The 57,277-nt window shown below is 73.0% G+C and carries 51 protein-coding genes; 36 read left to right on the top strand and 15 right to left on the bottom strand.

The window, feature by feature from the left end; all coding sequences use genetic code 11:
- Positions 1–291 precede the first annotated feature (291 nt).
- The 4 genes from RIU97_RS14365 to RIU97_RS14350 all read left to right on the top strand — a co-directional run bounded on the left by RIU97_RS14365 (position 292) and on the right by RIU97_RS14350 (position 3,209).
- Complete coding sequence (locus RIU97_RS14365) at positions 292–876, top strand: suppressor of fused domain protein (protein ID WP_404956792.1); 585 nt, start codon at positions 292–294, stop codon at positions 874–876.
- A gap of 60 nt (positions 877–936) precedes the next feature.
- Positions 937–1,581 carry a DUF6758 family protein gene (locus RIU97_RS14360; protein ID WP_404956790.1) on the top strand — a complete coding sequence of 215 codons (645 nt, stop codon included), beginning with the start codon at positions 937–939 and terminating at the stop codon, positions 1,579–1,581.
- A gap of 82 nt (positions 1,582–1,663) precedes the next feature.
- Complete coding sequence (locus RIU97_RS14355; RefSeq protein WP_404956788.1) at positions 1,664–2,527, top strand: PHP domain-containing protein; 864 nt, start codon at positions 1,664–1,666, stop codon at positions 2,525–2,527.
- Between the two features lie 76 nt (positions 2,528–2,603).
- A complete protein-coding gene (locus RIU97_RS14350) occupies positions 2,604–3,209 on the top strand; it encodes a MarC family protein (RefSeq protein WP_404956786.1) in 606 nt (201 codons plus the stop codon).
- A gap of 71 nt (positions 3,210–3,280) precedes the next feature.
- Here the strand turns inward: RIU97_RS14350 and RIU97_RS14345 are convergent, their stop codons facing one another.
- The 3 genes from RIU97_RS14345 to RIU97_RS14335 form a co-directional block, all read right to left on the bottom strand.
- Positions 3,281–3,433, bottom strand: coding sequence for a hypothetical protein (locus RIU97_RS14345; protein WP_199808063.1), 153 nt, complete (start codon positions 3,431–3,433; stop codon positions 3,281–3,283).
- Between the two features lie 100 nt (positions 3,434–3,533).
- A complete protein-coding gene (locus RIU97_RS14340) occupies positions 3,534–4,388 on the bottom strand; it encodes an alpha/beta fold hydrolase (RefSeq protein ID WP_404956784.1) in 855 nt (284 codons plus the stop codon).
- 126 nt (positions 4,389–4,514) lie between these two features.
- The gene (locus tag RIU97_RS14335; protein WP_404956782.1) at positions 4,515–6,770 is read right to left on the bottom strand and encodes a DEAD/DEAH box helicase; all 2,256 of its coding nucleotides are present in this window, start codon (positions 6,768–6,770) and stop codon (positions 4,515–4,517) included.
- Positions 6,771–6,994: 224 nt separating this feature from the next.
- Here RIU97_RS14335 and RIU97_RS14330 point away from each other — a divergent pair, with 224 nt between their 5' ends.
- Positions 6,995–7,753 carry a ferritin-like fold-containing protein gene (locus RIU97_RS14330; protein WP_404956780.1) on the top strand — a complete coding sequence of 253 codons (759 nt, stop codon included), beginning with the start codon at positions 6,995–6,997 and terminating at the stop codon, positions 7,751–7,753.
- A gap of 147 nt (positions 7,754–7,900) precedes the next feature.
- Here the strand turns inward: RIU97_RS14330 and RIU97_RS14325 are convergent, their stop codons facing one another.
- From RIU97_RS14325 to RIU97_RS14310, 4 genes are all read right to left on the bottom strand, one after another.
- Positions 7,901–8,203, bottom strand: coding sequence for a hypothetical protein (locus tag RIU97_RS14325; protein ID WP_383562636.1), 303 nt, complete (start codon positions 8,201–8,203; stop codon positions 7,901–7,903).
- 109 nt (positions 8,204–8,312) lie between these two features.
- On the bottom strand, positions 8,313–8,540 hold the full coding sequence (locus tag RIU97_RS14320) for a DUF3107 domain-containing protein (protein ID WP_030709995.1): 228 nt from the start codon (positions 8,538–8,540) through the stop codon (positions 8,313–8,315).
- 139 nt (positions 8,541–8,679) lie between these two features.
- Entirely contained in the window at positions 8,680–9,333 is a 654-nt protein-coding gene (locus RIU97_RS14315; RefSeq protein ID WP_361770281.1) for a TetR/AcrR family transcriptional regulator, read from the bottom strand.
- Between the two features lie 149 nt (positions 9,334–9,482).
- Positions 9,483–9,698 (bottom strand): hypothetical protein, encoded by a 216-nt coding sequence (locus RIU97_RS14310; RefSeq protein WP_404956777.1) that lies wholly within the window; start codon positions 9,696–9,698, stop codon positions 9,483–9,485.
- A gap of 138 nt (positions 9,699–9,836) precedes the next feature.
- On the opposite strand from RIU97_RS14310, the gene RIU97_RS14305 reads away from it, so the two are divergent.
- From RIU97_RS14305 to moeZ, 12 genes are all read left to right on the top strand, one after another.
- Complete coding sequence (locus RIU97_RS14305) at positions 9,837–10,838, top strand: alpha/beta fold hydrolase (RefSeq protein WP_404956775.1); 1,002 nt, start codon at positions 9,837–9,839, stop codon at positions 10,836–10,838.
- A gap of 5 nt (positions 10,839–10,843) precedes the next feature.
- A complete protein-coding gene (locus RIU97_RS14300; RefSeq protein WP_404956773.1) occupies positions 10,844–12,211 on the top strand; it encodes a DUF3152 domain-containing protein in 1,368 nt (455 codons plus the stop codon).
- A 70-nt stretch (positions 12,212–12,281) separates the two neighbouring features.
- The gene (locus RIU97_RS14295; protein ID WP_319729120.1) at positions 12,282–12,377 is read left to right on the top strand and encodes an Ms4533A family Cys-rich leader peptide; all 96 of its coding nucleotides are present in this window, start codon (positions 12,282–12,284) and stop codon (positions 12,375–12,377) included.
- A 174-nt stretch (positions 12,378–12,551) separates the two neighbouring features.
- Complete coding sequence (locus RIU97_RS14290; protein WP_404956770.1) at positions 12,552–14,291, top strand: ABC transporter substrate-binding protein; 1,740 nt, start codon at positions 12,552–12,554, stop codon at positions 14,289–14,291.
- The gene (locus tag RIU97_RS14285) at positions 14,288–15,271 is read left to right on the top strand and encodes an ABC transporter permease (RefSeq protein ID WP_404956768.1); all 984 of its coding nucleotides are present in this window, start codon (positions 14,288–14,290) and stop codon (positions 15,269–15,271) included. Before RIU97_RS14290 ends, RIU97_RS14285 begins: the two co-directional genes overlap by 4 nt.
- On the top strand, positions 15,268–16,260 hold the full coding sequence (locus RIU97_RS14280) for an ABC transporter permease (RefSeq protein WP_404956766.1): 993 nt from the start codon (positions 15,268–15,270) through the stop codon (positions 16,258–16,260). The genes RIU97_RS14285 and RIU97_RS14280 overlap by 4 nt, the downstream gene beginning before the upstream one ends.
- The gene (locus tag RIU97_RS14275) at positions 16,257–17,954 is read left to right on the top strand and encodes a dipeptide ABC transporter ATP-binding protein (RefSeq protein ID WP_404956764.1); all 1,698 of its coding nucleotides are present in this window, start codon (positions 16,257–16,259) and stop codon (positions 17,952–17,954) included. The genes RIU97_RS14280 and RIU97_RS14275 overlap by 4 nt, the downstream gene beginning before the upstream one ends.
- A 177-nt stretch (positions 17,955–18,131) precedes the next feature.
- On the top strand, positions 18,132–19,742 hold the full coding sequence (locus RIU97_RS14270) for a DUF3492 domain-containing protein (RefSeq protein WP_404956762.1): 1,611 nt from the start codon (positions 18,132–18,134) through the stop codon (positions 19,740–19,742).
- Positions 19,739–20,677, top strand: coding sequence for a hypothetical protein (locus tag RIU97_RS14265; protein WP_404956760.1), 939 nt, complete (start codon positions 19,739–19,741; stop codon positions 20,675–20,677). The genes RIU97_RS14270 and RIU97_RS14265 overlap by 4 nt, the downstream gene beginning before the upstream one ends.
- A gap of 131 nt (positions 20,678–20,808) precedes the next feature.
- The gene (locus tag RIU97_RS14260; RefSeq protein ID WP_404956758.1) at positions 20,809–21,819 is read left to right on the top strand and encodes an NAD-dependent epimerase/dehydratase; all 1,011 of its coding nucleotides are present in this window, start codon (positions 20,809–20,811) and stop codon (positions 21,817–21,819) included.
- Positions 21,807–22,562, top strand: coding sequence for a spherulation-specific family 4 protein (locus RIU97_RS14255; RefSeq protein WP_404956756.1), 756 nt, complete (start codon positions 21,807–21,809; stop codon positions 22,560–22,562). The genes RIU97_RS14260 and RIU97_RS14255 overlap by 13 nt, the downstream gene beginning before the upstream one ends.
- 63 nt (positions 22,563–22,625) lie before the next feature.
- Positions 22,626–23,804: an adenylyltransferase/sulfurtransferase MoeZ gene (moeZ, locus tag RIU97_RS14250; RefSeq protein WP_030709977.1), complete on the top strand. Its 1,179-nt coding sequence runs from the start codon at positions 22,626–22,628 to the stop codon at positions 23,802–23,804.
- Between the two features lie 74 nt (positions 23,805–23,878).
- Here the strand turns inward: moeZ and RIU97_RS14245 are convergent, their stop codons facing one another.
- Positions 23,879–25,474 (bottom strand): alpha/beta hydrolase, encoded by a 1,596-nt coding sequence (locus RIU97_RS14245; protein WP_404956754.1) that lies wholly within the window; start codon positions 25,472–25,474, stop codon positions 23,879–23,881.
- Between the two features lie 328 nt (positions 25,475–25,802).
- Positions 25,803–28,484: a YbhN family protein gene (locus RIU97_RS14240; protein WP_404962840.1), complete on the bottom strand. Its 2,682-nt coding sequence runs from the start codon at positions 28,482–28,484 to the stop codon at positions 25,803–25,805.
- A gap of 266 nt (positions 28,485–28,750) precedes the next feature.
- Here RIU97_RS14240 and RIU97_RS14235 point away from each other — a divergent pair, with 266 nt between their 5' ends.
- The 5 genes from RIU97_RS14235 (at position 28,751) to nudC (ending at position 39,538) form a co-directional block, all read left to right on the top strand.
- Positions 28,751–29,110: an MGMT family protein gene (locus tag RIU97_RS14235; RefSeq protein ID WP_404956752.1), complete on the top strand. Its 360-nt coding sequence runs from the start codon at positions 28,751–28,753 to the stop codon at positions 29,108–29,110.
- Between the two features lie 174 nt (positions 29,111–29,284).
- Entirely contained in the window at positions 29,285–33,010 is a 3,726-nt protein-coding gene (locus tag RIU97_RS14230) for a UvrD-helicase domain-containing protein (protein WP_404962839.1), read from the top strand.
- Positions 33,011–33,104: 94 nt separating this feature from the next.
- A complete protein-coding gene (locus tag RIU97_RS14225) occupies positions 33,105–37,121 on the top strand; it encodes a UvrD-helicase domain-containing protein (protein WP_404956749.1) in 4,017 nt (1,338 codons plus the stop codon).
- A gap of 10 nt (positions 37,122–37,131) precedes the next feature.
- Positions 37,132–38,538 (top strand): dipeptidase, encoded by a 1,407-nt coding sequence (locus RIU97_RS14220; RefSeq protein ID WP_404956747.1) that lies wholly within the window; start codon positions 37,132–37,134, stop codon positions 38,536–38,538.
- A gap of 43 nt (positions 38,539–38,581) precedes the next feature.
- Positions 38,582–39,538: an NAD(+) diphosphatase gene (gene nudC / locus RIU97_RS14215; protein ID WP_404956745.1), complete on the top strand. Its 957-nt coding sequence runs from the start codon at positions 38,582–38,584 to the stop codon at positions 39,536–39,538.
- A gap of 86 nt (positions 39,539–39,624) precedes the next feature.
- Here nudC and RIU97_RS14210 read toward each other — a convergent pair whose 3' ends face one another.
- Positions 39,625–39,885, bottom strand: a complete 261-nt coding sequence (locus RIU97_RS14210) for a mycoredoxin (protein WP_030011087.1) — start codon at positions 39,883–39,885, stop codon at positions 39,625–39,627.
- Positions 39,886–40,055: 170 nt separating this feature from the next.
- Here RIU97_RS14210 and RIU97_RS14205 point away from each other — a divergent pair, with 170 nt between their 5' ends.
- The 5 genes from RIU97_RS14205 (at position 40,056) to RIU97_RS14185 (ending at position 43,913) form a co-directional block, all read left to right on the top strand.
- The gene (locus RIU97_RS14205; protein WP_404956743.1) at positions 40,056–42,230 is read left to right on the top strand and encodes an ATP-dependent DNA helicase UvrD2; all 2,175 of its coding nucleotides are present in this window, start codon (positions 40,056–40,058) and stop codon (positions 42,228–42,230) included.
- A gap of 167 nt (positions 42,231–42,397) precedes the next feature.
- Complete coding sequence (locus tag RIU97_RS14200; protein WP_404956741.1) at positions 42,398–42,721, top strand: hypothetical protein; 324 nt, start codon at positions 42,398–42,400, stop codon at positions 42,719–42,721.
- A 187-nt stretch (positions 42,722–42,908) separates the two neighbouring features.
- Complete coding sequence (locus RIU97_RS14195) at positions 42,909–43,280, top strand: WhiB family transcriptional regulator (RefSeq protein WP_361752963.1); 372 nt, start codon at positions 42,909–42,911, stop codon at positions 43,278–43,280.
- Complete coding sequence (locus tag RIU97_RS14190; RefSeq protein ID WP_404956738.1) at positions 43,277–43,606, top strand: hypothetical protein; 330 nt, start codon at positions 43,277–43,279, stop codon at positions 43,604–43,606. The genes RIU97_RS14195 and RIU97_RS14190 overlap by 4 nt, the downstream gene beginning before the upstream one ends.
- 100 nt (positions 43,607–43,706) lie before the next feature.
- A complete protein-coding gene (locus RIU97_RS14185) occupies positions 43,707–43,913 on the top strand; it encodes a hypothetical protein (RefSeq protein ID WP_361752967.1) in 207 nt (68 codons plus the stop codon).
- 19 nt (positions 43,914–43,932) lie between these two features.
- Here RIU97_RS14185 and RIU97_RS14180 read toward each other — a convergent pair whose 3' ends face one another.
- Positions 43,933–45,261: an ABC1 kinase family protein gene (locus tag RIU97_RS14180; RefSeq protein ID WP_404956736.1), complete on the bottom strand. Its 1,329-nt coding sequence runs from the start codon at positions 45,259–45,261 to the stop codon at positions 43,933–43,935.
- Positions 45,262–45,653: 392 nt separating this feature from the next.
- Here RIU97_RS14180 and RIU97_RS14175 point away from each other — a divergent pair, with 392 nt between their 5' ends.
- On the top strand, positions 45,654–45,962 hold the full coding sequence (locus RIU97_RS14175) for a tetratricopeptide repeat protein (RefSeq protein ID WP_404956734.1): 309 nt from the start codon (positions 45,654–45,656) through the stop codon (positions 45,960–45,962).
- On the opposite strand, the gene RIU97_RS14170 is transcribed toward RIU97_RS14175, so the two are convergent.
- Positions 45,956–47,086 carry a TOMM precursor leader peptide-binding protein gene (locus RIU97_RS14170; RefSeq protein ID WP_404956732.1) on the bottom strand — a complete coding sequence of 377 codons (1,131 nt, stop codon included), beginning with the start codon at positions 47,084–47,086 and terminating at the stop codon, positions 45,956–45,958. The two genes, RIU97_RS14175 and RIU97_RS14170, sit on opposite strands and share 7 nt — an antisense overlap.
- Before the next feature lie 125 nt (positions 47,087–47,211).
- Between RIU97_RS14170 and RIU97_RS14165 the strand changes: the two genes are divergently transcribed.
- From RIU97_RS14165 to RIU97_RS14150, 4 genes are all read left to right on the top strand, one after another.
- Positions 47,212–47,850: a M48 family metallopeptidase gene (locus RIU97_RS14165; RefSeq protein ID WP_404956730.1), complete on the top strand. Its 639-nt coding sequence runs from the start codon at positions 47,212–47,214 to the stop codon at positions 47,848–47,850.
- Between the two features lie 140 nt (positions 47,851–47,990).
- Complete coding sequence (locus tag RIU97_RS14160; RefSeq protein ID WP_404956728.1) at positions 47,991–49,619, top strand: TerD family protein; 1,629 nt, start codon at positions 47,991–47,993, stop codon at positions 49,617–49,619.
- Positions 49,620–49,639: 20 nt separating this feature from the next.
- Positions 49,640–50,320, top strand: a complete 681-nt coding sequence (locus tag RIU97_RS14155) for an AIM24 family protein (protein WP_401607839.1) — start codon at positions 49,640–49,642, stop codon at positions 50,318–50,320.
- A gap of 17 nt (positions 50,321–50,337) precedes the next feature.
- Positions 50,338–51,093 carry an AIM24 family protein gene (locus RIU97_RS14150; RefSeq protein WP_404956726.1) on the top strand — a complete coding sequence of 252 codons (756 nt, stop codon included), beginning with the start codon at positions 50,338–50,340 and terminating at the stop codon, positions 51,091–51,093.
- A gap of 58 nt (positions 51,094–51,151) precedes the next feature.
- On the opposite strand, the gene RIU97_RS14145 is transcribed toward RIU97_RS14150, so the two are convergent.
- Both RIU97_RS14145 and RIU97_RS14140 read right to left on the bottom strand, forming a co-directional pair.
- Complete coding sequence (locus RIU97_RS14145) at positions 51,152–51,682, bottom strand: NUDIX hydrolase (protein WP_404956724.1); 531 nt, start codon at positions 51,680–51,682, stop codon at positions 51,152–51,154.
- On the bottom strand, positions 51,679–53,103 hold the full coding sequence (locus tag RIU97_RS14140; RefSeq protein WP_404956722.1) for a zinc-dependent metalloprotease: 1,425 nt from the start codon (positions 53,101–53,103) through the stop codon (positions 51,679–51,681). Before RIU97_RS14140 ends, RIU97_RS14145 begins: the two co-directional genes overlap by 4 nt.
- A gap of 192 nt (positions 53,104–53,295) precedes the next feature.
- Between RIU97_RS14140 and RIU97_RS14135 the strand changes: the two genes are divergently transcribed.
- From RIU97_RS14135 to RIU97_RS14120, 4 genes are all read left to right on the top strand, one after another.
- Positions 53,296–54,453: an SDR family oxidoreductase gene (locus tag RIU97_RS14135; RefSeq protein ID WP_361752983.1), complete on the top strand. Its 1,158-nt coding sequence runs from the start codon at positions 53,296–53,298 to the stop codon at positions 54,451–54,453.
- 186 nt (positions 54,454–54,639) lie between these two features.
- Complete coding sequence (locus RIU97_RS14130; RefSeq protein WP_030709935.1) at positions 54,640–55,101, top strand: molybdenum cofactor biosynthesis protein MoaE; 462 nt, start codon at positions 54,640–54,642, stop codon at positions 55,099–55,101.
- Positions 55,102–55,245: 144 nt separating this feature from the next.
- Positions 55,246–55,443 carry a hypothetical protein gene (locus RIU97_RS14125; RefSeq protein ID WP_319723032.1) on the top strand — a complete coding sequence of 66 codons (198 nt, stop codon included), beginning with the start codon at positions 55,246–55,248 and terminating at the stop codon, positions 55,441–55,443.
- A 99-nt stretch (positions 55,444–55,542) separates the two neighbouring features.
- Positions 55,543–56,634, top strand: coding sequence for a PDZ domain-containing protein (locus tag RIU97_RS14120; protein ID WP_404956719.1), 1,092 nt, complete (start codon positions 55,543–55,545; stop codon positions 56,632–56,634).
- A 21-nt stretch (positions 56,635–56,655) separates the two neighbouring features.
- On the opposite strand, the gene RIU97_RS14115 is transcribed toward RIU97_RS14120, so the two are convergent.
- On the bottom strand, positions 56,656–57,225 hold the full coding sequence (locus tag RIU97_RS14115; protein ID WP_404956717.1) for a PPA1309 family protein: 570 nt from the start codon (positions 57,223–57,225) through the stop codon (positions 56,656–56,658).
- Positions 57,226–57,277 lie beyond the last annotated feature (52 nt).

Genomic DNA, 57,277 nt, shown 5'->3' with positions numbered 1-57,277 from the left:
GGAGGGAACAGGACGGGAGGACAAAGTTCTGCCGTCGCTCTTCTACTGATCAGGAGATCAGACGGGGCGGGAAGCACCCGTCACAGAAGCGGAAGAGCGATTGGTACTGCACGATCGACTTCGATCCATTGCAGCCCCACCTCCTCCGGCCGGTCCCCCGTGGGGGAGGTCCTGTCTCCGGGGTGCCGGGCATGCTTCGGCATGCGGCCCCGAACAGCTGTCAACACTATCAGCCGACGGATGGTCAAGACCCGCCCTTTACCCGCCTGATACGAGTTCTATGCTCGCTCCATGGCAGAAATTCTGGCCCTCGTCGAAGCCCGGCTCCGTTCCGCGTTCGGTGAACCCGACGCACGCGCCGCCGTCACCTTCCTGGGCACCGACCGCATCGAGGTACTCCGTTTCGCCGAGGGAGACCTCGTGCGGTACGCGACCCTCGGGATGTCCGCGCACCCGATGACCGATCCGACCGCCGTGGTCGCCGACCCCGTACGGGGCCCGCGCGCCGAGCTGGTGCTGACCGTACGGGGAGGACTGGCGCCCACCGACAAACTGCTCCGGCCGCTCGCGGTGCTGGCCGCGTCCCCGCAGGTCGAGGGGCTCATCGTGGCCCCCGGGGCCTCGCTGGACGTGGGCGATCCGCTCTGGGACGGCGCACCCTTCAGCTCCGTCCTCGTGGCGGAACCCGGCGGTCTGGTGGAGGACCTGGAGCTCGACGAGCCCATGGATCCCGTGCAGTTCCTGCCCCTGCTGCCCATGACGGCGAACGAGGCCGCCTGGAAGCGGGTGCACGGCGCGGCCGCCCTCCAGGAACGATGGCTCGCGCGCGGAACGGACCTGCGGGATCCTTTGCGTACCGCTGTCGCACTGGACTGACGGCCCGGACGGGTGAGCGCGCCTTGACTGGCGGCCGGGCGGGGAGGAGCGTGGCTTCTTATGAGGGGTGAACCAAGTTGCCCGAAGTGCGGTGGCCGGGTCAGGGCGCCCGGACTCTTCTCCGACTCCTGGCAGTGCGCGCTGCACGGCGCTGTCCACCCCCTGCAACCCGTCATCCCGCCCAGTGTCGAAGGCCTGGGCGTCGTCGCGCACCGGTCCCGGGTTCCGGTGTGGATGCCCTGGCCGCTGCCGGTGGGGTGGTTGTTCACGGGGATCGCGTCCGCCGGTGACGACCGCAGTGGCGGCCGGGCGACGGCCGTGGCCTGCTCCGGCCCCGGCCCGCTGGGGGGAATCGGCGAGCTGGTCCTGGTCGCCGAGGAGCTGGGCGTGGGCCTCGGCACGCGGTACGCGGGCATCGACGGGCCCGACCCCGGCCCCTACATCAACGTCTCGTCACCGCCCCACGCCAAGGTCGTCGCCGCGGGCCGCCCGACCCCGCTGTGGCACCTGAACGGAGCCCCGGACGACCGGGCCGTCTTCGCGGGGGAGGCGAGGGGCCTGTGGCTCTGGGCCATCGTCTGGCCGGAGCAGTCCGGCCTCCTCATGTACGACGAGCTCGTCCTCACCGATCTCCGCGACGCGGGAGCGGAGGTCGAGCTCCTTCCTTGCGGGGCCCTGAGCCCGCGCATCCTGGGCCCCGCGTAGACCGTCCGCAACGGATCAGCGGGCCCCCCGGCCCGGTTATCCTGGAGTGTCCCCCCGTCCGTACGACCTCTGGAGCTCGGCTGTGCGCATCGACCTGCACGCCCACTCCACGGCTTCCGACGGTACGGACACCCCCGCCGAGCTCGTGCGCAACGCCGCCGCCGCGGGGCTCGACGTGGTCGCGCTGACCGACCACGACACCGTGGGCGGATACGGCGAGGCCCTCGCAGCCCTTCCCGCCGGGCTGACCCTGGTGACCGGGGCCGAGCTGTCCTGCCGGCTCGACGGGACCGGCGTGCACATGCTCGCGTACCTCTTCGACCCCGAGGAGCCGGAGTTCGCCCGCGAGCGGGAGCTCGTCAGGGACGACCGGACCCCGCGCGCCCGGACCATGGTGGACAAGCTGCGGGCGCTCGGCGTCGACGTCACCTGGGAGCAGGTGGCCCGGATCGCCGGTGAGGGATCGGTCGGCCGGCCGCACGTCGCCACCGCCCTGGTCGAGCTGGGCGTCGTGCCCACCGTCTCGGACGCCTTCACGCCCGACTGGCTCGCCGACGGCGGCCGCGCGTACGCCGAGAAGCACGAGCTCGACCCCTTCGACGCGATCCGCCTGGTCAAGGCGGCCGGCGGCGTCACCGTCTTCGCGCACCCCGCCGCCGTCAAGCGCGGCCGGTGCGTGCCCGAGTCCGCGATAGCCGAGCTGGCGGCCGCGGGCCTGGACGGCATCGAGGTGGACCACATGGACCACGACGCCGGCACCCGCGCACGGCTGCGCGGTCTGGCGGCCGACCTCGGACTGCTGACCACCGGGTCCAGCGACTACCACGGCAGCCGCAAGACCTGCCGCCTCGGGGAGTACACGACCGACCCCGAGATCTACGGCGAGATCACGCGCCGCGCGACCGGGGCCTTCCCGGTGCCCGGTGCCGGCGGACGCGAGCGCTGACCGGCCCCTCCCGGCCCGCTCCACCCGTCCCACACCTTTTTCTTCGCGACACCCCTCTCTCCTGCAAGGCATCACTGTGTTTGATTTCGCCGTCTTCGGATCCCTATTTCTCACGCTTTTTGTGATTATGGACCCCCCGGGGATCACGCCGATCTTCCTCGCCCTGACCTCCGGCCGCCCCGTCAAGGTGCAGCGCCGCATGGCCTGGCAAGCCGTCTGCGTGGCCTTCGGTGTCATCGCGGTCTTCGGCATCTGCGGTCAGCAGATCCTGGACTACCTGCACGTCTCCGTCCCGGCGCTGATGATCGCCGGTGGTCTGCTGCTCCTGCTCATCGCGCTGGACCTGCTCACCGGCAAGAACGACGAGCCGAAGCAGACCAAGGACGTGAACGTGGCCCTGGTGCCGCTGGGCATGCCGCTGCTGGCCGGTCCCGGTGCGATCGTGTCCGTCATCCTGGCCGTGCAGAAGGCGGACGGGCCCTCCGGCCAGGTCTCCGTCTGGGCCGCGATCATCGCCATGCACGTCGTTCTGTGGATCACCATGCGCTACTCGCTGGTGATCATCCGGGTCATCAAGGACGGCGGAGTCGTCCTCGTGACGCGGCTCGCGGGCATGATGCTCTCGGCGATCGCCGTGCAGCAGATCATCAACGGCGTGCTCCAGGTCGTACAGGGCTCCTGACCCGACGACCCGCTCATGCGAACGCCCCCGCACCGGATCGGTGCGGGGGCGCGAACGTTTTCGTGCGGGCGTCAGATGGACGCACTCTCGGCCGGTCGGATCAGAATGCGCTGGCCGACGGCTGCGGCCTGCTGCACGATCCGGTTGACGGAGGCCGCGTCCACGACGGTGCTGTCCACGGCAGATCCGTCGACGTCGTCCAGGCGCAGAATCTCGAAGCGCATGGGGCTTCTCCCTTCGTCAGTGTTTCTCCTTGCACTGGTTCAACGAAGTGTAGGCCGCAATCATTCCCTACGCTAAGGAAATTTTTTCACTCGCTAAGGACTAGCCGGTGCAGGCGTCCCAGAAGGCGGCCAGCGCGGCGGCCGTGACGGCCGGATCCTCGGCGTTCGGAGAGTGCCCCGTCCCCGGGACGACCACCCGCTCGGCGCCGAGGCGCCGGGCCATCTCGTCCATCAGCGGGACCGGCCACGCGTCGTCGACGGCTCCGGACAGGACCAGCTTCGGCAGTCCGGTCCGGCTCAGCTCCGCCACCCGGTCGGGCTCGGAGATCAGCACCCGGCCCGTGACGATCAACTGCTCGGGAACGGTCGCCACCCACCGCGCGCGCAGGAACTCCGCCAGCTCGGCGGAGTCCGCCGCCGCGTCCTGCGGATCGTAGGCACGCATCGCCGCCCAGATGGCGGGCATGTCCCCGCCCATCGCCTCCAGCGCCGCCACCAGCAGCTTCGTACGTGCCTGCTGCTCCTCGCTGATCGCAGCCGGCCCGCTGCTCAGCAGGGTGAGCGAGGCGAAGGGCGACGGGTCGCGCAGCACCGCGGCGCGCGAGATCAGCCCGCCGAGGGAGTGGCCGACCAGGTGCACGCGGTCAGATCCCAGGGCGCGGGTCTGCGCGAGCACGTCCTGCGCCAGCTCCTCCCGGGCGTACGCCGGCTCCTCGCGCGGGCCCGGCGTCTCGTACTGGCCGCGCCCGTCGACGGCGACCACCCGGTACCCGGCGGCGGCCAGCGGCTCCAGGAGGCCGATGAAGTCCTCCTTGCTGCCCGTGAAACCGGGGACCAGCAGGGCGGTGCCGCGGACGGGCTCACCGGCTTCGTGCACGGCGAACACGCCGCGGTCGGTGGTGAGGCGGTACGCGCGGGCGGCGGAGGGCAGGGTGAGGCGCGGCGGCTTGCTCATGGGCCAGAGGTTACCGGCCCGTAGCTTTCCGGCGCAGCCTCCCCCCGGACGCCCCCACCGGGTACGCCGACGGCCCCGGCCCCCTCGGAAGGGGAACGGGGCCGCCGGTGCGGTGCTCGGATGCGCTTACGCCTCCGGGGCGGCCGCGACCTTGCGGGTGCGGGTGCGCTTCGGCTTCGCCGGCGCCTCCTCGGCCACGGCGGCGGCCTCGGCGACCGGAGCGGCCTCCGCGACCTTGCGCGTACGGGTCCGCTTCGGCTTGACCGGAGCCTCCTCCGCCACCGCGACGGCGGCGGCCTCGGTGACCGGAGCGGCCTCGGCGACCTTGCGGGTCCGGGTGCGCTTCGGCTTGACCGGAGCCTCCTCGGCCACGGCGGTGACCTCGGCGACCGGAGTCACCGGGGCGGCAGCGGCCTTGCGGGTGCGCCGCGCCTTCACCGGCTCGACGGGCGGAGCCATCTGGAAGTCCGGCTCCGGGGTCGTCTCCACGACCTTGCGCGGGCGCCGGGCCCGGACGGGTGCGGGCTCGACGGGCGCGGCCATCTGGAAGTCCGGCTCCGGGGCGCTCTCCACGACCTTGCGGGTGCGGGTGCGCCGCGGCTTGGCCGGGGCCTCCTCGGCGACCGGGGTCACCACGGCCACGGGGGCCACGGGGGCCTCGGTCACCGCGGCCGGTGCGGCCTGAACGGTCTCCACGGCCTGAGCCGGCACCGAGCCCACACGGGTGCGGCGGCGGCGCGGCCGGCGCGGCTCGTCGGCGGCCGGAGCCGTCGGCGCGTCCACCACGGGGGTGACGGCGGCGGCCTCGGCGCCCTCGGCGAGCTCCGTACCGCCACGGGTACGGCGGCGCTGACGCGGCGTGCGGGTGCGCGCGGGGCGCTCCTCGGTCACGACGGCGGCAGTGGCCGGACCGGAGCGGCCGCCACGGCCTCCGCGGCCGCCGGTCTCGCCCAGGTCCTCCAGGTCCTCGGCCTTCAGGCCGGCCCGCGTGCGCTCGGCGCGCGGCAGGGTGCCCTTGGTGCCGGCCGGGATGTTCATCTCCTCGAACAGGTGCGGGGACGTGGAGTACGTCTCGACCGGGTCGTGGAAGTCCAGCTCCAGCGCCTTGTTGATCAGCTGCCAGCGCGGGATGTCGTCCCAGTCGACCAGGGTGACGGCGATGCCCTTCTTGCCCGCGCGGCCGGTGCGGCCCACACGGTGCAGGAAGGTCTTCTCGTCCTCCGGCGTCTGGTAGTTGATGACGTGGGTGACACCCTCGACATCGATGCCGCGCGCGGCGACGTCGGTGCACACCAGCACGTCGACCTTGCCGTTGCGGAACGCGCGCAGGGCCTGCTCGCGCGCACCCTGGCCCAGGTCGCCGTGGACGGCGCCCGAGGCGAAGCCGCGCTTCTCCAGCTGCTCGGCGATGTCGGCCGCCGTGCGCTTGGTACGGCAGAAGATCATGGCCAGGCCGCGGCCCTCGGCCTGCAGGATCCGGGAGACGAGCTCCGGCTTGTCCATGTTGTGCGCACGGAAGACGTGCTGCGTGGTGTTGGCGACGGTCGCGCCCTCGCCGTCCTCGGAGACGGCGCGGATGTGGGTCGGCTGCGTCATGTACCGGCGGGCCAGGCCGATGACCGCGCCCGGCATGGTCGCCGAGAACAGCATCGTCTGACGCTTCGGCGGCAGGTAGCTCATGATCCGCTCGACGTCGGGCAGGAAGCCCAGGTCGAGCATCTCGTCGGCCTCGTCCAGGACGAGGGCCCGGACGTGCGACAGGTCGAGCTTCTTCTGCCCGGCCAGGTCGAGCAGGCGGCCCGGGGTGCCGACGATGATGTCGACGCCCTTGTTGAGCGCCTCGACCTGGGGCTCGTACGCGCGGCCGCCGTATATGGCGAGGACGCGGACGTTGCGGACCTTGCCCGCGGTCAGGAGGTCGTTGGTGACCTGGGTGCACAGCTCGCGGGTCGGAACCACCACGAGGGCCTGCGGGGCGTTGGTCAGCTGCTCGGGCGTGGCCCGGCCCGCCTCGACGTCCGCGGGGACGGTGACCCGCTCCAGCAGGGGAAGGCCGAAACCGAGCGTCTTGCCGGTACCGGTCTTGGCCTGGCCGATGACGTCCGTGCCGGAAAGGGCGACGGGGAGGGTCATCTCCTGGATCGGGAAGGGGGACACGATGCCGACGGCCTCAAGGGCTTCGGCCGTCTCGGGAAGGATCCCGAGGTCTCGGAACGTAGTCAGGGTGCTGCCTCTTCTGTGAGACGCGGCGCGAGGCGGCGAGGGGGGGTCGTACCGTGCCGTGCTTGCAGTACTGCTACGTACGAAGCTGCGCGGGACCACTAGCCTTCGCTCAGGCGCATCTGCCGCTGAGGGGGCCCCTCGTGCGGAGGCGGTACGCATGAACGTACGCACCACACCGAGGGCGGTCGGTTGGAGCCGATCGGGCCACCGACCGGGCATCCTCATTCGGATGGCCCGCCGAGTCTTCGGCAGGCGCATTACCACTGTACCCCGGAATCGCGCAGCTGTGTCGGGTGAATTCACCGGGTAGACGCGTTTAGCTGGACAGGCAGTCAACCGGCATGGTGCCTTGAAGGGCCATTCGGCGGGCTATTGTGCGGAGCATGTCGACCGTAGAAAACGCCTCGCCCGCCGACGACAGCGCACCCGCCGAAGCCGTCGGAATCGCTTCCCAGGACTGGGCGACCGCATCTGCCTCGCCGCAGTACCGGGCCGCCGTCGTGGACCTGCTCGGCGCGCTCGCGTACGGAGAGCTCGCGGCCTTCGAGCGCCTCGCGGAGGACGCGAAGCTCGCGCCCACCCTGGACGACAAGGCCGAGCTCGCCGCGATGGCCTCCGCCGAGTTCCACCACTTCGAGCGGCTGCGGGACCGGCTCACGGCCATCGAGACCGAGCCCACCGCCGCCATGCAGCCCTTCGCCAAGGGGGTCGACGACTTCCACCGCCAGACCGCTCCCTCGGACTGGCTGGAGGGCCTGGTCAAGGCGTACGTCGGCGACTCCATCGCCAGCGACTTCTACCGCGAGGTCGCCTCCCACCTGGACAACGACACCCGCGCGCTCGTGCTCGGAGTGCTCGACGACACCGGCCACGGCAACTTCGCCGTCGAGAAGGTGCGCGCCGCGATCGAGGCGGACCCGCGCTGCGGCGGCCGGCTCGCGCTGTGGGCCCGCCGGCTGATGGGCGAGGCCCTCTCGCAGGCCCAGCGGGTGGTCGCCGAGCGCGACGCGCTCTCGACCATGCTGGTCGGCGGCGTCGACGGAATGGCGGCGGGCTTCGACCTGGCGGCCGTCGGCGAGATGTTCACCCGGATCACCAAGGCGCACACCAAGCGGATGGCCGCCCTCGGCCTCGCCGCCTGACCGGACGCCTCCGTACGCCCCGCAGGGCCGACACGGCTCCAGACGGCTCCATGCAACGGCCCCGGCGCGCATCGTGCGCGCCGGGGCCGGCGTACGTCTGTCAGGGGTTCCCCGGCGGCGGGCCCCCGGAAGGCGGGCCCTCAGCGGTCACCCCCGCGACGGGAGCGAAAACGGAGTCCTGTGCGCGGGCCTGCGGGGCCCGGAGGCCGGACGGAGCAGGAGGGACAGGACCACCGCCGACACGAGCACCCCGCCGACGAAGGTCGCGGTCAGGGTGTTGTGCCCGGGGCCCAGCGCGAAGTGGGTGAGATACGCCCCGAACAGCGCCCCCAGCACCCCGCTGACCAGCACCACTCTCGGGGACGGCAGTCGGCGTGCGAGCACTCGGGCGGCTGTTGCGGACAGGGCGAGGCCCAACAGAGCGGAGCCGAGCACTTCCATCAGCAGCATGAGGTCTCTCCCATACGTCAGGGCAAACCGTGTCACTGCCGTCCTACCCGAAGCGGAAGAAAGAGAAACGGCCCGGTGGAATCAACCACCGGGCCGTTCGCGACAGTTCTCAGAGTGCGCCGAAGCCGACCTTGCGCACGCTCGGCTCACCCAGGTCGACGTACGACAGGCGGTCGGACGGCACCAGGACCTTGCGGCCCTTGTTGTCGGTGAGGCTCAGCAGCGGCTCGTTGCCGGACAGCGCCGCGGTGACGATGCTCTCCAGCTCCTCGGCGCTCAGGTCGCTCTCCAGCACGATCTCCCGGGGTGCGTGCTGCACGCCGATCTTGACCTCCACGGCTTTGTCCCTCCGACGATCCGGTTCGCGCGATCAGCCGCGCCGTACGCGGTCCACATTAGCCCGGAGAGGGGATGCGGACCGCGCAGAGCGGGCACGCTGGCAGCGAACAACGGCCGGTGACGGGGCCGCGGACCGGTCAGGCCGGGTCGGGGCTCGGCTCGGCGCCGTGCAGCGGGAAACCGGCGATACCGCGCCAGGCGAGCGAGGTCAGCAGGCCGACCGCCGTGTCACGGGCGACCGGGCTCTCGCTGGACAGCCAGTAGCGGGCCACGACCTGCGAAACCCCGCCCAGGCCCACGGCCAGCAGCATCGACTCGTCCCGGGACAGGCCGGTGTCCTCGGCGATGACCTCGCAGATGGCCTCGGCGCACTGCAGCGAGACGCGGTCGACGCGCTCGCGCACCGCCGGCTCGTTCGTCAGGTCGGACTCGAAGACCAGCCGGAAGGCGCCGCCCTCCTCCTCCACGTACGCGAAGTACGCGTCCATCGTCGCGGCCACGCGCAGCTTGTTGTCCGTCGTCGACGCGAGCGCGGTGCGCACGGCGAGCAGCAGGGCCTCGCAGTGCTGGTCCAGCAGCGCCAGGTACAGGTCGAGCTTGCCGGGGAAGTGCTGGTACAGCACCGGCTTGCTCACCCCGGCACGCTCGGCGATGTCGTCCATCGCCGCGGCGTGGTATCCCTGCGCGACGAAAACCTCCTGGGCCGCACCCAGGAGCTGGTTGCGCCGGGCTCGGCGCGGCAGTCGCGTGCCCCGCGGACGCGCTGCCTCGGTCTGCTCGATGGCTGTCACGCCGCCTCCCACTTTCTCTAAGAACACAGTGCGCTCTGCGCCGCGCCCGCCATCGTACTTTTCGGTAACCGAATCTGGAGGGTTCAAGCCGAGTTTTCTCGCGGTACGGACGGCCCGGAGGCGCTGGTCAGCGGTCGGTCGGACGCCGGTCAGCGATAGTCGTCCTCGTCCAGCGGCACCACCCGCGCCTGCTCGGCGGCATCGCCGTCCGCGGCCTCGCCCACATCCGCACCGGTGATCGGTTCGTCCTCGTCCGGCCGGAGACCGGCCAGCTGCTCCGCCACATCCGCCTCGGGCGCCTCAGGATCGAGGGTTTCCGGAAACGGCTCCCGGAAGGTGTCCGGCTCCGCAGGGTCGACAGTCATGCCGCTCCCCTCGCTTCCTTGCTCTCACCTATGAGCCTAGGAGGATCGCGGATGCGCCGCTATGCGGATCCGGATCCTCTTGTGTCTGTGACCGCGAACACAGGAAGTGGAACGTGATCGTCTCGTAACATTGCCCGCATGTCTTCGACCGAGCTGCCGGGCGTACGGTCCACCGCCGAGCTGTCCTCCCTGGTGGGAGCCGTGCGGGTGGCCGAGGGAGAGCAGCTGCGCACCGCCGCGCTGCCCGGGCTGGAACTGGCCGTGCGGGTGCGCCCGCCCCTGCGCAACGGCCTGCCGCCCGCGCTGTTCGTGCACGGACTGGGCGGTTCCTCGCAGAACTGGTCGGACCTCATGGCGCAGCTGGCCGACACCGTCGACGGCGAGGCCGTGGACCTGCCCGGCTTCGGCTGGTCCCCGCCGCCCGCCGACCGGGACTACTCCGTCACCGCGTTCGCCCGCGCCGTCATCCGTCACCTCGACGCCGCCGGCCGCGGGCCGGTCCACCTGTTCGGGAACTCCCTCGGCGGCGCCGTCTCCACCCGGGTCGCGGCCGTCCGGCCCGACCTCGTGCGCACCCTCACGCTGGTCTCGCCCGCCCTGCCCGAACTGCGCGTGCAGAAGTCGGCCGTGCCGACCGCGCTGCTCGCCGTACCGGGGGTGGCGGGGCTCTTCAGCCGGTTGACGCGGGGCCTGAGCGCCGAGCAGCGCACCCGTGGGGTGACGGAGCTCTGTTACGGAGACCCCTCCCGGGTGACACCCGAGGGGTTCCGCAACGCCGTGGAGGAGATGGAGCGGCGGATGGCCCTGCCGTACTTCTGGGACGTGATGACCCGCTCCTCGCGCGGCATCGTCGACGCCTACACCCTCGGCGGCCAGCACGGGCTGTGGCGCCAGGCACAGCGGGTTCTCGCGCCGTCCCTGCTGGTCTACGGTGGCCGGGACCAGCTGGTCTCGTACCGTATGGCGCACAAGGCCGCCGCGGCCTTCCGGGGTTCGCGGCTGCTGACCCTGCCCGAGGCCGGGCACGTGGCGATGATGGAGTACCCCGAGGTGGTCGCCGCCGCCTTCCGGGAGCTGCTCCGCGACACCGGCACGGGCGAGGGCGGGACCGACCGAGATACCGAAGACGGCAGAGGCTGACGACCGTGGGACGACATAGTCGCAAGGCGGGCACGGCCCCGGCCCCGGCTCCTGCCGCGGCCTCCGCTCCCCTCCCGCCGCCGGCGGAGCCGGCGCCGTGGCCGTACGAGGAACCGCCCGCCGCGTACTGGCCCGAACCCACCGTGACCCACCAGGGGTACGTCTCACAGGACGCCCCGTTCGCCGGCGCGCGGGCCGGGGGCCATCCCCAGCAGTACGAGCCCGGCGACGCCTGGGGGGCCCGCCCCGACTCCGTGTACGGGGACTGGCGCGGGGTACCGCGCCCGCGCCGCGCCACCACCGGCGCGGCCCCGGCGGCGGCTCCCGCGGCCGGCGCGGCCCTCCTGGACTCCGACACCCCGGCCTTCGGCACCCCCGCGGTGGGCTTCCCGCAGGTGGTCCTGGAGCCCCCGGCCCCGGCGCCGACCCGCGCCCCGGCTCCCGCGCCCGATCCCTTCACCTCCACCGGGTCGCACCGCCGCGTGCCCGGGCCGCGAAAACCGGTCGATCCCGTCGCGGAGCCGCCCGGCTCCAGCCGCGGACACAAGGTCCGTACGTACACCGGCATGGCGGCCGCGGCCGTCACCACCGTCCTCGCCGTCGTCGTCGCGGGCCAGGTGATCCCGGACGGCGACGCGGCCAAGACCGGCGCGGCGGCCGCCCCCGACGAGGGCCGGTCCGACCAGGCCGCCTCCCGCTCGGACGGCCGCCCCACCCCGGACGCCCCCGCGGCCGCGCCCGCGGCCCCCTCCGCCGCGCCCGCGCCGGAGCTGACGTACGAGCAGCAGATGGCGCAGCAGCTGCCGATCGACGCGAAGCTCACCGGCCCCGGAACCTTCGACACCGTGCCCGGCGTGGCCAGGGCCCCCGGCAAGGGCAAGCTCGTGCGCTACCGCGTCGACGTCGAACAGGGCCTGGGCCTGGACCCGCAGCTCTTCGCCGAGGCCGTCCAGCGCACCCTCAACGACCCGCGCAGCTGGGCCCACGGGGGCGCGATGACCTTCGAGCGGGTGCCGGGCGGCGAGGCCGATTTCGTGATCACGCTGGCCAGCCCCGGGACCACCGGGGTCTGGTGCGCCAAGTCCGGCCTCGACACCACCGTCGACAACGTCTCCTGCGACTCCGCGTCGACCTCCCGGGTCATGATCAACGCGTTCCGCTGGGCGCAGGGCTCCGCGACCTACGGGCCGGACCAGATGTTCGCCTACCGCCAGATGCTCATCAACCACGAGGTCGGCCACCGGCTCGGACACGGGCACGTGAACTGCCAGACCCCGGGCGCGCTCGCGCCGATCATGCAGCAGCAGACCAAGTCCCTCGACATCGGCGGAATCCAGTGCAAGGCCAACCCGTGGGTGCACCCCGGTAGTTGATGTCCCGAGCCGTCGCCGGGGCGGGATCCCGCGTTGACAATCCGTCCGATCATCGGCGATGGTTCTCCGCATGTCGCAGCACCACACCATGACCGCGAGCGCCGCCATTGAGCTGGCGCTGCTTGGTGTGACCGCGCACAGCGTGGCCGACATCTTCTGTCGCTGACGCCTGCCTGAAGCGCCGCGACCCTTTTCCGTATTTCGCCGCGCCCGGGTGTACGCATGCCCGCAGGCGCGGCTCTTTCGTCATCGGTGACCATTTCGGCGCCGATCGCTGCCCCTGGCGTGGCCTTTTCCTCCCCTCCTCCTTTCTTCCTTCACGCCGAGAGGTCCTTCTCCGATGTTGCGTCAGTCCCACATATCGCGCCGCGTGGCCGCGGTCGCCGTCAGCCTCGTACTGGCCGGGGGCGCCGCCGCCTGCGGGCCCAAGGACGCCGCGGACAAGGCCGGTTCGGGCGACAAGCCGGGCGCCGCCGGGGGTGCGCCGCAGAAGGGCGGCACCCTGACCGTCCTCAACTCCGAGCCGCAGAGCGACTTCGACCCGGCCCGGCTCTACACCTCGGGCGGCGGAAACGTTCCCTCGCTGGTCTTCCGCACGCTGACCACCCGCAACCGCGAAGCCGGGGCGGCCGGCACCAAGGTCGTGCCCGACCTGGCCACCGACACCGGCAGGCCCAACGCCGACGCCACGGAGTGGACCTACACGCTCAAGGACGGGCTGAAGTACGAGGACGGCACCCCGATCACCGCCGCCGACATCAAGTACGGCATCGAGCGGTCCTTCGCCGGCGAGCTGTCGGGCGGCGCCCCGTACCTGCGGGACTGGCTGGTCGGCGGCGAGACGTACGAGGGCCCCTACAAGGACGGCGGCAAGGGCCTCGACTCGATCGTCGTGCCCGACGCGAAGACCATCGTCTTCACACTGCGCAAGCCCGAGGGCGAGTTCCCCTTCGTCGCCACCCAGACCCAGTTCGCACCCGTCCCCAAGGCCAAGGACACCGGGGTCAAGTACGAGGAGCACCCCGTCTCCTCCGGCCCGTACAAGGTCGTCAAGAACGACAACGACGGCGAGCACCTCACCCTGGAGCGCAACGAGCACTGGGACGAGAAGACCGACGAGGAGCGCAAGGCCTACCCGGACAAGATCGACGTCCGCTCGGGGCTGGACTCCGCCGTCATCAACCAGCGCCTGTCCACCAGCTCCGGCGCCGACGCGGCGGCCATCACCACCGACACCAACCTCGGGCCCGCCGAGCTGGCCCAGATCGGCAGCAACAAGGAGCTGGAGGGGCGCATCGGCACCGGCCACTTCGGCTACGTCAACTACCTGGCCTTCAACCCGAAGGCGGCCCCCTTCGACAACCCGAAGGTGCGCCAGGCCGTCTCCTACGCGATCAACCGCACCAGCGTGGTCAACGCGGCGGGCGGCTCCGCGCTCGCCGAGCCCGCCACCACCTTCCTGCCCGAGCGCGAGGCCTTCGGCTTCACGCCCTACGACCACTTCCCGGCGGGCAAGACCGGCGACCCGGCCAAGGCCAGGGAACTGCTCAAGGAGGCCGGCTTCCCCGACGGCGTCACCGTCACCCTGACCCACTCCACCGCGCAGAACCGCCAGACCAGCCCCGAGGTCGCCACCGCCGTCCAGCAGGCGCTCGCCGCCGCCGGGATCACGGTCAAGCTGGAGGGCCTGGAGAACAACGCCTTCAACGAGAAGCGCTGGGACGCCAGCAACACCCCCGGCTTCTTCCTCTCCCGCTGGGGCGCCGACTGGCCGTCCGGCGGGCCCTTCCTCGCCCCGATCTTCGACGGCCGGCAGATCGTGGCCAACGGCTCCAACTACAACCACGCGCAGCTGAACGACCCGGCCGTGAACGCCGAGATCGACGAGATCGCCAAACTGACCGACCTCGCGGCCGCCGGCAAGCGCTGGGGCGCCCTCGACAAGAAGATCGGCGAGCAGGCCCTCGACGTGCCGCTCTTCCACCCGGTCTACAAGCGGCTCGTCGGCAAGGACGTCAAGAACGTCGTGATCAGCGACTGGACGGGCGTCCTCGACATCTCGCAGGTCTCCGTCAAGTGACCGTCACCGCCGAACCGTCGGTGCCCGCGCCCGGGATCGCCACCCCGGGCGCGGGCACCGCGCGCCAGGTCGGGCGGCGCCTGCGCCGCCGCCCCGCGGCCCTCGCGGCGGCCGGCGTCCTCGCCCTGCTCGTCCTGCTCGCCCTCACCGCGCCCCTGCTCGCCCAGCTCACCGGCCAGGACCCGAACGCGTACCACGACGACCTCGTCGACTCCGCGCGCGGCGGCGTCCCGTACGGCTCCTTCGGCGGGATCTCCGCCGACCACTGGCTCGGCGTCGAACCGGGCACCGGCCGCGACCTGTTCACCCGGCTCGTCCACGGCGCCCGGATCTCCCTGCTCGTCGCCCTCGGCGCCACCGTCGTACAGACCGTCGTCGGGGTGGCCGCCGGACTCGCCGCCGCCCTCGGCAACCGTTTCGCGGGACAGCTCATCGGCCGGTTCACCGACGTGATGATCGCCCTGCCCATGCTGGTGCTCGGCATCGCGCTCACCGCCGTCGTCCCGCCCGACTTCCCGCGGCCGCTGTTGCTGATCCTGATCATCGGACTGCTCGACTGGGGCGGCATCGCCCGGATGGTGCGCGCCCAGACCCTCGCCCTGCGCGACCTGGACTTCGTGGACGCCGCCCGGCTCTCCGGCAACGGCACGCTGCGGATCGCCCGCCGCGAACTGCTGCCCTCGCTGGCCGCGCCCGTCATCACCCTCGCCGCGATCAAGGTGCCCACCGCCATGGTGGCCGAGGCCTCGCTGTCCTTCCTCGGGGTCGGCGTGAAACCGCCCACCCCCTCCTGGGGACAGATGCTGTCCAGCGCCCAGACCTGGTTCCGCGCCGACCCCGCCTACGTCCTGCTCCCCGCCGGGCTGCTCTTCGTCACCGTGCTCGCCTTCACCGTGCTCGGCGACGCCGTCCGCACGGCCCTCGACCCGCGCGAAGGCTCCCGCCTGCGGGTCGGCACCAGAAAGGAGCGCAAGCAGTGACGCGCTTCCTGCTCAAACGGACCGGCGGCGCCCTGCTCGTGCTGCTCACGCTGTCCGTCCTCATCTACGCCCTCTTCTACCTCGCCCCCGGCGACCCCGCCCGCCTCGCCTGCGGGGAGCGCTGCAACCCGGCGCAGATCGCCCAGGTACGCGAACAGCTCGGGCTGAACGAGTCCGCGGTCGCCCAGTACCTGCACTTCCTCCAGGGGCTGCTGGTGGGCCGGGACTACTCCGGCGGCGCCGGGCTCGTCCTGCACTGCGACGCTCCCTGCCTGGGATTCTCGTACCAGAACGACCAGCAGGTCACCGAGCTGATCCTGGAGCGGCTGCCCGCCACCCTCTCGCTCGCACTGGGCGCGCTGGTGATCTGGCTGGTGGTCGGCGTCGGCACCGGGCTGCTGTCCGCGCTGCGCCGCGGCGGCATCACCGAACGGGTGCTGACCGTCCTCACGCTCGCCGGGACGGGCACCCCCGTCTTCATCCTGGGACTGCTGCTGCTCATGAGCGTCTGCGCCTACCTCCAGTGGCTGCCCTTCCCGACGTACGTACCGCTGACCGAGGACCCCGAGCAGTGGGCCTGGAACCTGCTCCTGCCCTGGGTGACGCTCGGCCTCTTCGAGAGCGCCAAGTACGCGCGCCTCACGCGCAGTTCGACGCTGGAGACGCTCGCCGAGGACCACATCCGCACCTTCCGCGCCTACGGGGTGGGGGAGCGGGCCGTCGTCACCCGGCACGCGGTGCGCGGCGCCGTGGCCCCCGTGATCGCGCTCAGCGCCGTGGACTTCGGCACGATGATCGGCGGCGCCGTGCTGACCGAGTCGCTGTTCGGGATCCCCGGCCTCGGCAAGACCCTCATCGACGGGGTGCGGGTCGTGGACCTGCCCGTCGTGGTGGGCGTCGTCCTGGCCATCGGCACGGCCGTGGTCCTCGCGGGCGCGATCGCCGACCTGTTGTACGCCGCCGCGGACCGAAGGGTGACCCTCGCATGACGCAACCACTGGTGGAGGTCGACGGCCTCGTGGTCGACTTCGCGGTCGGCGGTGCGGGGGAGTACGTACGGGCCGTGGACGGGCTCTCCTTCACCCTGGACGCGGGACGCGCCCTGGGCATCGTGGGCGAATCCGGCAGCGGCAAGTCCACCGTGGCCGCGGCCCTGCTGGGACTGCACCGCGGAACGGGCGCCCGGCTGGCCGGGACCGTCCGGGTCGGCGGCACCGACGTGGCCGCGGCCACGTCGGCCGAACTGCGCCGGCTGCGCGGCGGAACCGCCGCCATGGTCTTCCAGGACCCGCTGAGCTCCCTCGACCCGTACTACGCCATCGGCGACCAGATCGCCGAGGTGTACCGGGTCCACGCGGACGTCTCCCGGCGGGCCGCCCGCGCCCGGGCCGTCGAGGTGCTGGACCGGGTCGGCATCCCGGACGCGGTACGCCGCTCCCGCGCGCGGCCGCACGAGTTCAGCGGCGGCATGCGGCAGCGGGTCCTCATCGCGATGGCGCTGGCCTGCGAACCGCGGCTGCTGATCGCCGACGAGCCGACCACCGCGCTGGACGTCACCGTCCAGGCGCAGATCCTGGACCTGCTGCACGGGCTGCGGGAGGAGAGGGGACTCGGGCTGCTGCTGGTCACCCACGACGTGGGGGTGGCGGCGGAGAGCGTGGACGAGCTGCTGGTCATGCGGGGTGGCTGCGCCGTGGAGCGGGGAGAGGTGGGGTCGGTCCTCTCGGCGCCCGCCGACCCGTACACCAAGGCCTTGCTGGCGGCGGTGCCGAGGCTGGACGGGCCGCGCCTACGAGATCGGGGCTCCGCCCCGGACCCCGCGCCTCAAACGCCGGCGGGGCTGACCAGTGCGGCGGGGCCGGACGCGCCCCCGGCGGGGCCGGATCCGGCGGCGGAGCCCGTGGTCGAAGTGTTCGGGGTGCGGCGGGAGTTCGGGCGGGGGAAGCGGCGGGTCGTGGCCGTCGGCGGCGTTTCGCTCGCCGTGCGGGCCGGGGAGACGCTGGGGATCGTGGGGGAGAGCGGCAGCGGCAAGAGCACGCTCGGGCGGATCCTCGTCGGGCTGCTGGAGCCCACATCCGGGCAGATCCGCCGGGACGGCGCCCCGGCCGGCGGGATCGCGGACGGCGTGCAGATGGTGTTCCAGGACCCGGTGTCCTCCCTCAACCCGCGCCGCTCCATCGGCGAGTCCATCGCCGACCCGCTGCGCGCGGCCGGAGAGCGGGACGAGGCGGCCGTGCGGGCCCGGGTCGGGGAGCTGCTGCTGCGCGTCGGGCTGGAGCCCCGGCACTACGACCGCTACCCGCACGAGTTCAGCGGCGGCCAGCGCCAGCGGGTCGGCATCGCCCGCGCCCTGGCGCCCCGCCCCCGGCTGATCGTCTGCGACGAGCCGGTCTCGGCCCTCGACGTGACCACGCAGGCGCAGGTCACCGCGCTGCTGGCGGAACTCCAGCGGGAGCTCGGCGTCGCCCTGGTCTTCATCGCGCACGACCTCGCCGTGGTCCGGCAGGTCAGCGACCGGGTGGCCGTCATGCGGGCCGGCGAGGTCGTGGAGGAGGGCCCGGTGGACGAGGTCTACGACCGCCCGGCCCACGCCTACACCCGCCAGCTGCTGGCAGCCGTCCCGGCACTGGATCCCGCACTGGCCGCCGAGCGCCGCACCTCGCGGCAGGAGGCCTTCGCCTAGGTCGTACTTCTAGCGTGCTCGAACGCGAACCGTACGGGAAAGTTACGACTCTTCACCCCTTCCGGTGGCGCGACGGACAACCGTCCGTCGCGCCTTCGGCATATCCGCTTGAGTTCTCCCGCGGCGGGTCGCCTGACCGACGGCGACCGCCTGAACGGGAGATCGGGGGTGCCACTCGTGCGGATCGGACTGATCACGGAAGGTGGTTATCCGTATGCGACGGGAGAGGCGAGGCTGTGGTGCGACCGGCTCGTGCGCGGGCTCCCGCAGCACGAGTTCGAGCTCTACGCACTGAGCCGCAGCGCCGAGCAGGAACGCGCACGGGTCCCGCTGCCCGAGCACGTCACCGGCGTCCGGACGGCCCCCCTGTGGGCCCCCGCCGACGACGGACGGAGCTACTCCCGGCGCGAGCGCCGACGGTTCGGCGACTGCTTCCGGGAACTGGTCCGGGGGATCTGCGCCGGCGCACCCGACCCCTTCGCCTCAGGGCTGTACGGACTCGCCGAACTCGCCCGCGAACAGGGCGGGCTGTACGCGGCACTGCGCTCCGAGTCCGCGGTGCGCGCGCTGGAGTCCGCCTGCCGGGCGCCGGGCGCGAGCGGCACCGTACGGGCGGCGCAGGTGACCGACCTGCTGGAGTTCGTGGACGAACTGGAGCGGCTGCTGCGGCCGTTGTCCCTCGACTGGTACGAGGACCCCGGCGGTCTCGGCGCGGCCGACATCTGTCACGCGGCGGCGGGCGGGGTGGCGGCCCTCCCGGGGCTGCTGGCCAAACGCTTCTGCGGAGTCCCGCTGCTGGTGACCGAGTACGGGGTCCAGCTCCGGGCCCACTACCTCGCCCAGCTCGACGCACGGCGCGAGCCGGCCGACCGCCCCGCCGTACGGGCCCTGCTCGGCGCCTTCCACCTGCGGCTGGCCGCCGAGATCTACGCCCGGGCCGACTTCCTGACCCCCGGGAACGCGCACGCCCGCCGCTGGCAGGAGAAGTGCGGAGCCACCCGGGAACGGCTGCGCACCGTCTACCCGGGGATGGAGGCGGACCGATTCGCCACCGTCGGCGAAGCCGCGGACTGCGGGGACCCGGACACGCTCGTGTGGGTCGGCCGGATAGAGCCCGCCAAGGACCTCATCGCCCTGCTGCACGCCTTCGCCGAGGTGCGCAGGGCCGAGCCCCACACCCGGCTGCGGATCTTCGCCACGGCCGCGGCCCCCGGCTACCTCGCCGACTGCCGCTCCCTGGCCGCGCAGCTCTTCCCCGACGAGGCCGCCGACGCGGTCACGGTCGGGGAGAACCCCGTCACCTTCGAGGAGATCGGCGGACCCGACGCGCCCTCCTCGGCCGAGGCGTACGGCGCGGGGCGCGTCGTCGTGCTGTCCTCCGTCATCGAGGGCTTCCCGGTCACCCTGGCCGAGGCGATGTTCTGCGGCCGGGCCACCGTCTCCACCGACGTGGGCGCGGTGTTCGAGGTCATCGGCGGCACCGGGCTCGTCGTCCCGCCGCGCAATCCCCGGGCGCTCGCCGACGCCTGCCTGTCGCTGCTGCGCGATCCCGAGCGGGCGCAGCGGCTGGGCGCGGCCGCCCGGGCGCGGGCCCTGGAGCTCTTCACGGTCGAGCAGAACGTGGCGGCCTTCCAGGAGATCTACCTGCGGCTGCTGGCCAAGGGCTCCGCCCGGCCGGCCGGGGAGGTCCCCTTCGCCCGGCCCCCGGAAGCGCAGGTACCGGGCCACTGGACCAGCCCCACCTGGGCCGAGCCCCTGCCGGACTCGACCCCGGAGGCCGCCGTATGACCACCGTCGACCCCCAGACGACCGCCTCGCCGGGAGCCCATTCAGCCGGCGAAGCTGGATTGGGCGAGGCGGCTGCGAAGCCCGTGCGGCGGCGTGCCGGTGGGGATCCCGTCAAGGCGTTGTTGCACCGGCACCGGGAGCTGTGCGAGCGGGCCGTGGACCCGCTGGAGATCGCCGCCGGGCTGGAAGCCCACGGCATCACCGACCGCACCGCCGCCCGCTTCCGCCACCGCGACGTCTTCTCGCTCGCCGAGGAGCTGTACGCCCGGAGCCCGCGCGGCGAGCACCCCGCCGCCCAGCCCGGCCGGGACTCCGCAGGGCCCCCGGCCTTCCGGGGCTTCGGCTACGCGCTGCTACCCGGGGCCCTCGCGTCCGGCGCGGCCGCCGCCGGGCAGGCATGGGCCGGGCCCGTCGCCGTGGCCGCGGCCGTCGCCGCCCTGGTGTGGCCGGGGCGGACCGCCGGGGACCGGTTCCCCTACGCCGCGCACCTGCTGGCCGCGGCCCTCGTCGCCTGGGCCGCGCACCGGCACGGCCCCGCCCTCGCCGTCGCCCTCGCGCTGGCCGTCGCCCCCGGGCACCTGCTCGCCGCCGCGTTCGCCGCGGGGGCCCGCGCCCGGCTCGGCGGGAGCCGCGCCCTGGAGGACTTCGCGGACCGGGCCCGGCCCCTGCTCCTCGCGGCCGTCGCCGTGTTCACCGGGGCCGCCGCGGGGGCGGCCGCGCTCGCCGGCACCCCGCTCCCGGTGGCCGTGCCGCTCGCCCTGCTGCTGTTCCTGACCCGCCTCCTGCTCCGGCACGGGGCCCACCGCGGTCCCGTCGGAGCCGCACTCGCCCTCGCCCTGATCCCGGTCCCGGCCGCGGCACTCGCCGCCGCGGCCGGACTCCTCGTACACGCCGTCCTCGCCCTGTCCCGTGCATCCGCGCACGCGCGGCCCTGACGGCGCGGGGACGACCACCGACCTTCGGAGCCGACGCCGAGGCGCTTTACCCGTACCCCGCCCCATCCATCCACCCGTCCGCAAGGAGAAACAGACATGACCGGCCAGCCAACCGAACAAGGGGTCACGCGATGAGGGTGCTGCTGATCGGAGCCAACGGATACCTCGGCCGCTACGTCGCCGACCGGCTGCTCGCCGACCCCGCCGTCCAGCTCACCGCGCTCGGCCGCGGCGACGACGCCGACGTCCGCTTCGACCTCGCCACCGGCAGCCCCGGCGCGCTGACCCGCTTCCTCGACGCCGTCCACCCCGGCGTCGTCATCAACTGTGCCGGCGCCACCCGGGGCGGGGCCCGGGACCTCACCCGGCACAACACCGTCGCCGTCGCCACGATCTGCGAGTCGCTGCGCCGCAGCGGCTGCGGGGCGCGCCTCGTCCAGCTCGGCTGCGCCGCCGAGTACGGGCCCAGCCAGCCCGGATCCTCCACGGCCGAGGACGCCGTGCCGAGACCCGGCGGGCCGTACGGCGTCAGCAAACTGGCCGCCACCGAGCTCGTGCTCGGCTCCGGGCTGGACGCCGTCGTCCTGCGGATCTTCTCGCCCGTCGGCCCCGGCACCCCCGCCGGATCGCCGCTCGGCCGGCTCGCCGAGGCCATGCGCCGCGCGATGCAGTCGGGCGACGGCGAACTGAAGCTCAGCGGGCTGGGTGTGCAGCGCGACTTCGTCGACGTACGGGACGTGGCGCGGGCCGTGCACGCCGCTTCCCTGTCCGCCGCCCAGGGCGTCGTCAACATCGGCACCGGCCGGGCGGTCCGGCTGCGGGACGCGGCCGCCGTCCTGGCCCGGGTCGCCGGGTACGGAGGCGCCCTGCACGAGCTGGACGTCCCGCACGGCGGATCCCCGCAGGGGCACCCGCACCCCGGCCGCCCGGCCGGGCTCGCCTCCATCGGATCCCCCCGCTCCGAGGCCACCGCGGAGCAGCTCTCGGCCGCGGCCCCCCAGCCGTACCCGTACCCCGACGGCTGCGGGGCCTGGCAGCAGGCGGACGTCCGTACCGCCCGCGACCGGCTCGGCTGGCGGCCCCGGATCAACCTGGAGGAGTCCCTCGCGGACATCTGGATGGAGGCGGCGTGCCGCATCTGACCACGCCGCCGGGGGCGATGACCGCCGCCGCGACCGAGGCCGGCCGCCTCGGCCTCGGCATCCCCGGCTACGCGCACCCGCTGCTCGCGCCGGTCGAGTGGGCCGAACTGACCCGCCCCGGCACCCCGCTGCACTGGGCCGTGCTCAACGTCACCGACGGTCCCGGCGGGCGGCCCGACCCGCACTGCACGGAAGCGGCGGCGAAGCTGCGCGGCGCGGGCGGCACGGTCCTCGGCCATCTCGCGATGCGGGACGGATCGCGGTCCTTCGGGGAGTTGGTCTCCGACGCCCACCGCTTCCGCGACTGGTACGGGGTCGGCGGCTTCTACCTGGCCGAGGCCCCGGCCGACAAGGCGGATCTGGCCTCGGTGTGCCGGGTCGCCGAGACCCTGCGCGGTCTCGGGGAGGACCTGCGGATCGTGCTCGGGCACGGCACGCACCCGTACGAGGGCTATGCGGAGGCCGCCGACCAGCTGGTCACCTTCTCCGGAGCCTGGGCCGACTACCGGTGGTCGCAGGTGGCGGAGTGGACCGCCGACCATCCGGCGGAGCGGTTCTGCCACCTGGTCCACGGGGTGCCGCGCACGCACCTGGAGGAGGCGATGAGGATCGCCCGCTGGCAGGGCGCGGGCACCATCTGGTTCACGGACCGGCGGGCCGTCGGCGACCGTGACCCGTGGGCCTCGATGCCCGGGTACTGGGACGAAATCGTCTCACGAATTGGGACAGGTGTCTTGGAATGAAGACGGGCGTGGCAGTGTTACGGAGAGACCCACCGTTAAGACGTCACCATCTACGGAGTCCCCGTGTCGCTGCCACCCCTGGTCGAGCCAGCTGCTGAGCTCACCGTTGACGAGGTCCGTCGGTACTCCCGCCACCTGATCATCCCGGATGTCGGGATGGACGGCCAGAAGCGCCTGAAGAACGCCAAGGTGCTGGCCGTGGGCGCGGGCGGCCTCGGCTCGCCCGCCCTCATGTACCTGGCCGCGGCCGGCGTCGGCACGCTGGGCATCGTGGAGTTCGACGAGGTCGACGAGTCGAACCTGCAGCGCCAGATCATCCACAGCCAGGCGGACATCGGCCGTTCCAAGGCCGAGTCGGCCCGCGACAGCGTGCTGGGCATCAACCCGTACGTGAACGTGGTGCTGCACGAAGAGCGGCTCGAAGCCGAGAACGTGATGGAGATCTTCAGCCAGTACGACCTCATCGTCGACGGCACGGACAACTTCGCCACGCGCTACCTCGTCAACGACGCCTGCGTGCTGCTGAACAAGCCGTACGTGTGGGGCTCGATCTACCGCTTCGACGGCCAGGCCTCGGTCTTCTGGTCCGAGCACGGCCCGTGCTACCGCTGCCTCTACCCGGAGCCCCCGCCGCCGGGCATGGTCCCGAGCTGCGCCGAGGGCGGCGTGCTGGGCGTGCTCTGCGCGTCCATCGGGTCCATCCAGGTCACCGAGGCCATCAAGGTCCTCACCGGCGTCGGCGAGCCGCTGGTCGGCCGCCTGATGATCTACGACGCCCTGGAGATGCAGTACCGCCAGGTCAAGGTCCGCAAGGACCCCGACTGCGCGGTCTGCGGCCCGAACGCGACCGTCACCGAGCTCATCGACTACGAGGCCTTCTGCGGCGTCGTGTCGGAGGAGGCCCAGGAGGCCGCGCTCGGCTCGACGATCACTCCCAAGCAGCTCAAGGAGTGGATCGACAACGACGAGCCCATCGAGATCATCGACGTCCGCGAGATCAACGAGTACGAGATCGTCTCGATCCCCGGCGCGAAGCTGATCCCCAAGGGCGAGTTCCTGATGGGCACGGCCCTCCAGGACCTGCCGCAGGACAAGCGCATCGTCTTGCACTGCAAGACGGGTGTCCGCAGTGCGGAAGTCCTCGCGGTCCTGAAGTCCGCGGGCTTCGCGGACGCGGTGCACGTCGGCGGCGGCGTCATCGGCTGGGTCCACCAGATCGAGCCCGAGAAGCCGGTCTACTAGCCCACCCCGGAGGGGCCGTACCGCGCGCGTCGCCCGGTACGGCCCCTCCGGCGTTCCCCGGACTCCGATCCGGATCAGGCACCCGCCGGATCCTCCGGCGCGACGGGCGTCCCCGTGGCGTCGGGGCTCGCGGTGCAGACGGTGCCCGCCTTCGGCGTCTTCCCGTCCAGCAGGTACGTGTTGACGGCCTCCTGCACACAGGGATCACCGCTGTTGTACGCGCCGTGCCCCTCGCCCTTGTACGTGAGCTCCACGCCCACGCCGGGGCCGAGCCGCTCCACCATCTTGCGGGCGCCCTCGTACGGGGTGGCCGGGTCGCCGGTGTTGCCGATCACCAGGATCGGGGCGGAGCCGGGGGCGGAGACGTCCGGGGTCTCCCAGGTGCCCGGCACCGGCCAGTCGGTGCAGCTCATCATGGCCCAGCCGAGGAAGTCCCCGAAGACGGGCGAGGCCGAACGGAACGCGGCCAGCTTGGCCTTGGTCTCCTCCAGGGTGTAACGGTCCTTGGAGTCCACACAGTTGATGGCGGTGTTCGCGGCGCCGATGTTGCTGTAACGCCCTTGCTGGTCCCGGCCGTTGAGCGCGTCGGACAGGGCCAGCAGCAGCTGCCCCTGCCCGCCCTCCGCCTCGTCGAGGCCCTGCTCCAGCAGCGGCCACAGCTCCTTGGAGTACAGGGCCTGCGCGATGCCGTTGGTGGCGGCGCTCTCGGTGAGCTGCCGGTCCCCGATGCCCGCGATGGGCTTCGCGGCCAGCTCCTTCTGGAGCTTGATGATGTTGGCCTCGATCTCCTTGGGCGTGCTGCCCTGGAGCTGGCACTCGTCGCCGCGGTCCACGCAGTCCTGGGCGAAGTTGTCGAGGGCGAGCTGGAAGCCCTTGGCCTGGCCCATCGCCCCTTCCTCGGAGTTCTTGGTCGGGTCCACGACCGCGTCGAAGACGGCCTTGCCGACGTTCTTGGGGAAGAGGTGGGCGTAGACCCCGCCGAGCTCGGTGCCGTAGGAGACGCCGAAGTAGTTCAGCTTCTCGTCGCCGAGGGCCTGACGGATGCGGTCCAGGTCGCGGGCGGCGTCCGGGGTGCCGACGTGGGGGAGGAGCTTGCCGGACTTGTCCTTGCAGGCCTGCTGGTACTTCTTGATGTTGTCGACGTAGGTCTTCTCCTCCTGCGGGGTGTCCGGGGAGGAGTCCTGGGAGTAGTACACGTCCAGCTGCTTGTCGTCCTCGCAGCGGACGGGAGCGCTGGCGCCCACCCCGCGGGGGTCGAAGCTGACCAGGTCGTACCGGGCGCGCAGGGCCTCGTACTCCTTGGCGGCGCCGGGGAGGGTGGCGACGCCGGAGCCGCCGGGGCCGCCGAAGTTGAAGACCAGGGAACCGAGACGATTCTTCTGGTCGCGGGCCTTGGCGCGGATGAGGGCGATCGGGATGGTCTCGCCCCCCGGGTCGGCGTAGTCGAGGGGGACGTCGAGAGTGGCGCACTGCCAGTCCTTGGGCGGGACCGGGCCGCTGCCCTGCGCGGGGGTGGGGGCGTCGCAGTCACCCCACTTGAGGGGCTTGGCCGGCTTGGTGCCGTCGGCCTTCGGCTGCTTCCCTTCGCCGTCGTCGGAGCACGCGGCCGTGGAGAGCAGAGCGGCGGCGAGTGCGGCGGCGGCGGTGACCCGCCAGGCGTTTCTCGGCATGACTCCATCCTGTGCGCCCTCCGCCACCCCCGCCCCCGCGCTGACCCAAACGGGTCCGGGGCCGGGTCTGGCCGGGTTCGCCTCAGGCGGCGGTCAGGGAGGGGGCGGCGTCCAGGAGGGAGCGGGCGGCGCCGTTTCCCGGGGCTCCGCCCCAGACCCCGCGCCTCAAACGCCGGCGGGGCTGGATTTTTCAGCCCGTCCGGCGTTTGAGGACCGGGGTTCGGGGCGGAGCCCCGGTCTTTCAGCCTCGCCGGCGTTTGAGGCGCGGGCGCGGAGCGCCGTAAGGGGTCCGGGGCGCGGCCCCGAAACCCGCAGACCGAGCCGGAGGCTAAATGGCTTCCTTGCGGGTCAAGAAGTTGAACGAGATCCACCCCGGCAGCACCGGCAGCCAGAACGTCATCAGCCGGAACAACAGCACCGCCGAGATCGCGACCTCCTTCTCCAGCCCGGCCGCGATCAGCCCCAGCGTCAGTGTGGTCTCCACCGCGCCCATGCCGCCCGGGGTCGGCGCCGCCGACCCCAGCGCGTTGCCCGCCAGGAAGACCACCGCGATGCTCGCGTAGCTGATGGCCTCGCCGCCCCCGAACGCGCGGATCGACGCGTCGAGGCACATCACGAAGCAGCCGGTCAGCAGCAGCATCCCGCCGATGCCGGTCATCAGCTTCTTGGGCCGCTGGAGCACGTCCAGCATGCGCGGCACCACGCCCGCGAACAGCGCCCGCACCCGCGTCACGACGAACTTCCGCATGAACGGGACCGCCGTCACCACCAGCACGAGCACCGCGACCGTCAGCAGCCCCGCGATGACCGCCCGGGAGGGGGTCATCTCGGGGGTCTTCTCGGTTCCGGTCAGGTAACCGAAGGACAGCAGCAGCAGGATGTGGCTGGCCAGCCCGAAGAGCTGGGAGGCGCCCACGCTCGCCACGGCAAGGCCCGGCCGGACCCCCGCCCGCTGCAGGAAGCGGGTGTTCAGCGCTACACCGCCGACCGCCGCCGGGGCCACCAGCTTCACGAACGAGCCGGCCACCTGCGCCACCACGGTCCGCAGGAACGGCACCCGCTCCGGCACGAAGCCCAGCAGGCTCATGGCCGCCGCGAAGTACGTCAGCGCCGAGAAGGCCAGCGCCGCCCCGACCCAGCCCCACTGCGCCTCGCTGATGATCGTCGCGAAGTCCACGTGGGCGAGCTGCGTGAGCAGGAAGTACGCACCGAACGCGCCCGCGATGAACGACACCAGCGTGCGCGGCCGGATCCGCTCCAGCCGGGCCGGCTCCACCGGAGCCTGCGGGCGGATCAGCAGCACCTGCTGGCGGATCTGGCTGAGCAGGTCCTCCTCGCGCGCCCCGTCCAGCGCGTCGTCCAGGGCCCTCTTCTCCGCCTTGCGGTCGGCCGCCGCCGAGGCGGGCACCGCGGTCGCGGAGGCCGCGGACTCCGCCTCGCGCGCCGCCTTCGCCGCCCGCGAGGACTCCAGTACGGCCTCCCGCTGCCGCTCCGCCCGCTCCCGGGCCAGCTTGCGCAGCGTCGCCCGGGTGGAACGGCTCAGCGCGATGGGCTGGAGCAGCGGCAGGCAGTCCGCCACCGTGTCCGGGCCGAGCACCGACACCGCCGAGGCCACCGACCGTTCCGCGCCGACCCGCAGGCCGAGCGTGGTGAGCAGCTGGGCGACGTCCATCCGGAGCACCAGATCGCCCGCGGCGATCTCGCCGCCCCGCAGGTCGGTGAGGATGACGTTGCCGGAACGATCCACCACCAGGGCGTCCCCGGTGAGCCGCCGGTGGGCGATCCGCCGCGACTGGAGGGCCCGTACCTGCTCCCACGCGTTGCGGCTGAGCTCGTCGGTGATCTCTTCGTCGGGGACGGAGTCCAGGGTCCGGCCGCCCAGGTGCTCGTACACGAGCATCACCGCGTCCGGACCGAGCTCGGAGGTGGCGATCAGCTTCTGCGCGTTGGCCCCGGCCGCGATGGCCGCGTACGCGAGGAGCGCCTCCTGCTCCAGCGCCTGGCGCAGCGACAGCAGGCTGCGCCCCGTGGTGATGCCGCGCAGCGTGAGGCGGCGCCAGACCCGGTAGAAGAAGCCCTGCGCCTGCTGCTCGCGGTCGACGACGGTGACGTCGAGCGGCGGGCCGTCCTCCAGGGTGACGTGGTAGCGCCGGCCCCGGTCGTTCACCTCGGTCACCTCGGAGCCCTCGGGCATCTCGGCGCGCATCGCGCTGACCGGCTGGAAACCGACCCGGCGCAGTCCGGCGAGGAGGTTCTGCCCGGTGGGGCGCACATTGGGCGAGCCGACGGCGTACAGGGTGCCGTAGGCGACGCTCCAGCCGATCAGCACGGTGAGGATGATCGAGAAGGGTGTGGTGTAGCCGTTGACCAGCATGGTGAGGGCGTTGAGCAGCAGGACCACCCACAGCGCCACGCGCCAGTGGGGTCTGCGGGTCATGCCGACGGCGGTCATGTACGCGATGACGGGCGCGAGGTAGCCGTGCACCGGGTCGGTCAGGGCCCCGCCGCCCGCCGAGCGGGTCAGGGCGTCCTGGATGGTGTCGGGGGCGGCCTGGGAGACCCACAGGTCGGTGGCGAGGGTGACGCCGTGCGCGAGGACGGCGGCGAGCACGCCGTCGGCGATGCGCAGCCCGTCGCGTTTGATCAGCCGCTCGATGGCGAAGGCGACGGGCAGCAGCAGCACGGCGATGCTGGACACGAGCGCCGCGACCTTGATCAGCAGGTCCGGCGCCTGGCCGGTGCCCTTGCTGATGTCCTCCTCGAGACCGACCGTCGTGCCGTGGGCGAAGGCGGCGATGGCGAGCAGGACGGCGATGCCGAGGATGCCGACGAGGAGGCGTACGAGGTCGGACGGCCGGTGCACGCGGGCGGCGAGCAGCGGCTCGTCGACCTCGACGCGGTCGGCGGCCGTGGAGGCGTGGCCGTGCGGCTCCTCCGCGTCGCCGCTCTCTGCGTCGGTGCCGCCGTCGGTGCCGGTGCCGGCGTCACCGTCGGGGCGGGCCTTCGGCAGGTCCTTCGGCGGCGTCGCCGGAACGGGTTCGGGGCGGGGGGCGGCGCCGTCGTCTGGGCGCGCGCCGTCGTCCGCCGCCGCGCCGTCCGGAGGGCTCACACCCTGCTCCTTCGTCGTCACATCCGTCTCTTCTTGATCACGTATCACCAGTCACCGCCCGGAAGATGGTGGCACGGACCGACGGGCCAGCGGGGCATCAGGGTGCGCGCCGGTCCGGAACCCCGACTTCCGCCGGCCGGCCTCCGGCGTACTGCACCATGTGCTGAATGAGTGAGGAGCTGCCCGCGTACGCGGAGCACGTGCTTGAGGTGGCAGAGCGTATTCCGCCCGGCCGGGTGATGACATACGGGGACGTCGCAGAATGGCTCGGCGAGGGAGGCCCGCGCCAAGTCGGGCGTGTCATGGCCCTGTACGGGGGAGCCGTGCCCTGGTGGCGCGTGGTGCGGGCGGACGGCGTACCCCTGCCCGGCCACGAGCTGCGCGCCCTGGAGCACTACCGGGCCGAGGCCACCCCGCTGCGCCTGACGGCGGGCGGCGAGCCGCGGCTGGACATGCGCCGGGCGCGCTGGGACGGGGCCCCGGGAGACCCCGGACAGGACGGCACACGCGACGAGGCTCACATCTGACAGCTTCGGCCATGCGCGGCCTGGACGGGCGATCGGGCGACCGTGCGAACGTCCGTACGGGCTACCCGGGGGGACTGCGCGGCGTCGGCCGGTTGCCGTAGCGTTGCCTCTTCGGCCTCTCCGCGAGCCGTCACGGCAGCACCCGCAGACCCACCAGGACCGGCACCCCACGTGATCACCTCTTCCTCCGAAAGCCGCCGCACCGAGCGGCGGCATACGCGGACCCCGGACGCGTACCGCCTCGTGCGCACCGGGCCGGAACGGGTGGATCCCCCTGTGCTGGACGCAGCGCAGCAGGCGGTGGTTGACCACACAGGCGGACCACTCCTGGTCCTGGCCGGACCGGGCACCGGGAAGACGACCACGCTGGTCGAGGCGGTCACCGCCCGGGTGGAAGCGGGGGCGGACCCCGCCCGCATCCTCATCCTCACCTTCAGCCGCAAGGCGGCGGTGGAACTGCGCGACCGGGCCGCCCTGCGGCTGGGCGGTGCGCGGGCTCCGCAGGCCACCACCTTCCACTCCTTCTGCTACGGCCTGGTCCGCTCCCACCAGGACACCGACCTCTTCGCCGACCCGCTGCGGCTGCTGTCCGGCCCGGAGCAGGACGTGATGGTCCGCACCCTCCTGGAAGGCCAGCGCCGGATCCGCTCCATCCGCTGGCCCGACGACCTGCGGGCGGCGCTGACAACGCGCGGCTTCGCCGACGAGGTCCGTGCGGTGCTGGCCCGCGCCCGCGAACTGGGCCTCGGCCCGCAGGCCCTCTCCTCGTTCGCCGACCGCATCGGCCGCCCGGACTGGAAGGCGGCGGCGGCCTTCCTCTCCGAGTACCTGGACGTCCTGGACCTGCAGGGCACGCTGGACTACGCCGAACTCCTCCACCGTGCGGTCCTCCTGGCGGAGGGCACCCCTGCCCTGTCCTCCTCCTACGACGCGATCTTCGTGGACGAGTACCAGGACACGGACGCCTCCCAGCTGCGGCTGCTGCGGGCCCTGACCGGGCACGGCGGCACGCTGGTCGCCTTCGGCGACCCCGACCAGTCGATCTACGCCTTCCGCGGCGCGGACATCAACAACATCCTGGACTTCGAGTCCGCCTTCCCGGGCGCACAGGTCAAGGCCCTGACGGTGGGCCTCCGCTCCGGCGCGGCCCTGCTGACGGCGACCCGTCTCCTCACCACCCGGATGCCGGTCCCGCGGCTGCCGGTCACGGCGGTACGCGCCCACCGCGGGCTCCAGGCCAGCCGGGAGGGCGGCCGGGTGGAGGTCTTCACGTACCCGACGGCCGGCGCCGAGCTGGACAACATCGCCGACATCCTGCGCCGGGCCCACCTGGAGGACGGCGTCCCCTGGCAGGACATGGCCGTCCTGGTCCGCGCCGGCGGCCGCACCCTCCCGGCGATGCGCCGCGCCCTGATCTCGGCCGGGGTCCCCGCCGAAACGGACGGCACGGACACCCCCCTCCGCCACGAACCCGCCATAGCCCCCCTCCTGACAGCCCTCCGCCTCACGGCCACGGCAACCCTGACCCCCGACACGAAGGCCGAGCCGGCTACCGCCGCCGAAGCCGACACGAACGCCGCCGCGACCGCCGAAGCTCCGGGCGCCGCGACCGCCGCCGCCGAGACCGCCGAAGCCGAGCGGGGACCGGGGCCGCGCCCCGACGCGCCCGCCCCCGGCTCCGCCGGGGCCGGCGGGGCCGGCACGGGTGCCGCCGTGGACGCCCAGGCCGACGCGACCGCCGGGGCTCCGGCCGTCGTGGAAGCCGCCGCCCGGACCGCCGCAGGCGAGCGGGGACCGGGGCCGAGCCCCGACGAGGCCGGCACGGGTGGCGCCGTGGACGGCGAGGAGCCGAGGCCCGGTGGGCCCGAGGCCGCCGAGCTTGCTCGCACCTTCGGGGTGGGCGGGCGGGAACCATCCCCCCGCGCCGCCGCGGACACCGCAGGCGAGCGGGGACCGGGGCCGAGCCCCGATACCGCCCACCCCGCCGGAGGCGTGACGCCGAGCCCCGATACCGCCGACCCCGCCGGAGGCGTCACCGTCGAGGCGGCCGTCACCCTGCTCACCTCCCCCCTCGGCGGCATGGACGCGGCCGACCTGCGGCGGCTCGGCCGGGCGCTGCGCGACGAGGAGCGCGCCGCCGGCGTCAAGGTGCCCGCGCCCTCCGACGTGCTGCTCGCGCGCGCTCTCGCCGAGCCGGAGCGGCTCACCGCGCACGACCCCGCGTACGCCCGCGGAGCGCAGCGCCTCGGTCTGCTCCTGCGCAAGGCCCGCGAGCTGCTCCAGGGCGGCGGCACCGCCGAAGAGGCCCTGTGGATCCTCTGGGACGGCACCCCCTGGCCCCAGCGGCTGGAGCGCAGCGCCCGCCGCGGCGGCGCCGCCGGCCGCAACGCCGACCGTGACCTCGACGCCGTCTGCGCCCTCTTCGACACCGCCGCCCGCGCAGAGGAGCGCACCGGCGGCCGCGGCGCGCTCAACTTCCTCGAACAACTGGAGGCGGAGGACATCGCCGCCGACACGTTGACGGCCCGCGCCACCGGCTCCGAAGCCGTCCGCCTGATGACCGCCCACCGTTCCAAGGGCCTGGAGTGGTCCCTCGTCGTCGTCGCCGGTGTCCAGGAAGGCCTGTGGCCCGACCTCCGCCGCCGCGGTTCCCTGCTGGAGGCCGACCGCATCGGCCGTGACGGCCTCGCCGAGCCCCTCACCCCCGGCGCCCTCCTCGCCGAGGAACGCCGGCTCTTCTACGTCGCCGCCACCCGCGCCCGCGACCGCCTCGTCGTCACCGCCGTCAAGGCCCCCGCCGACGACGGCGACCAGCCCTCCCGCTTCCTGACCGAGCTCGGGGTCACCCCGAAAGACGTCACCGGCCGCCCCCGCCGCCCCCTCGCCGTCCCCGCACTCGTCGCCGAGCTGCGCGCCACCACCGTGGACCCGGACGCCTCGCCCGCCCTGCGCGACGCCGCCGCCCGCCGCCTGGCCCGCCTCGCCGCGCTCACCGACGACGAGGACCGCCCCCTGGTCCCGGCCGCGCACCCGCAGCGCTGGTGGGGCCTGTACGAGCCCACCCGCAGCAGCGTCCCGCTCCGCGACCGGGACCGGCCCGTCGCCCTGTCCGGCAGCGCCCTGGAGCAGCTCGCCAACACCTGCTCCCTGCAGTGGTTCCTCGGCCGCGAGGTCAAGGCCGACACCGCCTCCACCGCCGCCCAGGGCTTCGGCAACGTCGTCCACGTCCTCGCCGACGAGGTCGCCTCCGGCCGCACCCCCGCCGACCTGGCCGTCCTCATGGAACGCCTCGACTCGGTGTGGGACGCCCTGGCCTTCGACGCGCCCTGGAAGTCCCGGCAGGAGAAGGACAACGCCCGCGCCGCCCTCGAACGCTTCCTGCGCTGGCACACCACCGACCGCGGGGGCCGGGCGGCCGTGGCCACGGAGCACGAGTTCGACGTCACGCTCGAAGCCGGTGAGGTCGCCGTCCGCATCCGGGGTTCCATGGACCGGGTCGAATCGGACCCGCAGGGGCGTGCGTACGTCGTCGACTTCAAGACCGGCAAGTCCGCGCCCACCAAGGACGAGGTGGCCCGCCACCCCCAGCTCGCGGTCTACCAGCTCGCGGTGCGCGAGGGCGCCGTCGACGAGGTCTTCGACGGGCTGCGCCCCGTGCCCGGCGGCGCCGAGCTCGTCCAGCTCCGCCAAGGCGCGGCCCAGCGCGACGGCGGAGACACGGTCCCCAAGGTCCAGGCCCAGCAGCCGCTCGACGGGGAGTGGGTCGGTGACCTGCTCGCGACCGCCGCCGGCCGGGTGCTGGACGAGCGGTTCGCGCCCGCCGCGGGCAAACACTGCGACCACTGCTCCTTCCGCAGCGCGTGCAGCGCCCGTCCCGAGGGCCGCCAGACGGTCGAGTGAGCGGCTACGCGGCCTCGCGGCCTCGCGGCCTCCCCGGCCGGCCGGGAGAGCCGGGACGGTCGGGGCTGTCGGTGGGGGCGGCTAGCCTTTTTACGTGTCCGCGCGTGCGTCCGTCCTCACCGATCCCGAGCAGCTCAAGGAGCTCCTCGGGATCCCCTTCACGCCCGAACAGATGGCCTGCGTCACCGCCCCGCCCGCCCCGCAGGTCGTCGTCGCCGGCGCCGGCTCCGGCAAGACCACCGTCATGGCCGCCCGCGTGGTCTGGCTGGTGGGCACCGGCGCGGTCGCACCCGAGCAGGTCCTCGGCCTGACCTTCACCAACAAGGCCGCAGGCGAACTGTCCGAGCGCGTACGGAAGGCCCTCGCGCGGGCCGGCATCACCGACCCGGACCCTTCCCCGGCCGATGCCGCGGCCGAGGGGGCCGGCGGGGAGCCGCGCATCTCGACGTACCACGCCTTCGCCGGCCAGCTCCTGAAGGACCACGGCCTGCGCATCGGCCTGGAGCCCAGCTCGCGCCTCCTCGCCGACGCCACCCGCTTCCAGCTCGCCGCGAAGGTGCTGCGCGAGGCGCCCGGCCCGTACCCCTCGCTCACCAAGTCCGTCCCCGACCTGGTCGGGGACCTCCTCGCGCTCGACGGCGAGCTTTCCGAGCACCTGGTCGAGCCGGACCGGCTCCGCCTCCACGACACCGCGCTCCTGGACGTCCTCGCCGGCACCAGGCTCACCAACGAGGACCTGCGCAAGGTCCCCGAGGCCGTGCGCGGCCGCCTCGAACTGCTCGAGCTCGTCGTCCGCTACCGCGCCGCCAAACGCGCCCGTGACCTCTTCGACTTCAGCGACCAGATAGCCCTCTCCGCGCAGCTCGCCACCACCCGCCCCGAGGTCGGCGCACTGCTGCGCGAGGAGTTCAAGGTCGTGCTCCTGGACGAGTACCAGGACACCTCGGTCGCCCAGCGCCTGCTGCTCTCCGGGCTCTTCGGCGCGGGCTCCGGCCACGCCGTGACCGCCGTCGGCGACCCCTGCCAGGCCATCTACGGCTGGCGCGGCGCCTCCGTGGCCAACCTCGACGACTTCCCCGAGCACTTCCCGCACGCCGACGGCAGCCCCGCCACCCGGCTCTCCCTCAGCGAGAACCGGCGCAGCGGCGGCCGGCTCCTGGACCTCGCCAACGGGCTCGCCGCCCCGCTGCGCGCCATGCACGAGGGCGTGGAGGCACTGCGCCCCGCGCCGGGGGCCGAGCGCGAGGGCCAGGTCCGCTGCGCCCTGCTGGAGACCCACGCCCAGGAGCTCGACTGGCTCGCCGACTCCGTCGCCCACCTGGTCCGCACCGGCACCGAGCCGCGCGAGATCGCCGTCCTGTGCCGTTCGGCCGGGGACTTCGCCCGGATCCAGGCCGTGCTGGTGGACCGGGACGTGCCGGTGGAGGTCGTCGGCCTCTCCGGGCTGCTGCACCTCCCCGAGGTCGCGGACCTCGTCGCCGTCTGCGAGGTCCTCCAGGACCCGGGCGCCAACGCCTCCCTCGTCCGGCTGCTCATCGGTCCGCGCTGGCGGATCGGCGCGCGCGACCTGGCCCTGCTGGGCCGCCGGGCACGCCTCATGGTGGGCCGCTCGCCGGCCGGGCCGGACCCGGACGAACGGCTGGCGGCGGCCGTGGAGGGCGTGGACCCGGCGGAGATCGTGTCCCTGGCCGACGCGCTGGAGACCTTCCTCGACGGCGCCGGACAGGCCCCGGACGACCTCCCCTTCTCGGCGGAGGCCCGGGTGCGCTTCGCGCACCTCGCCCAGGAACTGCGCGACCTGCGCCGCTCCCTGGCCGATCCGCTCATGGACGTCCTGCACCGCGTGCTGTCCGCGACCGGCCTGGAGGTGGAGCTGTCCGCCTCCCCGCACGCGCTGGCGGCCCGCCGCCGCGAGACGCTGTCGAACTTCATGGACGTCGCGGCCGGTTTCGCCGCGCTCGACGGCGAGGCCTCACTGCTGGCCTTCCTGGCGTTCCTGCGCACGGCCGCCCAGTACGAGAAGGGCCTGGACCACGCCCTGCCGGGCGGGGAGAACACGGTCAAGGTCCTGACGGCCCACAAGTCGAAGGGCCTGGAGTGGGACGTGGTCGTCGTCCCGGACCTGTGCGCGGGGTCCTTCCCGAAGGAGAAGGCGCCGGAGGCCTGGACCTCGTACGCGAAGGTGCTCCCGTACGCGCTGCGCGGCGACGCCCCCACCCTGCCGGAGGACCCGGACTGGACCTCGGCCGGCCTGAAGGCGTTCAAGACGGCCCTGAAGGACCACAAGGCGACCGAAGAGCTCCGCCTGGGCTACGTGACCTTCACCCGCCCCCGCTCCCTCCTCCTGGCCTCGGGCCACTGGTGGGGCCCGACCCAGAAGAAGCGCCGCGGCCCTTCCGCCTTCCTGTCGGCCCTGTACGAGCACTGCGCGGCGGGCTTCGGCGAGATCGAGGCCTGGGCGGACGAGCCGGAGCCGGCCGCCGAGAACCCGTCCCTCGCCGACGACTCCACCCCGGACCACTCCTGGCCCCTCCCGCTCGACCCGCACTCCCTCACCCTGCGCCGGGCGGCGGCCGCCCTGGTGGAGTCCTACCTGGCGACCCCGCCCCCGCCGGAGGACGACCCCTACCTCTGGCCCCCGGACTGCGAAGACCCCTCCTACGACGAAGAGCCCTGGCCGGACGACGACGCCTGGCCCGACACCCCATGGGGCGATGCCCCGGCCGCCGAGGACGCAGCCGTGCCCGAGCACCCGCGGGGCGCACCGGGGCCCGGCGCGGCCCCCGCCCCGCAGGGCGATGCCGCAGCCGTGCCCGGCGGGGCCCCGCATACGGCGGAGCCGCATCCCGGCTCCCGGCCGGATGCCGCCGTCCAAAACCCTGCCGGCGTACCCGCGCCCCGAGCCGCAGACCCGGCCCCCGACGGGGTCCGGGGCAGCGCCCCGGTTCCGGGAAGGGGCGGGGCGGGGGAGGAATCCGGTCCGGCCGGCCCCGCCGCGCCGCGCGCCGACGAGCTTTGGCCGGAGGCCGACGCCTGGTCCGCGCCCGGCGGTGGCGCAGCCGTGCCCGCGGGCTCGAACCCGGCCCGGCCCACCGGCCCGGTCGACGACGAGCTTTGGCCGGAGGCCGACGCCTGGTCCGCGCCCGGCGGTGGCGCAGTCGTGCCCGCGGGGACGAACCCGGCCCGGCCCACCGGCCCGGTCGACGACGAGCTTTGGCCGGAGGCGGGCCACCGGGCCGTCGCCGAGGGCCCGGGCGGAGCCCGCCGCGCGGCGCAGCCGCGTACTGCTGCCGCCGCCCCGGAGGGCGATGGCCCCTGGGCCGGCGAGGACTGGGCCGCGGAGGGCCGCCCAGGGGGCCGCCCCGGCGGCGGCGCAGCCGGGCTCGCCCCCGAGGACGCGCGCGCCATCGCCTCCTGGGACCGGGACCTCGACGCCCTGGAGGGCGAGCTCCGCCGCGCCCGCGCAGCCGTCCGCGACGTCGAGCTGCCCGCCGCCCTCTCCGCGAGCCAGCTGCTCCGGCTCGCCGCCGACGAGCAGGGTTTCGTACGCGACCTCGCCCGCCCCATGCCCAAGCCCCCCCAGCCCGCCGCCCGCCAGGGCACCCGGTTCCACGCCTGGGTCGAGTCCCGCTTCGACGAGCTCCCGCTCCCCTTCCTCGACGTCCTCGACCCCGTCACCGACCTCCCCGGCGCCGGCTCCGACCAGGAGATCGCCGACGAGGCCGACCTCGACTCCCTCAAGGCCGCTTTCGAGCGCAGCCCGTACGCCGACCGGCCGCCCCACCGCATGGAGGCCCCGGTCCAGCTCACCCTCGCCGGCCGCGTCATCCGCGGCCGGATCGACGCCGTCTACCGGAACCCGGACGGCTCGTACGAGATCGTCGACTGGAAGACCGGCCGCACCACCGAGGCCGACCCCCTCCAGCTCGCCGTCTACCGCCTGGCCTGGGCCGAGGCCACGAACACCCCGCTCAGCCAGGTCACCGCCGCCTTCCTCCACGTCCGCAGCGGCCGCGTGATCCGGCCCCGCAACCTCCCCGACCGGGCCCGCCTTGAGCGGATCCTCCAAGGCAAAACGGACACCGGCGGTGCCCGTCAGACGGACGGCTAGGCTCGTGGGCATGAGCGACACCCCGCCGGACAGCGTCGTCCGCACGTACATCGACACCCACCGCGGTGCCTTCCTCGACGACCTCGCCGAGTGGCTCCGCATCCCCTCCGTCTCGGCCCAGCCCGAGCACGCGGGCGACGTACGCCGCAGCGCCGAATGGCTCGCGGCGAAGCTCAAGGAGACCGGCTTCCCGGTGGCCGAGGTCTGGGAGACCCCCGGCGCCCCCGCCGTCTTCGCGCACTGGCCGAGCGAGGACCCGCAGGCCCCCACCGTCCTGGTGTACGGGCACCACGACGTGCAGCCCGCCGCCCTCGCCGACGGCTGGCACACCGACCCCTTCGAGCCGGTGGTCCGCGACGGCCGCATGTACGGGCGCGGCGCCGCCGACGACAAGGGGCAGGTGTTCTTCCACACCCTCGGGGTGCGCGCGCACCTGGCGGCCACCGGCGCCGCCGCCCCCGCCGTGAACCTCAAGCTGATCGTCGAGGGCGAGGAGGAGTCCGGCTCCATCCACTTCCGCGAGCTCGTCGAGGCCCGCGCCGGTGAACTCGCCGCCGACGTCGTGATCGTCTCCGACACCGGCATGTGGTCCGAGACCACCCCCACCGTCTGCACCGGCATGCGCGGCGTCGCCGACTGCGAGATCGACTTCCACGGCCCGGACCAGGACATCCACTCCGGAGCCTTCGGCGGGGCCGTGCCCAATCCGGCCGCCGTCGCCGCCCGCCTGGTCGCCGCCCTGCACGACGACGACGGACGCGTGACGATCCCCGGCTTCTACGACGGCATCGCCGAGCTCACCGAGGCGGAGCGCGCGCTCATCGCCGAACTTCCCTTCGACGAGTCCGAGTGGCTCCGTACGGCCCGGTCCCACGCGGCCTCCGGCGAGGCCGGCTACTCCACCCTGGAGCGCGTCTGGGCCCGCCCGACGGCCGAGGTCAACGGCATCGGCGGCGGCTACCAGGGCCCCGGCGGCAAGACCATCGTGCCCGCCTCCGCCCACCTGAAGCTGTCGTTCCGCCTGGTGTCCGGCCAGGACCCGTACGAGGTCGAGGCCGCCGTGAGGGACTGGGTCGCGGCCCGGATCCCGGACGGAATCCGGCACTCCATCACCTTCGGCGCCCCGACCCGGCCGTGCCTGACCCCGCTCGACCACCCGGCCCTGCAGTCCGTCGTACGGGCCATGGGCCGCGCCTTCGGCCAGAAGATCCGCTTCACCCGCGAGGGCGGCTCCGGACCCGCGGCGGACCTCCAGGACGTCCTGGACGCGCCCGTCCTCTTCCTCGGCATTTCGGTACCGTCCGACGGCTGGCACTCGCCGAACGAGAAGGTCGAGCTGGACCTGCTCCTCAAGGGCGTCGAGACGACCGCCTACCTCTGGGGAGACCTGGCCGCCACCCACCGCGCAACCGCCTGACACCCGACGCACGCACGCCTGCCTTGTCCCACCACCGGGGGAGTTGGAAGTACCTGTGAGCACCCATACCGAGCGCCCTCTCACCGAGCGCCCTCTCTCGCTCGCCGCGCCCAGCGGAATCGACCGTGCCGCGCACCACCGCCTCGACGAGGCGTGGCTCGCCGCCGCCTGGAGCCACCCGACGACCCGCGTCTTCGTCGTCTCCGGCGGCCAGGTCCTGATCGACGACACCCCCGACGGGGGCTCCGGCATCGTGATGACCCCGGCCTTCGAGGCCCCGGTCACCGAGACCCACCGCTACTTCCTGGGCACGGACGAGGACGGCGTACGGTACTTCGCGCTGCAGAAGGACGCGCTGCCGGGCCGCATGGACCAGTCGGCCCGCCCGGCGGGCCTGCGCGAGGCCGGACTGCTGCTCTCCCCGCGCGACGCCGGGCTGATGGTGCACGCGGTGGCCCTGGAGAACTGGCAGCGGATGCACCGTTTCTGCTCCCGCTGCGGCGAGCGCACGGTGGTCGCCGCCGCCGGGCACATCCGCCGCTGCCCGGGCTGCGGCGCCGAGCACTACCCGCGCACCGACCCGGCCGTGATCATGCTGGTCACGGACGAGCACGACCGCGCGCTGCTGGGCCGCCAGGTGCACTGGCCGGAAGGCCGCTTCTCGACCCTCGCCGGGTTCGTGGAGCCGGGCGAGTCGATCGAGCAGTCCGTCGTCCGCGAGGTGTGGGAGGAGGCGGGCGTCAGGGTCGGCGAGGTCGAGTACGTGGCCAGTCAGCCGTGGCCCTTCCCGTACAGCCTGATGCTGGGCTTCACGGCCCGCGCCACCACCTCCGAGATCACGGTGGACGGCGAGGAGATCCAGGAGGCCCGCTGGTTCTCGCGTGAGGAGCTGCGCGCCGCGTTCGAGACGGGCGAGGTGCTGCCCCCGTCGGGCATCTCCATCGCCGCCCGGCTGGTCGAGCTCTGGTACGGCGAGCCGCTGCCGAAGATGGCGGCGTAACGTTCGTCACAGCAGAAGGCCCCCGCCTCGGCGGGGGCCCTTCTGGTGCTCGCGGGTACCTGCGGGTGCTCGCGGGTGGGGCTTCCTCAGACGGCGAGGGCCTGCTTGACCTGGGCCAGGCTGGGGTTCGTCATGACGGACTCGCTGCCGGCGGCGGACTTCACGAGCACGGTGGGAACCGTCTGGTTGCCGCCGTTGGCCTTCTCCACGAACGCGGCGGACTCCGGGTCGAGCTCGATGTTGATCTCGTTGTACGCGATGCCTTCCCGGTCCAGCTGGGTCTTCAGCCGACGGCAGTAGCCGCACCAGGTCGTGCTGTACATCGTGACGGTGCCCGTGTCCTGCATGCTGCGCTCTCCTTCGTGAGGGCTCGGTGGTCCGAGTACTCGAACGTACGGGACCCCGCGGCCATTCCCGTCCGGGCGGCCCCGCACGGCCGGTGTGACTGATACGACGGATACGTGCCGCCTGTGGACGGTTTTCCCGCCCGACCCACGAGACCTGGCAGCATGGCGGGGTGACAGCAGCAACGCACTTCCCATCGTTCCCGGGTGGCCCCGCCTCCGCCGACTCGGCCGACGCGGTGCTCCTGGGCCTGGACCCGGAGCAGCGCGAGGTCGCGACGACCTTGCGCGGGCCGGTGTGCGTGCTGGCGGGCGCCGGTACCGGCAAGACCCGCGCGATCACCCACCGCATCGCCTACGGAGTCCGGTCGGGCCAGCTCATGTCGGCCAGTGTGCTGGCCGTCACCTTCACCAACCGCGCCGCCGGAGAGATGCGCGGCCGCCTGCGCACCCTCGGCGCGGGCGGGGTCCAGGCCCGGACCTTCCACTCCGCCGCCCTGCGCCAGCTCCAGTACTTCTGGCCCAAGGCGGTCGGCGGGGACGTGCCGCGGCTCCTGGAGCGCAAGATCCAGCTCGTCGCCGAGGCCGGCGCGCGCTCCCGCATCCGGCTCGACCGGGGTGAGCTGCGCGACGTCACCGGTGAGATCGAGTGGGCCAAGGTCACGCAGACGGTGCCCGCCGACTATCCGGCCGCCGCCCTCAAGTCGGGCCGCGAGGCACCCCGCGACATGGCCGAGATCGCCCAGATCTACGGGACGTACGAGCAGCTCAAGCGCGACCGCGGCATGATCGACTTCGAGGACGTGCTGCTCCTCACCGTCGGCATCCTCCAGGACCGCCACGACATCGCCGAGCAGATCCGCACCCAGTACCAGCACTTCGTGGTCGACGAGTACCAGGACGTCAGCCCCCTCCAGCAGCGGCTGCTGGACCTCTGGCTCGGCGAGCGCGACAGCCTCTGCGTCGTCGGCGACGCCAGCCAGACGATCTACTCCTTCACCGGCGCCACCCCCGACCACCTGCTGAACTTCCGCACCAAGTACCCGCAGGCCACCGTGGTCAAGCTGGTCCGCGACTACCGCTCCACCCCCCAGGTGGTCCACCTCGCCAACGGGCTCCTGAACCAGGCCAGGGGCCGCGCCGCCGAGCACCGGCTGGAGCTGGTCTCCCAGCGCGAGACCGGCCCCGACCCGGTCTACGCCGAGTACGCGGACGAGCCCGCCGAGGCCGAGGGCGTCGCCCACCGGATCCGGGACCTGATCGCCGCGGGCGTCCCGGCCGGCGAGATCGCCGTCCTCTATCGCATCAACGCCCAGTCCGAGGTCTACGAACAGGCACTGGCCGACGCCGGGGTCCCCTACCAGCTGCGCGGGGCCGAGCGGTTCTTCGAGCGGGCCGAGGTCCAGAAGGCGATCCTCGCGCTGCGCGGAGCCGCCCGCTCCGGCGGGAACGACCCGCTGCTCGACGACGTCGTGGAACTGGGCTCCCAGGTCCGGGCGGTGCTCAGCTCCACCGGCTGGACCCCCGAACCGCCCGCCGGCTCCGGCGCCGTGCGCGACCAGTGGGAATCCCTGGCCGCGCTGGTCCGGCTCGCCGAGGACTTCGCCCGGACCCGGCCGGGAGCCACCCTGGCGGACCTCACGATCGAGCTGGACGAGCGCAAGGCCGCCCAGCACGCCCCCACCGTCCAGGGCGTCACCCTGGCCTCGCTGCACGCGGCGAAGGGCCTGGAGTGGGACGCCGTGTTCCTCGTCGGCCTCACCGACGGCATGCTGCCGATCACGTACGCGAAGACCGACGAGCAGGTCGAGGAGGAGCGCCGGCTGCTCTATGTCGGCGTCACCCGGGCGCGGCTGCACCTGACCCTCTCCTGGGGCCTCTCCCGGGCTCCGGGCGGCCGGGCCTCCCGGCGGCCCAGCCGCTTCCTGAACGGCCTGCGGCCGGGCTCCGCGGTGCCTCGCAGCGGGCCGGGCTCCGCGGCCGAGAGCGGGCCGCGCAAGCGCGGCCGCCGCGGCCCGGTGCGGTGCCGGGTCTGCGGCAAGACGCTCACCGAGGCCGGCGAGCTCAAACTGATGCGCTGTGAGGACTGCCCGTCCGACATGGACGAAGGGCTCTACGAGCGGCTGCGGGAGTGGCGTGCGGGCGCGTCGAAGGAGCAGGGCCTGCCCGCCTACTGCGTCTTCACGGACAAGACTCTGATGGCGATCGCGGAGGCCGCGCCCACCGAGGCGGGCGAGCTCTCTATGATCTCCGGAGTGGGCGGCCGCAAGCTCGACCGGTACGGAGCCGAGGTCCTGGCCATATGCGCAGGTCAGGAGCCCGAGTCCGCGGAGCCTGCCGACGCGTAGAAACTCGTCGGAAAAATAGTTTGCACATGCCCAGCGAAGACCCATAGGTTCTTAGCAACGGAAACGGTGGCTTCTCCGAAGCCCTGGTTCCGTGCTGTACTTATCCGAATACGCATGGGACAGGCCCTCGGGCCGAGTCCCCGAGACGCCGAGAGGAGGCGAGACCAGTGGCCAGCTTCATGACCTTCACCAAAATGACCGATCGCTCGGTCGACGCTTCCTGCCTGCTCGGTTCCGTCTCCCTTCTGGGTACCGGTGTGTCCGCGATTTCCGCCGACCGCCCCGCCCTGCTGGCGACCCTTCCGGTCAGTGAGCGCAATGAGCGACCGATCCAGGCACCGGTGGCAGTACTGGCAGCAGAAGCTCAGGCGCATGGCGCCTATGGCTTCGCGGCCGCAGCCGGTGCCGGAGCCAAGACGAAGCAGACGAAGCAGCAGCACCACCTGATGTGGGCCTTCCGTGGGCTCGAACCCTGGAGTGATCCAGTCTGATCGCATGATCAGGCCGGCGCCTTCAGGGCCGCGGAACCCCACCCGGGATCCGCGGCCCTTCTGTTTGTCCCCGAACGGGGGGCGAACGCAGCAAAGGGGCCTCGGGACTGGCAGAAGCAGGTGACAGCCGAACCCGGCCGACCGGCCGGAACGACTAGCCGACCAAGACGACGAGGAAGAAACCACCGTGCAACTCGAAGCGCACGCCCCGTCCGTAACGCAGACCCACACGATCTCCCCGCCCGCAGTCCCGGAGGACCACGCCTTGACCCCGCTCACCGCGCTCACCGCGCTCGACGACGCCATCGAGAACCTCGGCGTACCCGTTCCCTGCCGCACCTTCGACCCCGAGGTCTTCTTCGCCGAGTCCCCGGCCGACGTCGAGTACGCCAAGTCGCTCTGCCGCACCTGCCCGCTGGTCGAGGCCTGCCTCGCCGGAGCGGTCGAGCGCCGCGAGCCCTGGGGCGTCTGGGGTGGCGAGCTCTTCGTCCAGGGCGTCGTCGTCGCCCGCAAGCGGCCCCGTGGCCGTCCGCGCAAGAACCCGGTTGTCGCGGCATGACCGCCATCGGAACCATCGACCGCCCCCTGACGCACGACCCCCTGAAGCAGGACCTCATGACCGCCTACACCACGAGCGAGCAGCCCCACGGCGCCGCCCACGCAGACTTCATCACCACCGGCGCGATCACCTCGCGTCAGAACAGGACCCGCGAAATGCAACTCATCCCAGAAGCCCTGGCTCGTGCCCATATGGACGAGCGCATGCGTGAGGTGGACGCCGAGCGTCACGCCGTGCGCCTGGTCGCCGCCCGCCGCATGCAGCGGCGTGCCGAGCGCGTCTCGATGCGCGCCCGCCGTGCGCTGGCCATGGCCGTCATGCACTAAGCGCTGAAAACAGCGTCCCCGGGGGGACCGGTCCGAACGGACCGGTCCCCCCGGTGCGTTGCGGACGGCAGTCCACCCCGTGCGGGGATATCGTCTGGAGGTGGACCAGCCGACTCCCCACCCCGCCCCGTCGGGATCCGAGGCCCAGCCCGTCGTCTGCGCGCGCTGTGGCACGGAGTCCCCCAACGGCGCCCCGCCCACCTGGACCTGCTCGGTGGAGAACGGGACCAGACAGTACTTCTGCGTCGACTGCGCGCGGGCCAACCTCCGGGCGATCGAAGGCAGGCTCGACTCCTCCTGGTGGTGACGCCGCGGACCCTACGGAGTCACTCGGCGGAAGCGAACCCGGGCAGCCAGGCGTCCAGTTCGTCCCGCAGCCGCACCGTCGCGCCCAGCTGGCACAGCACCCCGATCGTGCTCAGCGTGACCCGGTGGATCAGCAGGTACGAGGGCGGCAGGTTGATCTGCCGGCCCAACTGGTGCGCGGGGGAGCGGGGATCGGCGATCCGCGCCGCCTGGCCGCGCAGCCACGGCCGGGTGAAGGTGAACTCCTCGGCCTCGGCCGGCTCGATGATCGGCTTGAGGTAGTCCAGTACCGCGTCGGGGTCCAGCTCGATGGACTCCTTCACGAACCCCTCGGCGCGCAGGTGCCCGTAGACCCCCTCGGCGTCACCGTCCAGGGTCATCCGCAGCGACCTGCCGATGGGCTTGGGCCAGCCGCCGGGCAGCCGGTCGACCGTGCCGAAGTCCAGGACGCCCAGCCGCATCCGGCCGTCGGCCCCCGATATCAGCCGGAAGTTGCCCGGGTGCGGATCCGCGTGCAGCAGACCGGTGCGCGCGGGACCGGAGAAGAGGAACCGGGCCAGCAGCTGCCCGGCGCGGTCGCGCTCCTCCTGGGTGCCGTCGGCTATCACCTCCGACAGCGGGGTCCCCTCCATCCACTCGGTCACCAGCACCTGATCGCCCTGGTGCACGACATCCGGCACGACCACGTCCGGATCGTCCCCGAACGCGTCCGAGTGCGTCCGCTGGGCCTCGGCCTCCAGCTCGTAGTCGAGCTCCTCGGCGACGCGGTCGCGCAACTCCTTGATCAGCGGCTTGATCTCCATGCCGGGAATCAGCGGCCCCAGCAGCCCCGCGAACCGGCCCAGCTGCTTCAGGTCCGACAGCAGCGCCTCACCGGCCCCCGGGTACTGCACCTTGACCGCGACCTGCCGGCCGTCGTGCCACACCGCCCGGTGCACCTGCCCGATCGAGGCCGCCGCGGCCGGCTTGTCCTCGAACTCCTCGAACAGCTCCCGCCAGTTCTCGCCGAGACGGTCCGCCAGCACCCGGTGCACCGTCGCCGCGGGCAGGGGCGGAGCCGCCTCCTGGAGCTTGGTCAGCGCCGCCCGGTAGGGCCCAGCGACCTCCTCGGGCAGCGCCGACTCGAAGACCGACAGGGCCTGCCCGAACTTCATGGCACCGCCCTTCAGCTCCCCGAGCGTGCGGAACAACTGCTCGGCGGTGCGCTTCTGGAGCTCGCTCGCCACGATCTCGGCCGACTTGCCCCCGATCCGCTTGCCCAGCCCCCAGGTTGCCCGTCCCGCGATGCCGAGCGGCAGCGCGGCCAGCTTGACGGTGCGGGTGACCGCCTTCCGGGGAAGATCAGACATACGCCCCTCCATTTCCCAGACAGCTGCGCCGCGATCGGCGGTTCTCCGCATCCTGTCATGCCCTCCTCGCGGCTCGGAGGAGGGCACCTTCCCCAGCCCCGTGCGGGATCTCGCCATTGCCGGACGGCGCCCGGCGCGATGGGCCGGCATGACGGGGCAGGGGGACGGGACGACCGTGAGGAGCAGCGGATGGCGGGGCGGGGTCCCACGAGGCAGGAGCTCATCCGACGACGGCGTTCCGGCGGCTTCATCGGACGGGAAGGCGAGGTGTCGGCCTTCAGGGAGGCTCTCAAGCAGCCCCCGGACGAGGCGGCGCAGTCCCTCTTCCCTGTGCGGGGCCCGGCCGGAGTCGGGAAGTCCACCCTCGTACGCCAGTTGGAGACCTCAACGCCATGGGGCGCTTCGAAGAGGCGCTGCCGGAGTTCGCACGGGCGCTCGAGGCCTCGCCGGACTACGGCTGGGCCTTCATCAACCGTGGCGCCACCTCCTGGGAACTCGGACGCCACGGAGAGGCGATGGCCCAGCTCGACCGAGGAGTCGAGCTCAGCCCTGACCATGTTCTGGACGGCGCTCCGCAGCGCGGACGGGCGCAGGAACTGATCCTTGCCCTTCGCAGCCTGCTGGTGATCATTCCGTCGGCGGAACCGAGGATCCTCGCCCTCTGCCGCACCGTCGAGGAGCGGTTCGCGATACATCAGTGACCCCCTGACAGCGTGAGTGCGGCCGGTGCCCCCGGGTCCGTCCGCTCCGCGGCCGCGCCGCACGGGCAGTCCGGATGGGGGTGGACCGGGGTGGGCTGCCAGTGGAGAGTGGGGAGGGCTGCTTCCCAGCGGGTGGCGGTGGACGCGGGCAGTTCACCGTCCAGGAAGGAGAGCGCGTGGGCCGCGGCCAGGCCGGCCACCGCCGTGGACAGCCCCAGATCGCAGGCGGCGCTCGCGCGCCGGCGGTGGGCCGAGCGCCACTGCACCAGCATCCGGGGCCAGGCCGCGTCCCGGTCCACGCGGTCGCGCTCCATGCACCCCGCGCAGGCCGTCACCCCCGGCAGGACCAGCGGACCCACCAGCCCCGTCCCCTCCAACACCCCCGCGTACAGGTGCGGGATGCCCGTGGCGACCCAGTCGGCCGCGGTGCCCGGATCAGGGGCCCAGGCGTGCAGCCCGTCCCGGGGCGCGACCACCACCAACGCCAGCCGCGGCTCCGAGTCCTCCTCCTCCCCGGCCCGCGGGGTGCGCCCCGGGGCCGATGCGCGCACCAGCCTCGCCGCGGCCTCCGCCCGCAGCCGGCCCACGCTCCCGGGATCCAGACCTCCCGGCGCCACGTCAGCCGGCTCCACCCGGCCCCCGTCGAGCACCTCGACCCGGCCCACACCGGCTCCCGCCAGGACCGCCGCGATCACGGCGCCCACCCGGCCGCTCCCGCGCACCCGGACGCGTATCGCCCGGCGCGCGGCGACACCCCGCAAGTCCCCGCCCGGCTCCCGGTGCACCAGGGAGAGGGAGCCCAGATCGGGCCCCAGCCGCTCCAGGGCCTCCGGATGCCGGCGCACGGCCTGGGCCCGCGGGCCTCCCGCGGTGGCGTCGTCGAGCAGACCGGCTCCCGCCAGCCGCCTGACGAGTGCGTCGGCCTGGCCGTCCGGGAACCCCATCCCCGTGGCCTCGGCCCGCAGCAGCTCCATCCCCCGTGTGCCGTCGATCCGGTCGATGAGCGCGCCGGTCGCCGTGTCCACCGGGCCGAGCACCACCGCGTGTGCGGGGGTCACCCCGAACTGCACCGTCTCCCGGTCCCGCCAGGCCCGCGCCAGCGCGGGCTTCACCTTCGGATACATGTCCGGTCCCCCTCGATTTCCCGTGCGGACTCGCGCCGCCCCTTTTCCCGTTCTCCGCCACAGTGCCCGTCCGCCGGAATCCGTGCTCGAATTTGTCCACAGGCGAGGGGTATTAGGCATATGAGATGAAGGGAAATGCCGTTCCCGATATCGGCTGCGCATCGCTCACGTTCGAACCGCGGACGGGCGGGACTTCGGCCACCGCTACCGGGTACCGTCGTGGCGTGTCCGCCGACCCATCGCCGCGCGCCGTCGAAGTCCGCCGGAGCGCGCGCCGCCGCAGGACCGTATCCGCCTATCGCGAGGGTGACCGTACGGTCGTCCTCATCCCTGCCCGGATGTCCGAGGCGGAGGAGCAGCGCTGGGTGGGCGTCATGCTCGAGAAGCTGGCCGCCCAGGAGAGCAAACGCACCCTCGGGGACGCGGAACTCACCGAGCGCGCCGAGCGTCTGTCCGAGCAGTACTTCGGCGGCCGCGCGCGTCCCCGCTCGGTCCGCTGGGTCACCAACCAGAACACCCGCTGGGGCTCCTGCACCCCGGCCGAAGGCAGCATCCGGCTCTCGCACCGCATCCAGGGCATGCCGGAGTACGTCGTCGACTACGTGCTCCTGCACGAGCTGGCCCACCTCCTCGTGCCCGGCCACGGGCCCCGCTTCTGGGAGCTGCTGGAGGCGTACCCGCGCACCGAGCGGGCCCGCGGGTACCTGGAGGGAGTGGTGGCGGCCGAGCGCCTTCCGAAGGTCCCGGCCGCCCGCGAGGAATGAGCAGGAAGGCCTTGTGCCCGACCGTCATGTCACAGAGCGTGATGTGTACCGGGTCGGTACCGACTTGGCCGGATGTCGGCAGTTGCCGTTAGCCTGAGCGGCACGCATTTCACAGTCGGGATGGGGGACGGTCGTTACGTATGGCCAGGGAATTCCAACGCGGCCACAAGGCCAAGATCAGTGATCTCACGGCGGGCACCGATCTGTACGTAGGCGTCCAGATCGCCGGGCCCGGACTCACCTTCGACATCAGCTGTTTCGGGCTCGACGCCAATGAGCAGCTGTCGGACGACCGTTACTTCGTCTTCTTCAACCAGCCGAAGTCGCCGGAAGAGTCCATTCAGCAACTCGGCGCGCAGTCGGGTGACACCGAATCCTTCCGGGTGACCCTGGACCGCATTCCGGCGTCCATCCACAAGCTCTCCTTCACCGCCACCATCGACGGTGCCGGCCAGATGTCGCAGGTCGGCCCGGGATACATCCGGATCGTGGCCGGCGGCGAAGAGGTCGTCCGGTACGCCTTCACCGGCTCGGAGTTCACCACCGAGCGGGCCGTGATGCTCGGCGACTTCTACCTCAAGGACGTGTGGCGCTTCGCCGCCGTCGGCCAGGGCTTCGACGGCGGGCTCGACGCGCTGCTCAGGAACTTCGGCGGCGAGGTCGCCGAGGAGGCGCAGCAGCAGGCGCCGGCCGCCGCCGCGCCCGGGTTCGCCCCGCCGCAGGGTGCCGCGCCGTCCCCGGCCTTCGGCGCCCCGGCGCCCGCCCAGGCCGCCGCCCCCGCGCCGTCCTTCGGCGCGCCCGCGCCCGCCGCGGTCCCGCAGCCGCAGTACCAGCAGCCCGCCGCCCCGGCCCCGGTGCACGCCGCGCCCACCATGGCCGCGCCGCTCGCCCCGCAGGCCCCCGCCCCGTACGGGCAGCCGCAGCAGCCCTCGTACGGCCAGGTCCCCGGGCAGGTCCCGGGCCAGTACCCCGGCCAGGTCCCGCCGCCCGCCCCGGCCCCCGCGCCCTACGGGCAGCAGCCGGGCTACGGCCAGGTCCCGGGCCAGGTCCCCGGGCAGGTGCCGGGCCAGCAGCCCGGCTACGCGCCCCAGGCCGCAGCCCCCGTCGCGGCCGGGCTCGCCGCCGCGCTCCAGCCGTACAAGGAAGCCCCCACGGGCACCCGCTGGACCCCGCAGAACGCGCAGCTCATGCGCGTCGACCTGGCGATGGGCGGCCAGGCCGTCCTCGCCCGCCAGGGCAGCATGGTCCTGTACCAGGGCAAGGTCGACTTCAGTTACAAGGGCGCGGGCTTCGCCGGCCGCATCGTCGGCAACGCCACGGGCCAGGAGATGCAGCTCATGCGCTGCACCGGCCGCGGCCAGGTCTTCCTCGCCGAGAACGGCGCCCACCTGCACGCCATCGAGCTCCAGGGCGACGGGATCTGCGTCTCCGCCGAGGCCGTCCTCGCCTTCGACGAGTCGCTCCAGCACGAGGTCCGCCGCATCGAGGGCCACGGCATCCCGGGCGGCGCCCTGTTCACCATGCAGTTCCAGGGCACGGGCACGGTGATCGTCAAGACGCACGGCGTCCCGGTGGTCCTGCCCGTCACCCCGACCACCTTCGCGGACAGCAACGCCATCGTCGCGTGGTCCTCCGCCTCGCAGGTGATCCTTTCCAGCCAGGTCCGGCTCCGGCGCAACGCCTACCCCGGCCACAGCGGGGAGACCGTGAACCTCCAGTTCCGCGGCGCTCCCGGCAACTTCATCGTCGTCCAGCCGTACGAGGTCTGAGGGAGCCCGACATGAACGCAATGAACCAGCAGCTCGCGGGCTACGCCCCGACCCCCGTCACGGCCCGCATGGAGAACCACGGCCGGGCCATGCTCAAGGTCGCCATGCAGAGCGGCCAGGACCTCTTCGCCCGCACCGGCTCGATGGTCGCCTACGAGGGCTTCGTCCAGTACGAGCCCAACCCGCCGGCCGTCCGCCAGATGGCCTCGCAGTGGATCACCGGCGAGGGCGCACCGCTGATGAAGTGCACCGGCGACGGCCTGCTCTACCTCGCCGACTACGGCGCCGACGTCGTCGTCATCAACCTCAACAACGACTCGCTCTCGGTCAACGGCACCAACCTGCTCGCCTTCGACGCGCACCTCCAGTGGGGCGTCGAGCGGGTCAAGGGTCTGGCCAAGTTCGCCGGTCAGGGCCTGTTCAACGTCCAGATCGCGGGCACCGGGTGGGTCGCCCTGACCTCCCGCGGCACCCCGATCGTGGTCGACTGCGGCCGCGGCGAGGACGAGACGTACGTCGACCCGGACGCGCTCGTCGCCTGGTCGCCGAATCTCAAGGTCAAGGGCAAGCGCAGCTTCAAGGCCTCGTCGATGATCGGCCGGGGCAGCGGGGAGGCCTACCAGATGGCCTTCTCCGGCCAGGGCATCGTCGTCGTACAGCCCAGCGAGGACAGCACCGACCGGCTCCGGGTCCGGGGCTGAGGGGGAGCGGACACATCATGCAGAGCGCACTTTTCGCCCACGCCGAGGCCCAGTCCCAGGACCGGTACGCCATCCAGAACCCGCAGCTGCTGCGGGTCTCGCTGACCGGCTCCGACGACGTACTCGCCCGCAAGGGCGCGATGGTCGCCTACCAGGGCCTCATCGACTTCGACGGCGAGTACCAGAGCACCGGCCAGCGCAACGCCCGCCGCGGCACCGGCGAGGGCCTGGACCTCATGCGCTGCTCCGGGCAGGGCACGGTCTACCTGGCCAACCTGGCCCAGTACGTCCACGTCGTGGACGTGGACCAGGAAGGCCTCACGGTCGACAGCAGCTACGTCCTGGCCCTGGACTCCACCCTGCACACCGAGGTCATCGCGGTGGACAGCCAGTACGGAATCTCCGGATCCGGCAAGTACCAGCTCAACATCACCGGCCGCGGCAAGGTCGCGCTGATGACCTCCGGGCAGCCGCTGATGATGCACGTCACGCCCGACAAGTACGTCAACGCCGACGCGGACGCGATCGTCGCCTGGTCGACCTCGCTGCGGGTGCAGATGCAGGCCCAGACGCACTCCAGCGGAGTCTGGCGGCGGCGCGGCAACACCGGCGAGGGCTGGGAGCTCAGTTTCCTCGGCACCGGCTTCGCGCTGGTGCAGCCCAGCGAGGTGCTGCCGCCGCAGAACGCCCAGCTCGGCCAGGGCGCCGCGGCGCAGTTCGGCATGGGCCAGCACGGCTCCCACGCGCAGAACCAGAACAACGCCTGGAACTGATCCCGGACGGGCGAAAGGGGCGGCCCCGCGAGGGACCGCCCCTTCGTCGTGTGCGGGCTCAGCTCCCGAGCCGCGCCAGGGTCGCCTCCAGCAGCCGTACCACCGAGGTGTCGGCCACCGCCGCCACCTCCCCGTACGGGAACCAGCGCAGGTCCAGCGACTCCTCGCTGATCTCCGCCACCGCGCCGGCCGGAGCCAGCGCCGCGTACTGCACGTCCAGGTGCCAGTGGCACGGCGCCGGGATCGGATGCCGGTCCAGGCGGACCGGGCCGCCGGGCAGCAGGCTCAGCCCGGACGCGATGCCCGACTCCTCGCGGGCCTCGCGCAGCGCCGCCGCCTCGAGGGTGTCGTCACCGGGCTCGCAGTGGCCGCCCATCTGCAGCCACAGGCCCAGCTTCTTGTGCAGGGTCAGCAGTACGCGTTCCCCGACCGGGTCGATCACCAGGGCGCTGCCGGTGATGTGCCCGGCCGTGCACGGCTTGTAGACCCCGTCCGGATGGGCGGCGAGGTGCTCCAGATAGACGTCGCGCAGCTCGGGCTGGCCCTCGAAGTCCTTCAGGACGAGGACCGCGTCTTCGTGCAGGCTCACTTCTTCTCGTCGCCGTCCTCGTCGTGCCGGTCACGCTGGTCGCGCTGCTCGGCGGCCTCGCCGAGCATCTTGTCGATCTCGGAGAAGTCCAGCTGCTCGCGGTGCACGAAGCCGTCCGGGTCGTCCAGGTCGGAGGCCGTCGGCAGCATGTCCGGGTGCTCCCACAGCCCGTCGCGGCCGTCCACACCGCGCGCGTCCGTGAGCGAGGCCCACAGCCGGGAGGCGTCGCGCAGCCGGCGCGGACGCAGCTCCAGGCCGATCAGCGTCGCGAAGGTCTGCTCCGCCGGGCCGCCCGAGGCGCGCCGCCGGCGCATGGTCTCGCGCATCGCGTCCGCCGAGGTCAGCCGGGGCTTGGCGGCCTCGTGCACCACCGCGTCGACCCAGCCCTCGACCAGCGCGAGCGCCGTCTCCAGGCGGGCCAGGGCGGCCTTCTGCTCGGGGGTGTCCTGCGGCTGGAACATGCCGCCCTGCAGCGCTTCCTGCAGCTGCTCCGGGTTCGACGGGTCCAGCTGGCCGACCACGTCCTCCAGCTTCGAGGTGTCGACCTTGATGCCGCGGGCGTAGCCCTCGACCGCGCCGAACAGGTGCGAGCGCAGCCACGGCACGTGCGCGAAGAGCCGGGCGTGCGCCGCCTCGCGCAGGGCCAGGTACAGCCGCACCTCGTCCGAGGGGACGCCCAGGTCCTTGCCGAAGGCCTCGATGTTCAGCGGCAGCAGCGCGGCCTTGCCGGCCGGGCCCAGCGGCAGGCCGATGTCGGTCGAGCCGACGACCTCGCCCGCGAGCGTGCCCACGGCCTGGCCGATCTGCTGGCCGAACATGGCCCCGCCCATGGAGCGCATCATCCCGAGCAGCGGGCCCGCCATGGCCTGCATCTCCTCGGGCAGGACGCCGCCCATGGCCGCGCCGACGCGCTCGGCGACCGGGTCCACGAGCTCCTTCCACACCGGAAGGGTCGCCTCGACCCACTCGGCGCGGCTCCAGGCCACGGAGGTGGTGGCGCCCGAGGGCAGCGAGGTCACGCCGTCCAGCCAGTGGTCGGCGAGGCGCACGGCCTCCTCGACGGCCGACTTCTCGGCGATGCCGACGCTCGTGTCCTTCACGCCGTCCGCCGTGCCCTGCGCGACGGTCTGGCGGGCGATGTCCTTGGCCATGCCCCAGTTCACGGGACCGCCCTCGTGGCTCAGCATCTGGCCGAGCTGCTGGAAGGCCGCACCCAGGTCGTTCGGGTTCATCGCACCGAACATCGCGGCGAACGGATTGTCCGCGCCACCGGGACCGCCCGCGCCGCCCGGCAGGCCCATGCCGGGGAACCCGAACGGATTCGGGCCGCCCTGACCGCCCTGACTGCCCTTCTTCTCGCCCTCGTCGCCGTTCTCCGGCTCCTCCGGCGGAAGGCCGAATCCGAATGGGGTGTCGCTCACGGGTTTCCTCGGCTCGTAGGGCCGCCGGCGGGTGCCGACGGGCAATGGTCCGACAACACCACCCAGCGTAGACACCTGGCCCGCATACGGGCTCGGTGCTCCGCCGACTCCTGGGCTGCGGCAGGATGGACATCACCTGGTGGGTACGCGTCACGGCGCGTCCCTACTGAAGACAACCGCTGGAGACGCCCGGTGAGTTCCCCAGATCCGCAGTTTCGCGCGATGAACGACGACGAAGACCGCCCAGAGCACGGCGACAGCGCCCAGGGCGTTCGCCAGCCGCGAAACCCGGCCGTGCGAGGTCCCGTGATCGCCGTGACCGGCGCCGCGTCGGGGGTCGGCGCGGCCCTGGTGAGCCGCCTGGCCGCCTCCGACGAGGTCAAGCAGGTCGTCGCCATCGACGAGCGGCGGGGCGACTGCGCGGCCGCGCAGTGGCACATCCTGGACGTACGCGACCCCGCGATCGCCGAAAAGCTGCGCGGCGCGGACGTCGTCGTCCACCTCGCCCTCGACCTCGACCTCGAGACGGACCCCGCGGCCCGTACGGCGTACAACGTGCGCGGGACCCAGACCGTCCTCACCGCGGCAGCCGCGGCCGGTGTGCACCGGGTCGTGCTCTGCACCTCGGCGATGGTCTACGGGGCCCTGCCGGACAACGACATCCCGCTGTCGGAGGACTCCGAGCTGCGGGCGACCGCGGAGGCCACCGGCGTCGGTGACCTGCTGGAGATCGAGCGCCTCGGCCGCCGGGCCCCCCGCGCGCACCCGGGCCTGAACGTCACCGTGATCCGCCCGGCGGTCCTGGTCGGCGGCACCGACACCGCCCTGACCCGCTACTTCGAGTCCCCGCGGCTGCTCGTGGTGGCGGGATCCCGTCCGACGTGGCAGTTCTGCCACGTGGAGGACCTGGTCAGTGCCCTGGAGTACGCGGCCCTGGAAAAGGTCGAGGGCGAGCTGGCCGTGGGCTGCGAGGGGTGGCTGGAGCAGGAGGAGGTCGAGGAGCTGAGCGGCATCCGCCGCATGGAGCTCCCCTCGGCGGTCGCGCTGGGCGCGGCGGCCCGGCTGCACCGGATCGGCCTCACCCCGTCCCCGGCCGGGGACCTCGCGTACACGATGCACCCGTGGGTGGTCAGCGTCAGCGGACTGCACGCGGCGGGGTGGCGGCCGCGCTGGACCAACGAGGAGGTGCTCGCCGAGCTCCTCCAGGAGGTCTCGGGGCGCCACACGGTCGCGGGCCGCCGGCTGGGCCGCAGGGACGCCGCCACGGCCGCCGGTGCGGCGGGCGCGACGGTGGCGCTGCTGGGCGCGGCCGCCGCGGTCCGCCTGGCGCGGAAGCGGCGCGGGATCTGACCTGCGGTCGGCGGTCGGCCCGGTGCAGCGCCGTTGCCGGGGGCGCTGCCCCCGGCCCCCCGCGCCTCAAACGCCGGCGAGGCTGGATTTCGCGGGGCCCGATTGGTAGGAGGCTCCCAAGGGGTCGGGTCCGGCACGGGCGAAACTGCTATTTCGCCTCGTCAGCCACTAGGGCACGATGAAGGCATGGCACCGCACTTCGACCACCCCGGCGAGCAGGCCGCTCAGGACCCGATCCGGCTGCTCGAGATCCGTGAAACCCCGCTCTCGATCGACGAGGTCTTCCAGGCCGTCGGCGACGACGCGACGGGAGGGACGACGCTCTTCGTCGGCACGGTGCGCAACCACGACAGCGGCGCGGACGTCGATTCGCTCGGCTACTCCTGCCACCCGACGGCCGAGGCCGAGATGCGCCGGGTCGCCGAGCGCGTCGTGGCCAAGTTCCCCGTCCGCGCGCTGGCCGCCGTGCACCGCGTGGGCGACCTCGCCGTCGGCGACCTGGCCGTCGTCGTCGCCGTCTCCTGCCCGCACCGCGGCGAGGCCTTCGAGGCCTGCCGGATGCTCATAGACGACCTCAAGCACGAGGTCCCGATCTGGAAGCACCAGACCTTCGCCGACGGGACCGAGGAGTGGGTCGGCGCCTGCTGAACCCCGGTCGTGGAGCGGCCCCCGCAAGGGGGTAGCCTCGCACCCGTTCGGCCGCGCAACACGCCCTCGATTTGCGTAACCCCCCCACGGGCACGAGCGTTGAAGCCACCAACGAAACGTAGTTCGGGGTAGGGAGGCACGCCCATGGCGTCTTTGGCGTGGTTGCTGATTCCGCTGTTCGCCGCGATAGGTGCGGCGATATGGGGCAGCTGGGCGGCACGCGACCGCACGCAAGGTGACATATCCGAGCTCGCCGGCTACGCGCGGTTCCGCGAGGCCATGGGCAACGCCGATCAGGCCAGGGCGAAGGCAGAGGCCCATTCCGGTTCCGACGCCGTCTGACGGGACTCCGCTGAGAATCCCCTGAGAGTTTCGCGTACGGACCCCGTACGGAGCGGCCCCGAGGGCCGCCCGCCGGGGCCGTCCCGTACTGTCGGATCCATGCCACGCCGCACTGCGACGATGCTCGCTTCCACCCTCGTGCTGTTCGCGCTGCTCTGCGCAGGGGTGTTCATCAAGGTCCCGTATTCCGAGATGAGCCCCGGCCCGACCGTGAACACGCTCGGCGACTCGCACGGTGCGCCCGTACTCAACATCTCGGGGCGCAAGACGTACCCGACCAGCGGCCACCTGAACATGACGACGGTCCGCGTCACCGGCGCGGACTACGACATGAACCTGGTGGAAGCGGTGTACGGGTGGCTGTCCGGCGACAACATCGTCGTGCCGCACGAGAACCTCTACCCGGGCGGCAAGACGGACGCGGAATCCACTCAGGAGAACGCCGAGGAGTTCAGCCAGTCCCAGCAGAGCGCCAAGGTGGCGGCCCTGAAGGAGCTCGGCATCCCGGTCACCGCCCGCGTGATCGTCGCCTCCGTCGTCAAGGGCAGCCCCTCCGAGGGCAAGCTGCACGCCGGTGACGTGATCAAGGCCGTGGACGGCACCCCCGTCACCGCCCCCGAGGACGTGGCCAAGCTCGTCACCAAGCACAAGCCCGGCGAGCCGGTGGAGTTCACGATCGTGCCCGCCGCGGAGGCGGCCGAGGCGGCGAAGGCGAACCACGAGCCCGCCGGCTCCTCGAAGCTGACGATCAACGCGGGCAAGGCGGAGGGCGACGGTCACGCCGTCGTCGGCATCCGGGCCGGATCCGACCACGCCTTCCCGTTCACGATCGACATCAAGCTCGCGGACGTCGGCGGCCCGAGCGCCGGCCTGATGTTCGCCCTCGGCATCGTCGACAAGCTGACCCCGGAGGACCTGACCGGCGGCAAGTTCGTCGCGGGCACCGGCACCATCGACGACGCGGGCAAGGTCGGCCCGATCGGCGGCATCCAGATGAAGACCATCGGCGCCCGCCAGGCCGGCGCCGAGTACTTCCTGACGCCCGCCGAGAACTGCGCCTCCGCGGTCACGAACGTGCCCGACGGCCTGACCCTGGTGAAGGTCTCCACGATCGGCGACGCCACCAAGGCACTGGAGAAGATCAGCAAGGGGGACACGGCCGGGCTGACGCAGTGCAGCGCCAAGCCCTGACCGGCCCTCCCCCCTGCGGTCCTACGAGAAGGTCGCGGCCAGGGCCTCCGCCAGCCCGGGCACCAGGCCCCCGCCGGTGAGGACCTCGGTCGAGGAGTCCTTCTCGCGCAGGCGTACGGCCGACTCGCGCGAGCCGTCGCGCAGCACGGCCACCGTGAGGCGGACCTCCTGCCGCTCCGGGTGACCGGCGACCCACTTCGCCAGCTGCTTGTCGCTCAGCCCCTCCGGTACGGAGGCCTCCGCGGACGGCGGCAGCATCAGCCGCTCCACCGTCAGCGCGCAGCCGACGACGGCGTCGGGCCAGGCGACGGTGCCCAGGAACTTGTCGAGGGGGGTCCCGGCCGGGACCTCGTCCTGCTCGATCGGGGTGAGGGAGGCCTTGCCGGCGTCGTCCCGGTCGAGGCCGAGCTGGCTCGCGAGCCGGGGCTCCTGCTTCTTGAGCCGGGCGGTGTCGACCAGGGCGAACAGCCGCGCGGGCTTGTCCCAGCCGAGGCCGGCCGCGTACTCGTCGATCTCGAGACAGGCGCGGGTGAGCGGGCCGGCCGCCATGGGGGTGCCGGGGGAAGGCGAAACGTTGGACATGGACAACATCCTGCCTCCTTTCCGCCCCATACCGGGAACTGACCGGAGCCTCAGTAAGTTG

The sequence above is a fragment of the Streptomyces sp. 147326 genome, from assembly GCF_045000215.1.
Taxonomy (GTDB): Bacteria; Actinomycetota; Actinomycetes; order Streptomycetales; family Streptomycetaceae; genus Streptomyces.
Note: the sequence above shows the minus strand (reverse complement) of the source record. Positions and strands in the feature narration are given on the sequence as shown.

Bases quoted from the DNA above. Each gene is read 5' to 3' on its own strand.
- RIU97_RS14160 (WP_404956728.1), top strand. From the start codon at position 47,991: ATGGCCAGGGAATTCCAACGCGGCCACAAGGCCAAGATCAGTGATCTC.
- RIU97_RS14120 (WP_404956719.1), top strand. From the start codon at position 55,543: ATGCCACGCCGCACTGCGACGATGCTCGCTTCCACCCTCGTGCTGTTC.
- RIU97_RS14365 (WP_404956792.1), top strand. From the start codon at position 292: ATGGCAGAAATTCTGGCCCTCGTCGAAGCCCGGCTCCGTTCCGCGTTC.
- RIU97_RS14330 (WP_404956780.1), top strand. From the start codon at position 6,995: ATGTCGACCGTAGAAAACGCCTCGCCCGCCGACGACAGCGCACCCGCC.
- RIU97_RS14210 (WP_030011087.1), bottom strand. From the start codon at position 39,885: ATGCAGGACACGGGCACCGTCACGATGTACAGCACGACCTGGTGCGGC.
- RIU97_RS14175 (WP_404956734.1), top strand. From the start codon at position 45,654: ATGGGGCGCTTCGAAGAGGCGCTGCCGGAGTTCGCACGGGCGCTCGAG.
- RIU97_RS14335 (WP_404956782.1), bottom strand. From the start codon at position 6,770: ATGCGTACCGCCTCCGCACGAGGGGCCCCCTCAGCGGCAGATGCGCCT.
- RIU97_RS14345 (WP_199808063.1), bottom strand. From the start codon at position 3,433: ATGCGCTTCGAGATTCTGCGCCTGGACGACGTCGACGGATCTGCCGTG.
- RIU97_RS14235 (WP_404956752.1), top strand. From the start codon at position 28,751: ATGAGTGAGGAGCTGCCCGCGTACGCGGAGCACGTGCTTGAGGTGGCA.
- RIU97_RS14340 (WP_404956784.1), bottom strand. From the start codon at position 4,388: ATGAGCAAGCCGCCGCGCCTCACCCTGCCCTCCGCCGCCCGCGCGTAC.
- RIU97_RS14360 (WP_404956790.1), top strand. From the start codon at position 937: ATGAGGGGTGAACCAAGTTGCCCGAAGTGCGGTGGCCGGGTCAGGGCG.
- RIU97_RS14155 (WP_401607839.1), top strand. From the start codon at position 49,640: ATGAACCAGCAGCTCGCGGGCTACGCCCCGACCCCCGTCACGGCCCGC.
- RIU97_RS14115 (WP_404956717.1), bottom strand. From the start codon at position 57,225: ATGTTGTCCATGTCCAACGTTTCGCCTTCCCCCGGCACCCCCATGGCG.
- RIU97_RS14295 (WP_319729120.1), top strand. From the start codon at position 12,282: ATGTCGCAGCACCACACCATGACCGCGAGCGCCGCCATTGAGCTGGCG.
- RIU97_RS14310 (WP_404956777.1), bottom strand. From the start codon at position 9,698: ATGACTGTCGACCCTGCGGAGCCGGACACCTTCCGGGAGCCGTTTCCG.
- RIU97_RS14305 (WP_404956775.1), top strand. From the start codon at position 9,837: ATGTCTTCGACCGAGCTGCCGGGCGTACGGTCCACCGCCGAGCTGTCC.
- RIU97_RS14260 (WP_404956758.1), top strand. From the start codon at position 20,809: ATGAGGGTGCTGCTGATCGGAGCCAACGGATACCTCGGCCGCTACGTC.
- RIU97_RS14245 (WP_404956754.1), bottom strand. From the start codon at position 25,474: ATGCCGAGAAACGCCTGGCGGGTCACCGCCGCCGCCGCACTCGCCGCC.
- RIU97_RS14180 (WP_404956736.1), bottom strand. From the start codon at position 45,261: ATGTCTGATCTTCCCCGGAAGGCGGTCACCCGCACCGTCAAGCTGGCC.
- RIU97_RS14165 (WP_404956730.1), top strand. From the start codon at position 47,212: ATGAAGGGAAATGCCGTTCCCGATATCGGCTGCGCATCGCTCACGTTC.
- RIU97_RS14290 (WP_404956770.1), top strand. From the start codon at position 12,552: ATGTTGCGTCAGTCCCACATATCGCGCCGCGTGGCCGCGGTCGCCGTC.
- RIU97_RS14220 (WP_404956747.1), top strand. From the start codon at position 37,132: ATGAGCGACACCCCGCCGGACAGCGTCGTCCGCACGTACATCGACACC.
- RIU97_RS14190 (WP_404956738.1), top strand. From the start codon at position 43,277: ATGACCGCCATCGGAACCATCGACCGCCCCCTGACGCACGACCCCCTG.
- RIU97_RS14325 (WP_383562636.1), bottom strand. From the start codon at position 8,203: ATGCTGCTGATGGAAGTGCTCGGCTCCGCTCTGTTGGGCCTCGCCCTG.
- RIU97_RS14130 (WP_030709935.1), top strand. From the start codon at position 54,640: ATGGCACCGCACTTCGACCACCCCGGCGAGCAGGCCGCTCAGGACCCG.
- RIU97_RS14125 (WP_319723032.1), top strand. From the start codon at position 55,246: ATGGCGTCTTTGGCGTGGTTGCTGATTCCGCTGTTCGCCGCGATAGGT.
- RIU97_RS14150 (WP_404956726.1), top strand. From the start codon at position 50,338: ATGCAGAGCGCACTTTTCGCCCACGCCGAGGCCCAGTCCCAGGACCGG.
- RIU97_RS14265 (WP_404956760.1), top strand. From the start codon at position 19,739: ATGACCACCGTCGACCCCCAGACGACCGCCTCGCCGGGAGCCCATTCA.
- RIU97_RS14170 (WP_404956732.1), bottom strand. From the start codon at position 47,086: ATGTATCCGAAGGTGAAGCCCGCGCTGGCGCGGGCCTGGCGGGACCGG.
- RIU97_RS14275 (WP_404956764.1), top strand. From the start codon at position 16,257: ATGACGCAACCACTGGTGGAGGTCGACGGCCTCGTGGTCGACTTCGCG.